Raw genomic sequence first — 53,538 nt, 5'->3', positions numbered from 1 at the left:
GGCCGCCAAGGAATGTCGCCTTGCCGCCGCTCACGAAGTAGAGGCCGCCGCGGCGCGCGTTTACCTTGCCCTTGATGTTGATAAGCATGTCTGCCTCTTCCTGCCCAGATACGGGCGTTGTCGTGTTGTTAAGTCGTTTGTTTGCTTCCTCGATGATCGAGTCGATCTTGCCGATGACGTACGGGCCAGGGCATGCTGTCTGCACGTACTGCTGATGCCAGGCCACGAAGAAGAGGCCAGGCTGATCCTTGCCCGGGGTGTTCTTGCCGATGACCTTGTAGCCGCCCTGGCGCGCATGGTCGACGATGACGTCGATGACTGCCGATAGAGCTTCGGCAGAAACCGGCCAGTTACCGCCCGTGCTTTCGTTGTCGATCTCGAACGTGACCGCGACCGAGTCCACCGAGTGTGAGGTGGAGAACGGGCGCCGGTCAGGGTGCACAATGCCGGTCACGCGTCCGCTGTCACTGACGTGGTAGGTGGGGTGTGAGTCACGGCTGTTCGCGTTCGCGACGTAGTTGAGCACGTTGGTGCCCGCGCCGTGGTGAAGTACCGCGCCTTCGATGGTTTTGCCGTTACGCGAGGCACCGAAACCGTTGTCTCGGACTTCGCTGGTGTTTGTTGCCCATTTCGACATGGACACCTCCCTTGAAATAGGAAACGGCAGACCGTGCGGCCTGCCGTGGAAATGAAGAAACCCCCTACTCAGAGGGGGGGTTCGGGTTCTTGTACGGGTGGTGGTGTTTCCGCTGCGAGAACTTTGACGACTTCATCGCGGATCATCTCGTCAGTGATCGCGTCACCGTCCTCGCCAGGTGGCAGCGGCTTTGGCTCGACTGCAGCGTCATAACGCGCCTGTGACGCCGCATAGGCGGCAGCCCAGCCTGGCGTAGCCATGAATCCGATACGCCGGTCATCAGCCCACGACGCCGGCCTGGACATTCTGCCCTCGACCGCGGCGCACGCTGCTATGCGCATGATCAGGCCGTAGTCCTGCGCCATACGCGACTGTGTTAAGTAAGACATGGTTACCCTTCTCTAGGACAGCACGGCTGTCCAATGGACGTTCACTGCGGTAGCTGTCGCGTAGCGGAGCCAGATCGTGGCACCGCTCGCGCTAATAGGGTTGAACGCTAGACCGACCACGTTCTGTGGCGCGCTCGATAGCGCAGATATCTGAAGAGCCGGCACCGCAGGGAACAAGCCAGGTGTGAACGAGATCTCTGCGGATCTTGTTACACCGGCTTCACCTTCAAGTCGCACTGTGCCAGATTCAATGATCGGTACACGCCGCCATTTACCGCCGGCCCGCACATACTCACGCTTCTCGCTCTCGACCCATGCGTGGGTGCCGTCGATTGCCGCCCAAGCTTCGAGCTGAGATTTCAGGGCGAATGCACTTCCGATTCCCCCGGCTACGCCGATGATCGTTGCCCGTCTATTTTGAATCGCGATTTGCACACGGTCGCCAACACTTCTCTCCCCCACCAGTGTTGAGGGAGAGCCAGCAAGCGGGCCCGCGTCACCATCAAGCTGAACAGCGAGCGGAGATGCCGAAGAAACCACTCCCCACCGAAGTTCCGGCTTCCCAGCAATATCCAACCGAAGATGGTCAATCCGTTTCATCAACTCGTCAAACACTCTGTGCCTCCCTCCATTCCGCATCGCACAACGCCATTGCCTCGAAGTTCCAGGACATACGTTGCACGGTTGCGGAGACTGGTTCTCGGTCGAGCGGCGCGAACCGTACGACATCGTTGGGTTGCAGCGGCAGGATGGCGTGCGTCACGTCGAGCTTTGCAACTGGACTCATGCGGTCGAGCAGACGTTTCTGAGCGAGCAGGTTCGCGGCTGCCTGGTCAGCGACCTCCACGCCCTCTTCTACCGCGGTAATCACGCGTCCGCCACGATTCTGGATAGAAAATGGACTACCCGGATTCTCATTCACTGCGATACCAACAAGGCCAGGTTTCTCATCATCACCCTGACCAACAACCACGAACCGGTTTGGCACTGACGCCAAATCTTGCACCCGCCCCCAATCCGGGGTGTGTACGGCTGCAGCTCCAGCAGCGAACTCGTACGCGGGTGAACGCTCAGCAGGCGGCACATACGGTTCGATACGGAACATGCCTGACCCGTCACACCACAACGACCAATACCCGGCAGCCTCAAGCAGTTCATTAATGATTGTGAGCTTTGGCGTGCCAGGTGGCCACATCGTCGGGCCCCGCGTCACTGCGTCAGAATCAGTGACCGCAATGTTGCGCTCACCCGTTGACCTGATCAGATCGACCACGGTAGGAATAATGTTCTTCCCAGCTGGGTAAGAAAGCGTCGTCTCTGTCGTGTCCTCGTCAACCACAGCAAGTGGAGACATCAAGCCAACATTGAAAGTAAGCCCATCTGCCCCGAACTTTTCCTCAGGCGACGACAACAGCAGCGTGCACACCGGCCAAGGATCAACGCCAGAAACGCCAGGATCATAGATCGCTCGAACACGATGCCGCATGAAATCGATCTCATGCCCCGTGTGCTTCACCTCGATAGACCCAGACCAGCCAAGACGGCTCAGGGCGGCAACCTCGCAGCTGCCGCCCTTCACCCCGGGAACATCGCTGATGGGAGCGTTGTCTCGGTCAAGGAGCTGGAAACGCCAGGATGGGCGGCGTACGCCATGCAAGTTCATGCGCGCTCCGTTTCCTCGACAGCAAACGAGTACGTCCAGATGCCGTCAAACTCTCGGTCTACGACGAGCTCACCTGTGAGCACTCCATACATGCGCTCCCCGGTGGGATCTCGGTACAGGTGCACCGGTTCCTCGACCAACGCAAGATCTTGCAATGCTCGCCTGGTGGCAACGTCTTGGTCGTCGTCGAGAAGGCGACCTGAATGAGCTACCGATCGATCCACATATGGAGACGAGTAGGCGACCGCGAGCGGACGACCTTCAAACCGGTGCTTGGTTCGAGCACGGGCAACACTCACGCTCACTTCCGGGTCGTACGGGAGCCGAGCAGTCAGCATGTAGCCTTCGCCGCCACCCAGCCAGACCGCCCAAGATTCAGCCATCAACACTTCAGTGACATCAGCAGACGCACCAAACTGGGTGAACGCAGTCACGCGGTACATGGTCTCACCGAACGACAGGCACTCAGCATCTGTCACTTGTGTGACAGGTTCGAGACCTTCAACAACGAGTTCCCACGTCTCCCCATCGAACGACCGCTCAACTTGCATCGAGACAGTCGGCTCAACAACGTCTTCACTCGAGCCAGGCTCCACCGAAATGGATCCCGTGCCAAGCGAGTCATCCCACCCCAGCATCACCATTGGTGGCGCTGGTGGCACAAACTCAACAAGGAACTCTTGCACCGACCACTCAGAAACCACTGGGCCAACAGCGGCTTGAACAGCGACCTGGAACATGGCGCCATCAGGAAGCCGCGTCCGCAACATCACCTGTGTCCCAGAGCCGGTGCCAGAACGCGTCTCCAGCACGTCTTCACCTGACCGCAGCTCCACAATCCACGAAGACTGGACAAGAGAATCCGCTTGAACGGTTTCCCACACGACAGTCAGCGTCGGTCGCTCATGAACCTCACCCGGAACCGCAACAGTCACCTGAGGTGGCTCGATAACCTGCGCCGCCGCGACAGCAGACCAGTCACCAAAAGAGGCGTGTCCACCCTTTGTGCGAACCTGCCATTCCAGAACCCCTGGCGTGACATCAACTGGTGTCGACTCCGCACCACCAGCAATTGGCACGGTGATCCAGCCTCCACCGTCGAGACGGTAACGCAGCTCCGCAGTAGCCTGAGGAGAAGTATCTAGCGAGTTATGCCGCCATGAAAACTGTGTCGTTCCCTCACCGACAAGTCCACCATTTGGCGCCAAGTTCGTTGGCGCTCCTGGAGGTGCCGGCACGTACACGGTCGCAGAATACGCAGACCATCCACTTACGAGGCTTCCACGTTTCGCTCGCACCCGGTATCGATGCGAGACCGTGTTCGACGGGGCGGTGTGCGTCCACGGCAGCTGCACCGAGGAAGCAATCACCGCGCCATTGTCTTCAATGTCATACGAGGTCGCATATGGTGGCAGCGTTGATGCGGCCACCGCGATTGACGTGCCCGAGCGGACCGCGCTCACCCCAGATGGTGCTGCCGGTGTCGTGTACACCGCGCCAGATGTTCCAGAGAACCCTGACGTGCCATTCGCGTTGACTCCGCGAACCTTGTAGTAATACCGCTGGTTCGTTTTTGTCGTCTTGTCAACGTAAGAGAACGCGTTCCCCGATGCAGTACCTATCTGCGTCATGTTCGACGTGCTCGTGCCACGCCACACCTGCACCGACGTATACGCGCCATTCCGTGTCCAGCTCAGGGAATGCTGCGTGTCAGAATTTCTCGTCACCGAAGGAGTGGATGGTGCCGCAGGTGGCGCAATCGAGGGAAGCTTCGGCGGTGTCAATACACCGTCAACGGTCCCCCCACCAAGCTCCCCATACCCGACAATGTCGTCAAAGACGCCCCACCAAGTACGGGCCGCATCCCCAGAGAACGACACCGTCCCAGACTTGAGCGTCAGGGTCGAATAATTCCGGAAGTCGTACCCGCTGATAGACCCATTCGACACGACCGTGCCCGAGGGCGAGCGCACCGACCAATAGCCGGTGCCGCTCGCCCATTTACCCGATCCACTGTTCTTGATCAGCTGCAGCGAATACGAGTAGGTGGTGGTGCGTGCGGTCGCATTTTGGGACTGGACTACAACCGTCAAACGAAGCGTGTACCCGCTCGACAGTGTTTTGTTGAATACAGCCATTGCTAGCCTCTCTTAGTTCAGTCCTTGACGCGTCCGCATACGCGCCGCATCCCGTCGTCCAGCACGCTGGATCCGCGAATCAGCCTTGTGCTCGACATACGCGTCGAACTCTTCTTCGCCCACACGAAGTACCAGCTGATCGCCTGGCCGCAAGCCGCCACCGTCACGGCCTGCCCGAATGTCATCCCACTGAGAACCAGTGAGAATCGGTTCAGGGCGCCTGGTCTTGTTCTGCACAAGGTGTGTGCCTGGATCCAAGAAGCCGCCGTTGTCATACAGCAGCGGCGCAATCCCGCCGCCCCAAGGCAGCATCGATTTGCCCCACTTGATGGCGCGATCGATACCGTCAGCACCGATCCCCCACGCAGCATCGATCCACATATCCGACCCAGGGAAAGCCTTCGTGAACTGCCCCTTGAGCAGCCCTTTGAGGCCTTCGAAGATGTCGAGCATGCCAGCGTCACCAGCACCATCGAGATACGGGCGCGGGTTGATCCGGTCGCCGTCTTTCAGTACCTCGTAGTGCAAGTGCGGTCCGGTTGAATCACCCGTCGTGCCTTCGTAGCCGATGACCTGCCGTTGCTTGACCTTCTGCCCAACCGCCACAATCGGCGGTGACATCATGTGCTTGTATCGAGTGCCCAGGCCACGTCCGTGGTTCAGGCCGGCCATCCAACCGCCGCCGCCGTACCAGCCAGAGAAATCGACTGTTCCTGATGCGGCCGCACGAATCGGTGTGCCCTGAGGCAGTGCAAGGTCGATGCCCTTGTGCCCCGGGTAGCCGCCGTACTCTTCAGTGACAACTGCACCCGGCATCGGGTGGACAAGACCACCAAGCGCGAGCCCCTGCAGCATCGACGCGAAGCCGATGCCTCGTCGCCCCGCAGCATTTGCGGCAAGGAACGCTGACCGATCCGCTGAAGTGCGGAGCGCCTCAGAGACCATCATGCCTTCGCCACGACGAGCCATGATCAACTGGTCGTCGCCATCGCTCATACGAGACATCCCAGGAAGGATGCCACCACGAGCGAATCCCTTAGGAAGTGACACCTTCGGGATATCCACGCCAGGGATCTTATTTATCGTCCCGATCAGGCCATTTATGACGGTCTCTACGACAAACTTTACGGGTGCCTTAGCGAGATCCTGTATACCCTTCCACGCAACCCCAATTGCGTCACGAGCAGCCTCAAACGCTTTCTTCGGATCCGACTGGATGACGCGCACCAGCGTGTCAATAATTGGCTTGATCCCGTTCGTCCAGACGGACGAGATAACAGCCGAGATGCCATTCCACACTGGCTGAATGACATGTTGATACAGCCAGTTGAAGATGGGTCCGAGCGTGTTCTGGATAAGTCCCCAGAACGCGGTCAGTACCGGCTTGATCCAATTCGTCCACACGGTGGAGATGAACCCGCCAATGAGGTTGAACGTAGGTTGCACGATGTTCGTCCACAGCCACGAGATAACCTGACCGAGCGCCTTAAAGTAGGCACCGATGAGGCCGAAATAAGGCTGAACGATGTTTGTCCACAGCCAACCAACTACTGCGCCAATGCCATCAAAAATTGGCTTAATGATGGCTTCCCAGACGCCAGCGAAAATTCCGCCGACAATCGCGAACAGGATCGCCCACGCGTCAAAGGTTGGCTTGAGGATGTTGGTCCACAACCACCCAACGACAATGCCGATACCATCGAAAATCGGTTTAAGGACGTTGTCCCAAAGGGTCTGGAAAACTGCAGAGATATTCGCCCAAGCTTCGCCTAGGAAGCCGGTGAATTCAGCCCATAGTTTTTGACCAAGCTCAGTTTTCGCGAAGAACCAAACGAGCAGACCAACAATCAACGTGATGGCCGCAATAATTGGGTGTCCGCGAATGAGGTCCAGGGCGCCGGCAAAACCTTTTTGGGCAATGGCCGCAATTTTCAACGCAGCTGTCTGGCCTTTGGTAGCGCCAGTGAGCGCCTTTACGCCAAGAGCAGCACCACCAGCTGCGGTTTTCCAGCCAGTGAAGAGCGCGATCACGATCTTGGTTGCTGTGATCAGTTTCCCGACCCCGCCTACCATGAACCCAAGAATCTTGAGCACCGGCCCAAGCGCGATCAGCACACCGGCTGACACTCCGATGAACTTCTTCTGCCCTTCAGAGAGGCTTGCCCACCAATCAAAGAGCTCACGTACCTTTTCGGTGACGGTTGTGACAGCAGCAGCGATCCGACTACCAATGTCTGCCGCGATCTTCGAGAACTCGTCAGACTTCAGCATTTCAAGGAAGCCAGCTGCTTCTTCTTTCAGGATGTTGAAAGTGGGCTCCATGAATTTGGCGCCCATCTTGCTGAGATTCGCGATGATGTTTGAGGTGACACCCTTCCACGTCTCCGCATATGACTCAGCTGCTTTGCCGGCGTTCTGGTCAAGCACAGCGTTGAAATCTGCGATTGAGATCTCGCCGCGCTTCGCCATATCCTCGATGTCCCCAGCGGCGACACCGTAGTGATCTGCGAGCTGAGTAATGATCGGGATCTGGTTCTGCACCATCTGAGACAGATCACCGTACGTGACCTTGTTCTTGGACAGAATGTTGTTCAGCAGGTAGCCAGCGTGCTCGCTCTCCACGCTGTACGCGGCGCTGACGTTCGCCACACGTTTGATCTGAGCTTCAAGCCCGCTGAGAGGCACCGACCCTGTTGCGAGAATGCCCACTGCAAGTGATGCACCGGTCGCCATCGAAAGCGACGTGTTCGTTACACCAGCGTCCACCTGTTTCATGACCGCGTCAGCGTCCATGCCGAGACCCTTGAACTGGCCACGTGCGGTATCGATACCAACGAGTCGTTTGAACCCGAGTGCGCCAACAAGCGTCAGCACCGCTCCGCCAGCGGCAGCGGCGGGCTTGGTGATGCTGCTTGTGAGCGAGTCACCGACACCGGAGATCTTCGCCCCAGCTGCCTGCCACTTGCCTGCGATCTCATCGATGCGAGCACTTGCGAGCGGCATCCACTCGAGAGCTCTCGCACCCTTCGACGCTTCCGCTTCGACAGCAGCTGTGTAGGCTTTCGAAGCATCGGTCGCATTTCGCTTTGCCTCGGTGAGCGAGTTCTCCGCAGACACTACGTTCTTGCGGGTGCCAGCGGCATCAGCTTGAGCCTTTGCAAGAGAGGCCTCTGCCGCTTCGAGTTGACCTGTGCTTGCTTTGCCCGAGGAGCGCAGCTTATGGAGTTTTTCCTCGGCTACTGTGACCTTTGCCGAAGTCGTGCCATGTTGTGCACGGGCCTTCACCAGTGCGTGCTCAGCGTCAGCGAGCTTTTTTGCGGCAGTGGTCTGTTTGTCTAGTGCTGCTGCAGTAGCCTCAGCGAACTTCTTAGCTACTTGATCCTTCAGCGATGACCCAACAGAATCAGAGATCTGCTTGCCGATCCGCTTCCCTGCTGCTGATGTATCGACTCCGGCAACAGCCCGGTTGATTGCTTTCCCGATTCCGGGCGCTTTCACGAGTAGCGAAATATAAGCTGATGCAACTTCAATGCCGTTTGCAGCCATGGGCACCTCCAAATTGGTTAGGTATGATCAGGGCATGACTGCATTGCGCGTAGAGGGCTTCGGCGGCCAGATCGACTTCGATGGCACGACAGTGAAGATCTCTAGAGACGGGTGGCGCGCAACTGGACCTGACCGCGAAATAGCGCTTGCTGACATCGAACGTCTCGAGCACAAGGCAGCTTCAGCGTTAGTGAACGGGCACCTTCGCTTTGTAGTTCCAGGTTTGAACGCGAAGCGCGCGACTGCAGATCTAAATTCGGTTGTCTTCGCGAAGAAGCACAATGCAGACTTTGAAGAGATGAAGAACTTGATCTCGGAAGCCATCACGCTGCGTGGTCCACTCACTGCAACTGAGATCGAAGAAATTGCCGCGCGGAATGCTAAAGAGATTGAGTTAGCTGTAGCCGCAAGCCTTGAGACTCTGCGCAAACTTGACTTTGTTGAATACAACGGCCATACCGCGAGTTACAAGGGATACCGGTACTTGCTCGGTGCTAGGCGACCAATCGCTGGCGCTAATGCAGAATTTGAATCTGGTGCAGACCGGAGCAGACCAACGCTTACGCGCATCGGTGCTGGAGCTCTTCTGGCCGGCCCGGTTGGTGCGATCGCTGGTGGCATGTTCAAAAAAGACAAAACCAGGGTCTACGTCACGATCATCTTCCCCGACGACGCAACCGTCATCATCGACGGCCCTGCCAAAGACGAGAAGAAGCTACGAAATTTTGCTGAAGCTGTAAACCGGATCTCGCGAAGCGAAGCGAAGTTCGTAGAGCAAGAAGCCGAGGACAGCAACCCGGTACAAGCAGAAGGCTCTCCAGCTGATCAGCTGCTGCAGTTGAAGGGGCTCCTTGATGCGGGTGTGCTGACCGATGAGCAGTATCAGCAGAAAGCTGCACCGCTCATCGATCAGCTGTAGGGCGCTACTTGATGTTGCGCCCGAGCGCTTTGAGAAGCTCGTTGTTGCGGGCGTCTTTTCGTGCTGTCTCAATATCGGCGGTTTGGATGTGTCCACGGCCAGTCCATCGGTGTTCGTTTGAGACATACTCATAGTTGCCATCGGCATCAGCAGCGATCTCACGGCCGATCTTGTCGACCATCGGTTGTGCTGACTTCAGTAGTTTGTTGATGCCTCGCAGATTGAGCTTCACTCGCGGTTTGCTGGACACGTTGCGCCCTCCGTTTCTTGAATGCACGCACGTTGCGCGACAACTGGTCACGCTTCCGCTCACGCGAACGAATACCCTCAGGCGGTGCCGGCCTGGTCAGCTTCTTCGTACTGTTCACCTGAGCAACGGTGAAGTTGAGCTCACGAATAGCTGACACCTCGTCAGTCATTGCGAGCTCCCCACCGATCCACTCATACACAGCGCTCCCGGCTGGAACATGAGCGATCATGTGCGCAACTTCGAGGGCGTCTTCTCGGCCCGCCTCCACGTCAGAGAGGCGCACGCCGTAGTACCGCATCAGGTCAGCGGTAACACGGTCGCGGCACTCTTTGATCAGGGAGACGAGCAGGATTAGTTTTTTGCGCCAGCCTTCTCATAGAAGGAGCTGAACCATTCAGCGAGGTCGTTGGTGTCGCTGAAGCCGTCCTCGTCAGCAAGCAACTCAACGAGGTTCTTGTAACCTTCTGCACCGATCATTCGCGAGATCGCGACATCGAGCTCGCCGTTCTTGAACTGCATGCTCGTGTTGATGTCTCGGGCGAAACGAGCATCGATCTGGAATCGCTCACCGCGGAACTCAAACGAGATCATGTGCCCGTTCTTGGGCTGATGATCGTCAGGCTTTCGCGGCGAAAGTTCACGAGTGCTCGCTGTGCGCTCATCTGCCTTCGCAGCATTACGGGCAGCGATCGCAGCGTCAAGATCCGCGTCGCTCATCATTGCGATATGTGCAGTGGTGGTGTTCTCAGTCATGGTGACCCCATTTCGTTAAAGATTGTGTGTGACTCAGAAGGTGTGGTTGGGGCGCGGAGTCACCACGCACCCCAACCGGTCTTGTTAGGCCGCAGCTTCGAGGAACTCCGGCTCGTTCGACAGCCAGTAGCTCTCGCCGGTCTCGGTGTACGTGAACTCGTAGACAGGATCGTCCTCGATGTTTGCCACGTACGTTCCGCGCTCTGCCACGGCGGCGAGCTCAACGCACTTCATACGCGTGTAACCTGCGTTGTCGACAAGCTTGATGATGAGGACTCGCTCGATGGTTGGGATCGAAGACGGCATGTCAATGCGTGCGATCTTCTTACCCTCTTCACCAACGAGGGTTGGCTTGCCGTGACCGTAGTACTGCTCGGTCACGACGATGTTGTCTTCGAGTGCCGCGAACTTGTGCGACTTCTTGGTCGACGTATTTCGAAGCTTCACGATCTTGGCGCCCTGCCAAGCCTTTGTCTCCTTCGACTCAACCTCGACGCTCTCTTCAAGACCGCCCTCTGAGATCAGGCCGAATTCGAGGAAGTCTGCAGGGATCTCGAATGAGTCAGTGGGAAGCGTGGTCCCCTTTGGCGCGATGTAGATACCGCAGGCTTCGGCGTTCCATTCGCGCATGTTGCTGCTGTTAGTTGCCATTCTTCTTGGCCTCCTTCTCCGCGATTGCGGGCTTTGGTGACTCGGTCTTTGGCTTGTCGCCAGCAGGCGCGAGACGCGCCTTGCCGCGATCGATGAGGGCACGAGCCATGCTTGGCTCTAACTCGACGGAGTCTCCGCCTTTGTGGTGCTGGCCTTGCGGGTCAGTCCACCCGTTTGCGATCACAACCTTGGTCATGTGTCGCTCCTTTCAAACAAAAGACCCCCTACGGTGAGGGGGTCAGGTTCTTCCCGCGCAAACGGGACTGAATAGTGAATTGATACCGGTCAGCACCAGACAACGGATCTGGCCGATACAGCGGAGAAGACACGACGCGAGCTCGGTTCGCTGCGACACCACCAGTGCGGCCAGCGCGCATCGCAATCTGCAAGATAGATGCAGCAAACGACGCGGCCGCCGCGCGAGACTCCGCCCAGCACAGAATCGTCATCACCGCAGGATCGATCGAGAGACCAGAAGCGCCACCCGTGCGCTCCACCTGAATGAAACGCGTAGGCCGCGTCTTCGGCACATTCGTTGAAACAGGAGCAGTCTGCTCCCGTTTCAGGAACGCCACCCACAGATCCTCTGCAGGGTCGAAATAGACGTCACCCATCGACCCTCCGCAACTTCACGACTGCGACTTTCTCGCCATCAGTTGGATGCTTATGTCGTGCTGTAGCGCCAACCGCCGCGTATCGCTTTCCCCTAGCCAAGCACTCATCATGCTCTTCAAAAGGGGTGTCGTACGGGACATAGAGCACCGGTTCAGTAACAACAGGGTCGCGCCCATCCGTGCGAGGCTCGGTGGAACCACCAGGGTCGAAAACGAAGATGCCGGCTCTTTCGCCAGTGCCAAAGGTTTCGACTCGGTTCCCTTGCGTGTCCTCTTCAGCACCCACGTATGGGAAGCGAGTGACGTACTCAGAGATAACGCGGGCAGGTCGATCGAACAGACTCATGCGTAGTATCCAGACTTTGCGCGTAGTACCTTGAATCTGCGTTTGCGTGGCTTTGGGAGCCAGATGAGCTCCCCCGGTTCGAAGTACAAGCCACCGGCTGAAATAGACGAGTCGATGGTCTCTGCTTCGGATTCAGATGCAGGCCCGGTTCCAACCGTCCGAGAACGCTGCCGAAGCCCGCGAGGGTTCATCAGTCTTCGTCGAACGGACGCGACGACTGTGTCCTTGGCTGCCTCAGCCAACAACTCATTGCCGCTGATAAGTGCATCGATGTCGACGCGACGGTCTCGCCCAACAAGGCGCAGGTTGGTCGAGGCTGATTCCAGCCACGACCTAACCCGCGCCTCTTCCGCAATCGTGAGTTCACCCCAAGCGGCTTCTACATCGGCCACATCAGCGAACGCGTTAAAAGCCATGAGGATCTCCTCTATTCGACTGGGACGCCCGCGTCTGCGAGGGCTTCGCGGATTTCAGATGCCTTGGCATCCTCTTCTACTTCGTACCCTTTGCTGCGCGCGTATTCGGCCCATGCTGAAGCCGAGCTTCCGGGGCCACCCTTCGGTGGAATCGGAACATCGGTCTCGGTCTCGGTCTCGGTCTCGGTCTCGGTCTCGGTCTCGGTCTCGGTCTCGGTCTCGGTCTCGGTCTCGGTCTCGGTCTCGGTCTCGGTCTCGGTCTCGGTCTCGGTCTCGGTCTCGGTCTCGGAAGGATTATCCGACCCAAGTTCAACAGGCACGCCGTCCCCCTCGCGCCAAGCGTCCGGGTTCGTGATCATCACTGCTGCCCACTCGGGCGGGGTATCACCGGCCTTGAAACAGACCGGCTTCCCCTCCCGTTCGAGCCACACATTACGCGCAAGCTCAGCCATCAGAGCACCGTCGCAATGAACAGTGCCTCAGCGCGGTCGATGACTGGCATGGCAACCGCGTCCACGAACGTGAACTGGCGGTAAGGAGGGCCGACCTTCTCGACCACGCCGACGATGCCAGCAGCATCACCAAACGAGAAGTCAACCTCAGTGCTGTTCACGAGCTCCAGCGCGGTCGCAGTCACACCCCACTCAACATGCATAAAGTCGCCCAGACTTGCCGGGGTGAACTGCAGCTTGTCATCAGCAATAGTGCGAACGACCTTGCCCTCGTGGTCAACCTGGTAGTCATACGGATCCACGAAGGGAGGGAGGCCTTCGGTCGCGAGCAGCTCGTTCAGCGCTGCGCGGCTCACGCGAGTCTTGCCCGACGCGGAGCCATGCACCGCGTCGATGATCTCCTTGTTCGTCTGCACAAGGGTGAGCACGCGCTGCGAGGTACGAATCGCGCCCGCAGGAGCACCGTTCGCGACCACGTAAACCGCATGCCAGAGCAGCAGATCAGTGAGCACCTTGGCGGTAACGATATCCGACCACTTTGCGCCTGCAGGCGACACCTTGTGATCCGCAGGCACACCGAAGTCTGCCTCGAAGCCAACCAGGCCGTTCTCATTGACAGTCAGGATGCCGTCTGACAGGACATCACCGAGCGCGAGCTCGAGACGGCGCTGGATGTTGCGCGTCAGGTCTTCAGCATCGTTGTAGAGCGCGTCTGCAAGGAGCGCCGTGTTGGTGCCCTTCGTGCGAGCGAACTCAAGCTTGAGACGTTCGTACTCGCCGACATTGCGCGAATCCGACAGCGGAATCATGCCCACGGTGCGGGTCGAGCCCGAATCGCGGGCCGACACCGAGATGCTTCCATCGAATGCGCGGTAGCTCGCAGTGCGGTTACGCTTGACGATCTTCGCGAAGTCAATCTCGTTAGTCGCGTTGGTGCGCGACGGCACCTCGTTGAACAGGCGCAGGTTGTCCTCAGCGGGGACGTTGCGCGTGAAAGCAGTCAGCGCGCCAGCGCCAACCTCAGCATCAAAGACAATAGCCATTTGGTGCCCTCCCTTAGTTGAAGTTGATCTGCGAGAGCGCAGTGCGCGCCGCCGCGTCGAGTGAGCCAGTGCCCGATTCCACGGGCAGGCGCTCGGCAGTCACGAAAGCGTGAGTGACGATCGCGCCGCCGAGGCGGTCGCCGTTGACGGTTAGGCTGCCGAACAGCAGACCTGCAGCTACCTGCCGGCCGTCATCAGCCGCGGGGTCGTACGGGCCGTGAACGCCGGTTGCGGTCACCTTGCCGAGCACGATGCCCGAAGGAATGAAGCCGTTCGGGTAGTGCTGGGTCTTATCGAACAGAGCCACAAGCAGAGTTGCGGACGGGGTTGCGCCAGCACCAACGCCGTGCGGGCCACGCAGCCACGAACGGTCCTCGGCCTGGAACTCAGTCACATGCGCGTTGAGAGACGTCATGGGTTCCTCCAAATGAGTAGTTACTTCTTACCGAAACGCTTTTGCGCTTCGGCCTCGCCGGTTGCCCGGTCGCTTTGGTGCAATGGTTCGCGGCTGCCCTGTCCGAGATTGACGGGCGGCTTACGCTTCTGATCGCTAGCAGAAGACGAGTTTTCGTCAACCCACTTGCCAATCGCCGAAGCATCTGCCTTGCCGTCCACGACGAACGACGAACGGTCAAGATCAAGCAGCGCATGCGCGTCAGCAGTCCGCCCACGAAGGGCAATCTTCAACGCGAGTTCAACCGCTTCAGCAGCGCCCTCCGCGCGCACCTCAGCGCGAGTCTGATCGCGGGCTTCCTTCACCTTGCGATCCTGCTCGGTGAGCTTCTCCGTCTCAGCTTCTTCCAGCTTCCGCTGCATCTCAGCAACATCAGCAGGCGTGACACCATTGAACGCCTTCAGCTTGTCCTGCGCCGAGCGCTTCGCAGAAGTCTCAAACTCGATACGCTCCTCAGGAGTCATATCGGCAGTCGACTTCTTCTCACCAGGCTGGCCGGAACCGCCCTGCTCGCCCTCGGTCGAGTATCGAAGGCGGAACCGATTGATCTTCATGCCCATTGCATTTCCTTTCCCATGACGGGTAAATAGCCCCCACGAAGGGGAAACCGCACCGAACGTGCGGAAGACTTAAGCGAGCGCAGCGAGATCGCGTGCGCTAGTGAATTTCTGGTCGCGCCAGGCCAGCACCGGGCCAAGCTCGCCGTGCTCCCGAGTGATCAGGAGATCCGTGAAATCAGAAAGCGGACGCCCATTTGCGTCCCGCTTGTTCAAGCCGAGATTGCGCGCGTCAAGACCAACATCAACGTGATCAAGACGGGTCGCAATCTCCGCATATGTGTCATCGAGCAGCGCGCGATCGATCACCTGCCGGTCAAGCTCGCCATGCAACGGCTTTACGTCACAGTCGCACCCAGGATGAATTGGGAGCAGATCACCGACGTGGTAGCGCTGTGTCGATGCGACCACGCACAAGGCGCAGTTCTCGCTCCCAGACAGTACTCGCTGAAAACCAAGGAACTTCGACCTAGACAGCGTTTCCGCTGCGGCATGAGTCTTCGCGAGCTGACTCCCCGACCGGACAACATCAGTCATACGTTCACGCCCAGCAGCGAGAGCTGCCGACATCGTTTTTCCTTGCCCGAGCGCCGTATAGGCCGCCACGAACGGGCGATGCAGCACGGCCTCCACCGGGACGCCGCGAAGCTCGAGCGTTGTCGCGCGAATCGCGACACCTTGCTTGATCGTCCCGAACTCAGCCAGCGTCTGCTTGCGAATATACGAGTCCGTGAGATCAGCGATCCGTTGCTGGCCGGCTTCAATGCGTGGTGAGAGCTTCGTGGCGAGACGTTCAAAATCTGCGTCTCGCCACGAGCCAAGCCCGTCCCACTGTTTGACCGCAAACCGCTCGGTAGCCTGGCGAACCTGCCGGATCTGCGCTTTGTACTGCGCGTCAAGCCTCGTCGCCATAAACCACCTACTCGTCAGGGAACTTCAACGAAGTCGACCGTCCATCGTTGAACTTGAGACCAGTGAGCCCTACTTGTTCGGCGGCGCTTTCATTCGTAACCGCAGAACGGGTAAGCCGGCCGAGCGCCTCCGCAGCTTTACTGAGCTGGTCGAGCGTTAAGCTCGAACCTTCGCCATCGTCGGTAAGCTCGTTCAGCAGCAGCGCCTGGTCTGCCTGCTCTCCCTCAACCACCGCGATCTGGCTCGGGGTCATCTGCCAGATTTCCCGCAAGATCGTCCGCAGCGGCAACACCGATGCAACCTGAGACGCAGCCGAAGCCTTGTCCGTGATCGTGTACCTCGAAGCCGGCATGAACCCGACAGAGATACCTGACTTCACCGCTCGTTCCTTATCGTCAACGGTCAAGAAGATCAGATAGAACACGTCGACCAGGAACCGTTCAAGCCGGTTCTGCTTGTCCTCGACACCGAAAGTGAGCCCCTCGCGTGTGAACTTCGCACCCTCAGCAGACTGATTGTCCGGCGTAAACATCGCCATAGGGCGCCGCGACACCGCAGCGAGACGGCGCTCATCATCCGAGATCGCTTTCAGCAGCCCTTGCACGTCAGTGGTGGAAGATTCCCAAATCTTCGTCCCGGCAGGAAGCAAGAACCACGAACCAGGATCCGAAGTCAATACGTCTTCAAGATCGTCTACGCCGGCTGCTTCTGCGAGGTCGTCCTTCGCTGTCTCTTCCGGGTCATCCACGTCCGCGAGAATCGCGCGCTGCTTGTACGCCTGGTACATGATTATGACCGAGAGCTGGAAAATGTACCGGTTAATACGCCGCATGATCGGCAGGTGCGGTTCAAACTCGCTCTTACCGTTACGGTTACGCAGTCGAACGAACGGAACGAGCTTGTGCCTGAGCTCTTCACCTGCCGCGCCGCCATGTTCTTCCGACCAGCTCCACTCTTCGCTGTCGAAGCTGTTTGACGCGTTACCGTCTGAAGCGCGCTCCGCAACGAAGCAGACCGCGTTCTCGCTGTCAACGTATTTGCCGGCAACGGTGATGAACACGAAGTCTTTACCCTCGTCCGGGTCGAACAGGAATTTCGCTCCCGCTCGCAATCGCGACTGCTTGATCGGGTCATGGAATGTTACAACGTCGCGCGGATCCTCAGGCGTGACAATTGGCGCGCCCTCTTCCTCGTCGTCCTCGCCCACGATCGCGTAAGCGTCACCAGCCCACAAGAACGTTTCAACGAGCGTCGAGAATTCCACGTCAAGGTTGTTATCGAGCCAGAACTTCCATGCTTCCTCGTCCGCGTCAGATGCGGAGAGGGCGGTACGGATCTCGCGAACTGAGATTCGCTCACGCAATGACTCCGTGATCAGCTCCGCATAGTTCGTTGTCGACTCAGCTTCGAACTCACGGAACGCCTCACGTGCGTTCTGCACAGCCTGCGGCGCAGGTGGCTTCCCGTCATGCCAAGATTTCAGCTCTTTGAGTCGGTCGAGTTTCGCGGCGCGCTTCGCGAATGCCTTCTCGAGCCACCATCCTGGCGAGAACTTATCCTCCGTATTGATAGCCATACCGCCTCCAACTACCCGCGAGGGTTGAGCTTTCGAATAACTGCGCGCTTGCGCGTCTGAGACTTGGGTTTCGCGCCACCCTTAATCGCATCAAGGCGCGCCTTCCAAGAGAGCACTGCGGCCATGCCGGCATCGAATTTGAGCCCCATTTGTCCGTCTTGCTTTTGCATGACATACAGCGGCTGCCCCTCATCGTCGAACATGCGCAGCTGCTTCTTTCCTGCGTTGCCGAGATGACGAAGTAGGTCGTCATGCGGTGAGAGCTTTTCGCCGATCTTCCACTCGGGATCTACGACGCCGCCAAAGGAAATCGATGCAGACGCGATCGCTTCTTCATATTCACGAAGCGTGTACGCCATCATTTGGTGTCGCTTCGTGTAGAACTCTTCAACCTGGTCTGGATATTTCGCATACCAAGAACCGATCGTCTCAGTCCAGTGCGGTGGATCCGCGAACAGCTTGTGGACGCGGTACTTCTTCATGATGCGTTCGAACGTGGCCGTAACTTCATCCTCTGGGACTTCCCAATCATCGACGTTCTCAGGACGCTCCCACAAACCCATGAGTTCCTGCATGCCCGTCTTGATGTCCGTCGCGACAATCGCGGTCGCATCACGGAATCGAGCACCATCGAACCCAAGCGAGATGAAAGCTCCGAGCGGGATTCGCTCGCCAGGTTTTGCGAGTGCTTGCAGCTTCGTCGAATCGAAGAACTGCGAGTTGGAACGCCGCCACCGGTTCAACCACACACGCTCGAGGTATGCAGTATCTGCGCGGGGTCGATCCCACTGCTTGGCGATGCTTTCGAACTGACCTGGACCGAACTCCCCCACTGGCCCAGTAGCTTCTGCAATGGCCGCGATGCGGTTACTCATCGCCTGCTCGTGGGTGACTTCAGGTATGCCAGGTGCTTCCGCACGTGGCATCAGGTCTTTGTGTTCATCGCCAGCCCATCGTGCGAAGAAGAACAGTGCAGGGTTCTTAACCTCACCGCGGTCGATCAACTCGGCCTCGGCGCGGACGTCCTCTTCAATGGATTGCTCGCCAGGAGCGCCAGCTGTCGACGTATAGAGCGCCCACGGATCCTCGAGTGGTCTCTTTGTGAGGTTCGCGCTCATCGTCTCGTGCGCGTTCTTTGCAGATGGCAGCACCAAGCGGTGAGGCTCGTCAAAGTGTTGGAACGTAGTGAGAGCGCCGTCACGGGAACCCGGCGAGTTCGACACCGGCACCGCGCGACCATCAGGCCGGCCACGGTGGTCAAGACGCAGGATTCGATCTAGTGACGAATCAAAAAGGTGTGAGTCTGGGCCTTCCTCAACAACGTATTTCAGAACACCGTACGCAAGCTCCGACACTTGCTCTTCCGTGACAGCCATCATCGGGATGTAGGGCTGCGTGACCGGACGTCCGACAGGGTCCCCGTTCGCGTCGAACCCGTCACACCGCACGGGCGCTTCCGGGTGGAGCTCTGCGTAGGCAATCCACGCCGCTTTCTCCGTCTTCGCCATGCCCTTGCGCCATTCGAATGCGCCACGCGAGAATCTGCGTCGGCCTTCAAGACGATGCCCCCGTGGATACACCTCGTACAGCCGGTAGATTGCAGCGAGTGCATCAGCATCCAGCTCAGCCGGCAGGCCAGCAAGCGAGCCCGGGCCGAACACTGCCCGTTCATGAATGAAATCAGCAATCGCGGGTCCGAGCGTTGGGTAAGACAAATCGAGCGGCGGAACAATCAGCACCGCCATAAGACACCTACCTAGCCGAGCAGCTTCAGGCGCGGATCCTCGCCAGGAGGTTTCTTCGCACCCTCACGTCGCTTCTTCGTGCGATCCTCGGCCTCATCCGCAGCAGCAAACTGGATCTTCAACCGGGCACGATCCTCTGGTGTTGCACCAAACTTCGCGACGCGCAAACGCAGCTCGCCAGCAACCTTCAAGTCACCGCCCCAGAACTTTGCGTGGATCAACGCAGTGTCCAAGAGTTCAGACCAATCCGTCGAAGTGAACTCTGCAGACAACGGCGAATCCGCCCACATCTGCCACCACTCGCGTGTTCGTTCAGGCCAAGTGAATGTCTGTGAGATCAGCTCGCCGTCGCGTTCGACCTGAATGTCGAACTCGGGAAGGCTTGGTTGCTCAACTGGGTCTGCCTCGATGATTCGCATGTCTGCGCCGCCGGAATTGCGGCGGGCGCGTGTGCTTGGGTTCTTGGGTGCGGGGCCACGTCCAGCCATCGCTAACACCCCCAAAAATCCGCATCATCATGCGGCAAAAAGCGTTACAATGGAAGAATGAGAACGTGTGAAATCTGTGGGCGATCGATTGTCGCGAAGAACGCTCAAGCACGTTTCTGCTCGAGCAATTGCCGCGTCACGGCTCACCGTCGAGCCAAGCGCCTCACACTGCCCGAAGAACTCACGAGCCGTAACCGATGGATTCGTCACTCCGCGGAAAAGAAGCCAGTCGACGCGATCACCGGGGCTACAGCATCAAGCACTGACCCAAGCACATGGGCAACCTACGCCGAAGCGGACACGTCACCGCACGGCGCTGGTCTCGGCTTCGTGCTCGGAGACGGGATCGCGTGCATTGACCTCGACCACGTCATCACAGACGAGGAACTCCACCCCGCAGCGGCCGAACTCGTCTCGCACTACCCGAGTAACTACATCGAAGTCTCACCAAGCGGAACCGGCCTGCACATTTGGGGACTCAGCCCCGAGCGGCCGGGCACGCGCCGAATCGAAAACGGCATCAGTGTCGAGCGCTACTCGAGCGGCCGCTACATCACCATCACGAAGAACGTCTACCAAGCCGGAACGCTCCTGCCCTTGTAACACTTTTCGGCACACGCGCCGATCTAACGCAGCGAGAACGCTCAACCTCAAAGCAGGTCACGAGCGCCCCGCGCACGCTCACAGCGTGTCACGAAAGCACGCACAAGCGAGAAATCCCCAGACCCGTACAGGAATAAATGAGCAGCACCTCCCCGGCATTCCCCGCCGCTACCCGGGGAGGGGGTGGCTGGCCCGTACCTAGTTTTTTGAGGCTCGGAGGCGTGCGCGGTGGGCCTCTGCGCGGGTCTTTACCCCGTGGCAATGGGTACATGCGCCTTGACCATTTTTCGGGTCGTAGCGCGCACCTCCGGCTTTGACATTCACGATGTGATCGGCTTCGTCAGCGTCGCCTGTGCACCCATTGAATCGCAGCTGACATTCCTTGTCGCGCTGCCTGACTGCCTTAGACCAGCGTATGTGTGCCGCTCCGCTTGCGTGCGAGCGTCCTGCCCACCCGTAGGCGGTGTGGTCTTCGCAGTACCTACGGTTGGTGATGCGGTTGTTGCAGCCCGTGGCTGGGCACAGTCTTGGCGCTCTAGGCATGCGACTACCGTCTTTCGTATTGCTCGCGGCCATCGAGTGAGTGATGAACGTAGACCCAACCGTCGCCGTTACCTGTCGCAACATGCTCGAGGGCTGGCCCACAGATGCAGGCATCTGTCTCGGTGTCGTGTTCGATCGCGTCTTCGACTGGGTAGACGTGGAGTGCATTCACGCTTACTCCTTGTCAGCTGTCATCTGTTCCCATTGCTCATCGCTGAGAATGCGTTCCGGCCGGCCGGTCTTGTTCTCCACCAGCCAGCCTCCGCCTCCCCCGAACTCGCCGCATGCTTCACACCAGGGCGGCTTGAAATCGCGGTGCTGTACCGGCTTATGGTTCAGGCACGGCGCTGACTCTGTGGCCCCGTCTCCGAGGGTCTTGCCGAGCGTGATCGTGGCGTTTCCGTTTGCGTCTACCGTGATGGGTGCGTCTGCTGTGGCGATCTCGATAGGTTCACTGTCGCCTACCTGCGCGGTGACAACGATCTTCACGAATGGTGTCTGCATTACGCTGACTCCTTCTCGTTCCCGTTGCGGTCGTACCGGTCGCAGTTGCACAGCATCATGGAGCTGAGGCTGGTGTGGTCGTCTCGCCCGCAGTCACCGCACGCGTAGTCGAGGTCGTAACGGTCGGTGCTCACAGTGGCACCGCGCCGTCGGCCCCGAGCTTGTGGGTCGCCTCGGACACTTGGCCGGGTAATGTGCGGCCACAGTCCAGACAGTACAGCCGTCGCCAACCGGCGTAAATGATGTTGTCGCCATAGATGCCGATCTTGCGTGAGTGACCGCAGCGTCGCATACGCAGAATCTTGAGAACCCTCATCGCTGCTCCCTCTGGAATCCGAGTTGTACTTCGGGGCGCGGGTTACATTCGTCTGTGTCGTCGCGCCATGCGCGTTCCGTTTCGGAGTGTGCGCCTTGTGGCTCTGGTTCGTCCGCCTGTGGTTCGTCATCATGCAGGCGCCATTCCCAGTGCGAGTGTCCTGGGACGAATGAGCGTCGGTGTAGTTCCCAGAAGGTTCCGCAGCGGCATGACCAGATCGCGCCCGAGCGCGCTCGTCTGAGCCAAATTCGGAAGTTGCCTGGGCAGGTGCACTGGTGCTTCCATCCCATAGCGCGTGCCTCCGTGGTGGTGGTGGTGGGTGTTCCCTGTGCCGCGCATCCAGTGTGTGAAGTGTGCCACCGACATGCCTTGTGGCGTTGATGTTGGTGATGATGCGGGCACAGGGAAGATTAGATGTCGAGTTGGCGCACATACGCCAGCAGCACTGAGCTTTCACTTCTTGTTTCTATTGCTTACAATCAGGGTTCGAGCATGCCTTGCGTTTGCTGGCAGCCAAGTTGAGGAGCGTTCAATGAAGAAGTCCGTACTTTTTGCTGCCGCAATTGCGGCATGCGCATCACTACTGGTCGTTGGCTGTTCCTCCACTGTCGGTAACGACAGCCAGTCTTCCTCCAAAGCTGAGAGCCCTGCAGAAGAGACCACTGAGTCAAACCAGGAAGAAGCAGAAGAAGTCGAAGCACCGTCCTACTCTGAAGACGAGTTGTACCTCGGCCTGAACATTCCGTTGCAGGTCGGCGAATACACGCTGTTGAAGCAACCGGAAGCCAAAGACGCTGGCATTTGCAGCGACCAGATCCCCATCTTTGAAGAGGGAGGCGGTTGGGCCATTCGATACGCGAACGAAGAAGCTATCCAGCATCTCACCGAGATCAATAGCGGTGGCGTATTCCAGTGCTGGGGCTATGGGACTAGGTCGTTCGCCCCGTATGAGGGCAATGTGCACCCTGGCTTGATTGAGATTCAGGTTGATGCCGACGCTGGCAGTTCGGAAGATACCTTCGTTTGCGAGTCATGGGACGATGGCCAGGCATCAGCTTGTCGACGCGGTGTTGCCTCAAGCGGCGCCTACCTTGTCGCCTCCGGAAACTTCGGTGGAGATGCTGCACTTGGCGAGCAAACCCTTACGGAAATCCTCGACATCGTGGCTCCGATGTTTAAGGTCGTTCCGCAATCCAATGGCGCCTAGTCGTTCGCGCGAAGCTTGGATCTGCTGTTTCAGCCGTGATGCCTGATAACTGGCTGGTCTGGCAGGTCTCGAACCTGCGACATCCGCATTAACAGTGCGGCGCTCTTGCCTACTGGGCTGCAGACCAACGCGGTGTGTGGTGCGTTCGTTTGCGCGCAACGACTTGCGAACGCACCACGTCTCTTGCAATCCACCGCGAGAACCGTTTTCTTCCATCGGCACGGGTGAGCCGATCCGAACAATGCGGGAAGCATCGCGGAAGACAAGACTAGGGGCGGTCACCAGCACCGGTGAACCGCCCCTAGAAACACGAAAGCCACCCTGCAAGAGAGTGGCTGAGCTGACTGTCAGTAGAGAGAGTTCTCCCTGACCTGCTACCAAGGTAGCAGACTTTCCAGAATCATGTGAGATTCATGCCCGGAATGTTGATTCCGCACGCTGCGAGCACCTCCCGATCCTGGTTCGCGTTCAACGTGATTCCGAGTAGGGCGAGTTGTTCCCACCCGACCCAGAGCTTTTCGCATTCGGCTGCGTGGCAGGATGCTACTGGTGCGCGTCCTTCCGCGTATTCGATGCGTACGGCGCTGCGTCGTTTCTCGGCTCCGTCTTGTTCTTCGAGTACCCAGCGTGTGCCGCATGCGGGGCATGGGACGGTGAGCTCCATCAGGTTCGCGCGCTGGTCTTGCTCGGCAACGATGGATGCGACCCAGTCTTCGATGCCTTCGGTGATGCGTTCCCATTGGTCGTCAGGAACGTCGCCAGAGCGTCGGAGTTCGTTGGCCCGTGTCCACGTCTCCCGGATGCTCGCAGTAAGGGCGACTGTGGATCGTTGCATGTAGAGCGCTTCACGCATCCACGCTGTCTCGCGCTTGATACGTTCCAGCAGGCGCAGCGCTTCGAAGTCGAGGGGCAGGCCAGTGCCGCCCGATCCCGCGCCGCCACGCTTCACGACTTCTGTGATTGACGTGTTGAGCCATTCGATGAGGGGTGGCCATTCGACTGGCCCCGCGTCGGTGTGCTCGGTGTGTGTGCTTGTGAGCCGGGTGACGGCTCGCTCAGTGGTTTCCATGTTCCCCTCTCTGGGTATAGAAAAACCCCTACTGTGAGGGGTGTTCGTTGTTTCATATTGACGCTGCTATTGCCATACTGTCTCCCATGAGTACCGAGCTGAAGAAGCAGATATCGCCTACCTGGCAACGCCTCTTTGCAATCTTTATCATTGCTGTCGTATTTGTCGTTGGCTATTTGATTCCTAGCGAATCAGAGAAGATATTGGCGGTCTCGGCAATACTTCTGGTCTTATACCAGGTCAATAAGGCACGTGGTGCGAAGATGTTTTCGCTGAGGCTCAATGAGTACGATTCAATTGACGGAGTCATGAGCGCAGACACTCTTAGCGCCATCTTTGCTGCAGCATCGCTCGTTTTCGCATTCTTTTTTTAGACTGCCTCCTCGCTCAATGTGCACCACCTCGCAGCCACTCAGCGATGTCCTTCGCGGCGACAGTCGCGGTCTTGCCCATGATGAGTGTTGTGAGCTTCGCTTCATCCACCTGCAACGGGGCGGCGAGAGCAGGCATCTTGGCCTTCTGCCACTCCGCGCCGAGTGCGAAGCCATTGATGCACCCGTCAAAGTGGCGCTTCGTCCACTCCGTGTCCGGGCGGATCCATCGGCGTCGCGCCTCAGCAAGTGCCTCGTGCCGATCATCATCGCTCCATCCCTCGGCGGGGTCGATCAGCAAGGTGATCCGATCGACTGCCTCCTCGAGCGTGTAGAGCGCGGCACCATACCCGCATACGAATTCCTGCACATAGCCACGCATGGGTTTCGTAGCTGGAATCGGCGCCCGCTCCTGTGGTGCGGCACCAGCAGCAGCCACGAGAGTCGCCTCGATCCGGTGATCCTCATACCCTGAAACGTCTTTGAAGTATTTGCCACACTCTTGACACACACGCCCATGATGCTCAATAAAGTGGCCGTGCTTTTGGTAGGCCTCCGTCTCAGCTTCTTTCTGTTCGGGTGTTGGATTAAACGTCATCGGGGATCTCCTGTCTCGGCGGCGAGCGCGTTGGTGTTTGGTGTGTTGAGGATGATGTGGCAGCCGCCGTGGCATTCGTTGGTTGCGTGATCTGCTGTGAGTGCGCAGGGGTAGCATTTCCAGCGGTAGCCGGGGTTGACGTATCGGTGGGTGTGCCATTCGCTGGTGCAGGGTTTGTTGCAGGCGGGTTTGTCTGGGTCTGCGATGCTCGCTTCGAGTGTGATGTGGCTGTAGGTGATGCCGCAGCTGTGGCAGATGTAGGTGTCGCCGTTGTCGTTGGTCTCTGAGAAGCAGACGCCGCAGGTTGGGTTGTCGAATTCTGCTTCTGGGAGTCGTTTCTCTCGGTCACGGGTGGTGTCGGTCATGCTGCCCAGGCCTCCTGCATTTCGGCGGGGAGGACGTAGCGGCAGTCTGCGCAGAGGGTTTGTGCTTTGGCGTGCCAGGTGCGGAAGCGTTGCGGGCAGCGTTTGCATTCGGTCTCGGTGATTGGTTCAGACATGGTTTCGGGTTCCTTCCTGCTGATTGGTGAGTGCGGTGCGGATCTGGTCGATCATGGCTGGGGTCAGGCGGCGCATCCCGAGCGCGCCCGTGTACGGGATCGGTTCGGTGAGTGCGCGCGGGGTGGAGAGTTCGAGGTGGTGGTGTCCGTGTCGCGCCCACTCGGAGCAGAGGCCTGTGCGCTGCCCGGTGCGGGTGCAGCCTTCGCTGTTGTGTACTGCGGTGCTGTGGACGCGCGTGAGGGTCACTACGCCGAGGATCACGCCCCGGGGCAGGTCTTCATACCGCCACTGCTCCCCCGTTACTTCTGAGTGACGTTGGACAGCGGCGGCGAGCTCGGGATCGCTGAGTGCGCCGTAGTCTCCGGACTTTGCGGCGTGGATTGCTACGGGGCCTCGGTAGTCGCCTGCGATGTTGCGGATGCGGTTCTCGACGTCTTTGTGTCCGTGGATGATTGCCCACGCCCAGGGCTGTCGCACGGTCATTACGCGCATTTCGTTCATGGTCAGGTGTCCCTTCGTACGGTGTTGATGTGTTTGGGGTGCTGCGCTCGCCGCAGCTGTGTTGGTGGCTGCGGGTGGCAGTTTGGGGTGGTTCTGGAAGGTGCAGCTGTCAAGGGATGTCTTTGAAGACGTCGTCCCAGTCGGCGACGAGGTCGGTGACGGTTGGTCGCTGCGGATTATCGACGGGCTGGTCAGTGAGCGCGAACGTGCGCGCTTCATCTGAGCGGGTGGCTCCGGTGGACACGTTGGTCAGGTAGCGATCGTGGATCACGCTCTCGGGATCTGGGACGATCCAGTGCACTGCGGAGCCCCACCACACCTCGATGCCGACTTGGGCTTCGAGGTTGGTTTCTGCCCACTGTCCGACGATCCGGCCGTCAACGACTTGCGCGGTGCGCCAGCAGTGGCGCGGTGGTTCGGTGTCGCGTCCTTCGCGCCAGGCGTTGAGCTCGCGGCCGACGGTGATGATCATCTGGTCGGTGGCTGGCCCGGTGACGTGGCGTTCGCGGACTGTGCGCGTGAATTCCCACGATTCACTCACGCCAGCACCTAAAGACTGCGGAATCGGCCAGGCACGATGGCACAGGCGGACAAACTGAAAGCATTGAGGGTCGCAAAAGCAACCTCCAATCATTGGATAGAGTGCGAGACATGAATTTCAACGACTACGTTCAACTCGCAGTTGCAGTTGGCACACTTGGCGCAACTCTGGTTGGAATCATTTCCTTAGTCCGGCAGTCACGCACCAACTCTCAAGTAGACGAGTACAGGGATGTCCACTGGGCCGGGGACTGGCATCACTCGAAATCCGGCGGCGCAGAATTCAAACTAAAAAACACTGGCAAAACATCAGCCAAGAAGGTTCGAATTGCAGTCCGCACTGGCATTTACCATGACTCCCCATTGCGAATGAACAAAGCTGGAACATTCAGACCAGGCGCCGAAAGAGTGCTTCTAAAATCAGACAAGAGTCCGCAAGAAGTCGAGTCGCTTGAGCAGGCTTTTTTTGGTAATCACGCTCGTATCGAGGTCTGGTGGCGTAGTCCGCTTGGTTACCCGGAATATGTGAATTTTTAGCTGGCACACCCAGAAGGGCGGCAATGTGGCCAGCCCCTCTGGGTATAAGAAAACCCCGCTTAGTTGGGCGGGGTTGAGGTGAGGTTGATCGGCACGGTTCGCGTGACCGCTCGTCGTTGTCGACGGCGAGCGCGCGCGTTCTTACATGCGGTCACGATCGGGATGATGATGCACGCGGCGATGAACAGCGCGACCAGTGCGAGCGTGATCCAGCCGAGGCCGTTGAGCAGAATCCACCAAGGGTTCATGATTGTTCTCCTGCCTGCTTAGAAGGGCTGTTCGTCGTCGAGGTTGCCAACGAAGTCGGCCGGGTCTTGGTTGGCCTGGTGTCCTTCGCCTGTCCAGGGGTTGTCCTGGGGTGCGGGTGGCTTGTTCCAGCCGCCCTGGCCTGCCGGCTGGTTGCCGCCGAAGTGTCCGACCTGGCCGCGCTGCTGGCCTCGTGCTACCTGCGCGGTGGCGAAGCGGAGCGATGGCCCGACTTCTTCGACGTCGAGTTCGAGGCTGATGCGCTGCTGGCCTTGGTTGTCGGTGTAGGTGCGCTGTGTGAGGCGGCCGAGCACGATGACGCGCATGCCTTTCGTGAGTGATGCCGCGATGTTGTCGGCGTATTCTCCGAATGCGCGGCAGCTGAGCCACAGTGGTTCGCCGTCTGACCAGTCGCCTGACTGCCGGTCGCGCGTTCGCGGGGTGTTCGCGACCCGGAATGTGACCCAGCTCTTTCCTGCTTGTGAGACGCGCGGTTCGGGATCCGCGACGAGGTTGCCGATTACTGTGATGAGCGGTTCGCCTGCCATGTTTTCCTGCTTTCTGGTTTCTCTATCGGGTGAGGAGTGTGGGCTGGATCAGTCCGTCGAAGTTGCCGACGGTGACTCGCAGCGCTGCTGGCCTGTACGGGTTGTCGGATTTGCCGCTGATGAATCGGATCGACTTCCCGCGCTGCCACTTTTTCGCGTACGCGGTGACACGTTCGAGCAGCTCCGGCTGGAGGTCTAGCGGGGTAACTTCCACTGCTTTTTCATGGCCGTCGAGCAGGCGCTCCGCGACTGGCGGGAAGTTGCCGCTGATGGGGTTGAACCGGCAGAGCCGCTCCGTTTCGCCTTGGTGAATAATCTCGACCGTCACCGTCGCTGTGGCGAGCGCGTGGTCTTCTGTCCCTGGTTGGATACCGGTGATCTTGAGCTCGTATGCTTCGACGGTGGCGCCGCTGTAGCTGCCGACCAGGGTGCGGGTGTTGGTTTTTGCGATCCATTCGATTCCCTGGCGCGGTAGCAGGATTTCGCCCGTGGCTTCTTGGGAGAGTTTGAAGGTGCCGACCGTGTATCGGGTCCGTGGCCGCGATCCGGCTGCCTGAGATCTGCGCGACCGTGATGATTGGCGTGACTGGATCTTTGGAGGTGTGCGGCAGGACAGCTGCGCACGCCTCGATCGCTTCCATCAGTGGGAGCGTGATGCTCGGTTTCTTGTCATTCGTTTTCTTGCTCATGTGTCTCTTCTTCCAAGTTCAGTCGGTCGATAATGGCCTGCACGCTGTCAGGCCGGAACGCGGGCGGGATCTCCGCTACACGGAACACCACGCACGCCTCGCCCTCACGTTTGGGGCGGTAGGTGATGCGCGGCATCAGTTTCACCATGAACACCGCGGTGTCGTCTTCCACGAGGCCTCCGTCGACGAGGCCGTCGCAGAACGGTTTCAGCGATGCGACGGGGTTCTCGTCGTCGCGCCGGGTGCGGGTGTTCACGAACCACTCCATCTCGACGATGCAGCGATCCATGCGGGGCAGGGTCGCCGCCCACGCTGCGGCCTCGTCACGGATCGATTTCACGACCCGCTTAGCTTCGTGGAAGTGCATGCGCCCGTTCAGGGACAGTGGGAGCTTCACCCACTCGAACACGTACTCGTGAATCTTCACGCTGCCCTCACCCCCACCAGCTGCAGCTGATGCCGAAGAGCCGCGGCGCGCTGCGCCTGGTTATCGCGATCCTCAGTCATCGACCGCACAGTCTCGAGCAATTCCACATTCCCCGCCTTCAACTCCGCACACACCCGCTCCGTAGCCGCCAACTGATCGGCGGCGAGCGCGTTCGCGACAACTTCACGGTTGTAGCCGTTACCGATCGCGTAGAGGGCGTATTGGATCTGGTCGCGGGTGAGGCCTGCAATGTAGCGGGCCAAGGCTGTACCGTCCTTTTCTTCCAGGAGCGTGAGGATCCGCTCAGCATGGGCGCTTGCCTCCTGCTCGAGCTGTGGGAGGTTCATCATGCTGCGTCCTCTTGCATGACCGGGCAGGTGTTGCAGCTACCGTCGGGCATCCAAACATGCTTGTGCTCCACCGGTGCCGGCTCCTCTTGCGAGGCCGCCCACCGCTCGAACGCGACACCTGCGACCTTGCACGCCCTGCACGCTGCGTCGGTGCCGACCGGATGACGTTCACAGAAAATCGGTGGGGCCGAAGGCGCACCCCCTTCTTTATGAAGGGGGGTAGCTGTAGTAGTAGATGTAGCTGTAGTAGTAGTGCGACCCATCGACTCACCCTCAACCGATGGGTCAACCGATGGGTCAATCTTCACGTTTACCCCACTGAAACTAAGGATCGTTTCAAGCTGCCGCGCAGACTTCCAACCCGGCAAATCAGGGTGCTCAGCTTTCAGCTTCTGCACCTCAAACGCGACCACCGAACGCAGCCGCTCCGACGCAACCCCAGTCCAGTCGTTCGCCATCGTCACCGCCATGTTCGGCTGCTTCAACACACCGTCATGCTTCACATACGACCGCACCAAAACTTCCTCAGTGTCCTCATCAATCACGATGAAAAACCCCGCCACAAGCTCCGCAGCCATGCGCTCAACGTCCCCAACAGACAAGCCCGCAGCCATCGCCGCAAGCCGCCTCGGCCGCCAATCACACACACCCGCACGATTCGTCTTCGGATGCGTCAACAACAACTCATACAGCCACTGCGCCGGCATCGACAACGCACGCCAATCACCATCACCCCACATATCCAAACGAATATTCGCATGCTCACGCGCCACACGTCAGCCCTCCTTCCCCCACACCACACAAACCCCTCCCCTGCAGCAGCCGAAGCGCTCGCCGCAGTGTTGGGCGTGCATTGGTTGCTGGTGTGGGATGGTTCGTGGGTGTGGTTTTCCGCATTCATGCGGGTTTGTTGATGTTTGTGTCGCCACCAGTGGGTGATGACGTTGGGGCCGCGGGGAACGGCCAAATCTTCTGGCCGGCAGCGATCACGCCGCCGAGGGAGATATAGAGCTGGTTCACGGGCTCGTAGAAGAAGAGCTGACCGCTCCTACCAACCACGGTCCACGCGGCGACGGGGATGTAGTCAACGTCGAGCGCCCATACGTCGCCGAGTTCGGCGTCTCGCCAGGGCGTCGCGTTATTCCAGCTGGCCGGCATCTGTGTCCTCCTTGTACCCAAGCCAGACCAGACCTTTCCGGCTGGCCTCGTAAATGTGGTGGCCCCATCTGCGCCATGCCATCAAGCTCCATCCGATCGCTGCGAGGAGCAGCAACCATTCGTCCGCGATAGGTTCCACGGCGTACCCCTTCCTGTCGGAATGTGTTCAGTGCCGGTGCGGGGATTCGAACCCCGTGAAGCCCCAACTGGCTCACCGGCGACCGTGCGTTACGGCTTGAAGATCGCGCGACCAGCCCACATGAGGGCTTCCTCGAGCTTTGTCAGCGCGAGCGACTGCTCCCGCGACGGTTCAGTGAGGTCTTCCAGCCGCGCGCCGGCCTCTGCGATCAACTGGCGGATCTCTCGCTGTGCGTCCAGCTGCGGCTCTGACGGTTTGCCGCCGTCCTGCGCGATAAGGAATCGCGTCTCGTTCTGTGCCATGAGCGGCTCTCTTTCTTCTGGGTGAGCTAATGACTTGGCGCTACACCGGCGGCGAGCGCTATTTGTTTGCTGGCAGGTTGACCATGCCCGAGAAGTCCTCGGGAACGATCACCAAGTTGCCGCCCTTGCCGATCTCGCGGAGCGTCTCGTACTTCAGCTGCTCGAGGTTGGTCTCGGTCAGCGACTCAGCAAGAACGCGGTTTGATTCGGCCTTGACCTTGTTTGCTTCGAGTTCGGCGTTTGCCTTCTCAACCTCGGTGCGGGCGTTCTGTGCCTCGGCGAAGCGCTGCTGCACGTCCTTCGGGTATCGGATCTCCTGTAGCGAGACCGTCTCTACCTGAACGCCGCGCTTTGCCCAGCGCTCGTCGAGGTATTCGGTGATCTTCTGCTCGACCTCGGCGCGGCCATTGAGCAGCTGGATGGTGCCGTACCCCGCGGGGACTGTACGAACGCCTGCACGGATGTCGTTCTCGATAAACTTGCTGATGAAGTTCTCCTGAGTGCCGTAACGCTTGTACACGTCGACGACCGCGTCAGGCTTGATCGAGTAGCGCACCGAGATGTCGATGTTCGCGCTCACACCTTCCTTGTCTTGGATGGTGATCTGCGGGCCATTCGCGTCTTTCGTTGGTTCGCCCTTTGAGCTTGCGAAGATGACCTGCTGATTGCGGATGTCGTACGTCAGAGCAGACTGCCAGGGCGCCTTCAGACCAAAGCCCGGCTTTGTGACTTCCCCCTGAACTTCACCAGTCCAGGAACGCAGCACCTTCGCCTGGCCTTCGTCGTTCGTGTACGACATCGAGGCGAACCCGAACCCCAGCGCGATCACGAGCAGTGCAGCAGCGCTCAGGCGCCACCACCCTTTGCCCTCGCCCTTTTCGCGCAAGACCTCAACCTCACCGTTGTAGCGAGTTCGCGTCTCCTCAGGACGATGGGCGACAATCGCGCCACCCAGCAGCGCGGCTACGGCGAGCGCGGCGAAGATGCATGCAAATACAAAGACAGTCATCTGGTTTCTCGTTTCTTTCTCTAGATCTGGAAAATCGTTTAGGCGGTTACGCCCCACGCCTCGCGGACGCGCTTGAGCTTCTTCTCCGAACGCGCCACTTTGCCGCGAGCTCCACGCAACCCGTCTGGCTTGATGACCGTTTCGCGAAATTCGTGGCGCTCAGCCAGCGGAGTGCCAACCTTCGTGGGCTTGGTGAACTTAATGCCGCTCGCGCGACGTGCCTTCTTTACTGCAGTAGCCATGACGGCTCCCTTCGTTGGTGACTCAGAATGGTCGTTGGCGGCCAGGATTTAGCACCTGGTGCGCGGCCGGGAATCCCAGGCACCGCGCAGCACTACGCACGCCATAGCCGCACAAAGACGGCCAAAGTTTTTATCCCCACCACGGGGTAGAACACGCGCGTCAACTATCCACGCGGCTAGGGTTCGAAAACCCCTACATGCGAGCCACAAACGCCATTCCTGGCGCCGCAACCCGCTCCCCACACACAACGCCTCACGCGCCAGGACACGAACCCTGACGCAACCCCGTATGCCGGTTATCTGCTATTCGATTGAGCTCTCGATGCTGGTCATGGAACACCCGGTGAAAGGGGCTCTCGCAGCGATAGAGCGGCTGTTTAGGCCATTCGTGGACTAGACGCAGTTACCCGCGCAAAGCCCTGTTTTGGGTATGCAGCAGCACACCCAAGGGCGATCCCCTGGAAGAGAAGGCCGGCTAGCTACACGCAGCCGCCCATAGAATCAGGAATATGCAGTTCTCGACCGATTCCGCAGAGTTCCTCGCGATGCTCATCATCACCGCAGTGATTGCATCAACCATTGGAGCCTCATCAACCCCCTACAGGCTTGCCAATCGAGGTAGCGCCGTCACCTGGTTTGTGATGAGAGCTGTCATTCCGGTGGTTTCTGTGTCTGTTCTCGCGTTCTACGCGATCGGCGGATTCACCAGCTTTGGCCTCACGGTCTTGGTAATTGCCCTCTTCGGGCTCGGCAGCGCACTGGCTGGAATTGTTGAAGTCGCGCACGCGATTGCGTTCCGTCAACCACAAGAAAGTGACGGTGAAGCCGAAAGGCAGTAAGAAAACGATCACGAGCGGCAGGTAATTCATGCCGTCACCGCCTGAGCAACGAGATCTGCGTCTTCCTTCGGCATCAGCACACTCCCGTACTTCTTGAGGTTTGTGCCCGCCGCATCCCAAAGACGGCCATAACCACGTGGCGTGAGCCGAGCTGACACCTTCACGAACGAGCCGTGATTGTGCGTGTCAACGGTTGTGTCCTTCGGCTTCACCCAGCCAGCCTCAATCGCTCGAGATGTTGGCTGATTCTTGCGAACAGTGTTGCCGCGAATGATGAGTCCGACGATGCCAGCGAGGTCGAAAACGTCATCACGGAGAATCTTCACGCCAGCATGGTTTGATGCCGCATGCACTTTGAGGTCGTTTGCTAGGTCACCGATCGTGCGCAGCCCGTCTGCCTGACGGAACGTGTCTGCCTGCGCCGCTTTTGGTTCAAGCTCCGCGATCTGCTGATCCTTCGCCGTAAGCATCGCCTGCGCTTCGAGTACCGCGAGAGCGATCAATTCCGCGCCAGAGGGGGTCTCCCGCTGCGAAACTTCCGCCTGACGGGTCTTCACCGCGAAATACTGCTGCGCCGCCGCGACTTCCTGCTTCGATCCGTCCGCGTTCTGGAACAAGATGTAGCAGCCGTAGCGGGTGAGCTCGACGTCTTCGATCTGCTTCGTCCCGCCGTTCGGCATCGGAGACGTTTTAGGCGCTCCCCTAAAATGTTCCGCAGCGTCAAGACCGCTAGCGTTCACCGAGATAATTGCGCGGTTAATCGCCCGCGACCAGTCCTGCCACGCCTTGTAGCCGGCGAACGGCATCAGGTCGCGAGCCGACCACACCTCACCGTCAGTGAGCGTGATGATCTTGAGGTCATCCAGCTTTTCTGAGAAAACATCCACCGCGTTCACTTTGCTTCCTCCCAAAGAAGAGTGTTGGCATCAAGGTGGCCAGCGTTAAGCCGCGCAATAACAAGGGCGGGGAAAAGACCGCTGTCAGTTGTGACCAAAGTGCGATCCAGTTCGCGGTCGTACACGTACCCTCCGACCGCCACGAATCGAGGTTGTGCGGGGGCAGAAGGAGACACTGCCCCCGCACCGGTGTTCTCCTGTACGGTCATGGCAGGAGCATCAGAGGTGACCGCCTCTGACTCCGCTACGACAGGAGAAGAATGACGAACATCATTGATTCGGTCAAGAAGCTGCGAGCTGAAGCCACCCCAGAAAACCAGATCGAGAAGCTTTGGGAGGCAATTGAGCTGGTCGCCGAGGACAATGGGCTTGAAACCATTCGTGAGATTGGGCTCCTGAGCCGCTAGATCTTGCTTCGTTGCAGCGGTGCTTGAAGACTCACTTCGAGTACCGCTGCGGGCGGACTCAATCTCTTTGATCGCATTATCAAAGGCTGTGCGCCGCGCCTCCTCAGCTTTATCGATCTCTTCGTTAGCGATGCTTCGGATCATCTCTACGGTCTTCTCGGCCGCTGTCTTGATTTTGCTGTTATCGTTGATCTCAGACATTTTGAGTCCTATCTAGATGTTCTAGCCCGTAGTTACCGCTACGGGCTTTTTGCTTTACCGGCGGAGTTAGCTCGCTCGCACGAGCTGGATCTTGTCGCGTGCTTCCTCTGCCTCTGACTTCTTGTGCTCGCAGAGCTCCCCACCTGCCCACGCCTCTGCGCAGCCCTCTTCGATTAGCCAGTTGCCACCTTTGGTGCGCTGCTTGCCGTGGAGCTTTCCCGCGTTGAGACTGATTCGCACCGTGATGATGTGACTGCGGTACTCGTCTGCGACCTCTTGCGTAGTGAGTTTTCGTGGCTTCTTTTCTGACGTCAATCTGCCACTCCTTCCGTAATTCCGTACACGCAATCTACTTGCGATACCGAAACACTATCTAAAGTTATTCCGCACTTGCAACTCTTTTCCGAAAATGAATTTACCAAGTAACTACGACCACCCAACTCCGCAATCCATCGCGAAATCGGGTTGCGTTTGCGGAATCGCAATGTACGATAGTCACATGATTAATCGCATAACTTGGAACAGCTACGTTGACCAGATCAGTGATGGCTTGAAGGATTCGCAGATTGCCGCCGCTATCGACGTAGCGCCATCAACCATCAGTCGATGGCGCAGCGGACAGGCTCCAAACCCTGGACACGTTGCGGCTCTTTGCGACTACTTTGGCGAAAACCCAATCGTTGGATTCGTGGCGGCCGGCTACCTCACACGCCAACAAATGGATGAAATATTCAATTCCAGCGGCATCAGCCTGAGCACTTCACTGGAAGACTTCAGCTCAACCACTCTCGCCAATGAACTAGCCAGGCGCGCAAGGGAATGGGAAAAGAACGATGGCATGGGCTGTTAAGCGACCCTCTGGCAAGTGGCAGGGAAAGTACCGAAATGCTGCCGGAGAGTCCCGTTCGGCGGGCACATTCAAGCTCAAGCGTGACGCAATGGAGGCTGCAAGCAAAGCCGAATACAGCGCCATAGAACCCAAGGCGGCAGAGCCAACCAATGCAGAGATCACCTGGGGCGAATGGTGTGAACAGTGGTGGCTCACACGGGTTGCCGAGAACACCACACTCGCGTCAGAGGACTCGATGATCCAGAAGCGCATCGCCCCGACGTGGCGAGATGTGCGACTTGTGGACATCAGCAAGCACGATGTGCAGGCGTGGGCATCCACGTTGCTCGTTGCCCAGAAACCAGTGGGCAAGGAGAAGGCGTTGAAAGCCCTCCAGCCAGCTTCGGTGCGGCGCGTGCTGAACGTCTTCGTGTCCTCGCTAAGCTCTGCAGTGGATGCAAACCTGATCGACTCGAACCCTGCAATGAGCGTAAAATTGCCGCCGAACCCGCAGGGCAAAGAGGTGTTCCTCACCCAAGCGCAGTTCAAAGCCCTCGTGGACGCCATTGACCACACGGAGGATGCTGCGCTCGTGACGTGGCTCGCTTACACCGGCATGAGGTTCGGTGAAGCGGCCGGGCTCCACTGGCACAACGTAGACGAAACTCGCATGCTCGCTACCGTTGCTGACGTGTACGACGGCTCGGAGATCAAGCCATACCCGAAAGGCCGCCGACAGAGGTTCGTGCCAATCTTTGACTTCCTACTGGACGATCTAGAGCGACCGACCACCGCGACCGGGTGCGGGGTCAAGCATCGCGACGGCAAGTGCAAATCCAGTCTCGTCTTCACAACGCACACCGGAATGCCTGTCGATCGCAGAAACTTCACCAAGCGGGTACTGGCGCCAGCACTAGAAGAAGCGAAGCTGGATAAGCTCGGTGTCACGCTTCATGACCTTCGGCACACTTATGCATCGTGGCTCATTCAGGGCGGGCAGCCGCTCGAGCGAATCGCGGAGCTCCTTGGGCACGCCTCGTTGTCAACGACGCAGATCTACGCGCACCTCGCGCCAGCTCGACACGATGCGATCCTCGCGTCACTGCGGGGCGCAAACGGGGCGCAGAAATCGATATTGAGCGACAATCCCCCACTACGCGCCGTGATCTAGAAGGTTGAAAAAAGCCCGATCAGACAACACGTAGCTACGCATGGTTACGTATCACTATTTCTACTGTTTTTCATTCACACGGAAGGGGTCACTGGTTCGATCCCAGTATCGCCCACCACAAAGAGGCCCCCGGTTACCCGGGGGCCTCTTGCGTTACGTGCGCTTCCTGGGGCTTAATCTGCGTGCAGCCACTTCCTCAGGACTACGAATTTCGCATACGCCGAACTCGCGCCAGGAGAACCCCGCCGATTCCCACTACGGTGAACGCAGTTCCGAGCGCGATGAACTGAGACATGTTTCCCTCACCTGTCACGGCAAGTTGGTTCGCTGCAGCTGGCGACACAGCATCCTTGTTCGAGTCGGCGCCGGTGTGCAATTCAGCCTCAGGGTCTACGGTCGGGGTCGTCTCGGGGTCAACCTCTGGTTCCGGCGTCACCTCTTGGCCGTCGGAATCTTTCGCGATCGGCACTTCCAGACGCGCGTCGCCAGCGACGGTGTAATCATTGAATTCAGCCACAAGCCTGTACCCAACAGGGACGGACAGCTCGCCTGTCGTAATAATCGAGTCAAGCTCACGATCAGAGAAGACCTGCTCCTCCACCGGATTGCCATTCTCCGTATACACGACAGTCACTTCGTATTGGGCACGCACAAGCTCAACCGCAAGAGTCTCACTTCCGCTCACCACGTGAGTCGTAAACGGAGTCTTGAGTTCATAGCCAGCAGGAACGGCGAGTTGAGCCTCGGCAATTTCGTCTCCCGCTAACAGGGCACTGAAAATCTGACGGTCGATCTCGTTCCCGGAGTGGACGTACGAGATGTCGACGTCAAACTGCTCTCGCTCAATTGGAATGCCGGTCTCGTATAGCCCGTAGCTATCCCAATCAACATTGAAGTACCAGTCCCATTCCGGGGCGACCACGTAGCCCTCAGGCGGACTTACGAACTCGGAGAGGTCTATGTAGCCACCTTTGGACGCACCAATACACTCCACCTTCTTCAGTTCGCTACCGTGCACGTAGTTGAGCTGGATAACAATGTCGGCCGAAACGCTTCCGCAGGACTCCAAACCCTCAACTCGAGGCTCCACCTGGATGCTCGGTACTGCGGCCTGCGCAGCGAGCGCTGGACTGCCCGCCGCATAGGCGCCCAGGGCCACTGCCAAGATTGCCATTGCGGCGGCACGTTTTGATTTCAATGCTGTGCGTGTAACACTCGCAATCGACATATTTCCTCCTGAGGCGCACACAACGCTCGTCATCAGTGACTCGTTCTCACCACTCAACAACCAGTGGATCTTTGGTGAAGTCTATTTGCGCTCACTGCTGACACACAAGGAACTGAAAGCAAGAAAGCCAGCAGGGTGGGTACTTCAATCAAGAAGTAGCCACCCTGCTGGCTTCGGAGGCTTTCGAACTTACGCGTTGCGTGCTCGTCGGGCCCGTGGTCGGCTTCACGTCTGACTTGGTGACAGTATCAGGATCAGGATCAATAGTGCCGTCAGAGCCTTCTCCCCCATCGGGATTCGCTACCCCATCAGGATCAGTCACAGGCTTCGCAACCGCAACCGATATCTCAGCGTCACCAACGACAACGTAATCAGCAAAGCTACTCACGATCTTGCACCCGGAAGGGACGACCAGATCGAGCGCAGAAATCTCCGCATCACGCGTCAAACCCGAAAGCATCTGACTCCCAACAGCAACGCCGTTCTCAGTGAAATTCACCTTCACCGCATGAGTCTGACGAACTAGCTCAACCGTGAGTTCAGCATCGCCCGTCACCTCGTGCGTCGCGATTGGAGCCGCAATCTTGTAGCCGGCAGGGATTTCCAGGTCAGCCTCGGTGATCAACGAACCGTGCTCCGAATTTGGAGAAGGACTGGTATCCAACCCAGCCGGAACACTGACCTGGTCCTCAGAAATAACGTCGCCCGCAAGAACCGAGAAGAATATTTGCCGGCCAATTTCGCTTCCCTCAAAGATGAACGAAACGTCGGCTTGGTACTCCGCAGGTGTCACGGGGATCACCGCTTCAAAGATGCCGTTCGAGTAGAAGCCCACGGCACTGAAATCCCACTGAGAATAGCGGGAAGGAGGGTATCCCTCAGGGAGGCTGAAGAAGCGGAGACCAATCCAGACCTTCGCCCTTTTTCTGCCCCACACGCTGCGTCTTCAGTGTGTGGTTGTCGTAGACAAACAGCAGGTTTATTTTGACTTGCGCTCCTGAATCCGAGCAGCCCATTGCTGCGGATGCCCTGATCTGCGGCACGAACGCCGCCTGCGCCGAGCTTTGCTGAACTCCAGCGGAAAACAGTCCCAGCACCATCGAAGGGCCGCAACAATTCCGAGACGCGCCCGTTGGGACGCGCTACGTTTCACACCAACACGAACAATGTTTCTCCTGGGCGCATGACTGCCAATACCAGCACCGACATAGCTTTCCCCATGGTTGACAGAGGGCACTTCTAAGTGAGGCATAGGGCTGACACTCATCTCGCACCAGGCATTCCTGCCCCTACCCGCGAACCATCATCGTTGCTCAATTCATCCAGCAACACCCCAGGCCCGCGTTGGAGCAACCGAAAAAGACAGGTGCCCTGCCCGTGGACTCACGAGTCACGGGCAGGGCACCTGTTCAGATTCAGTTACGCCTTGGCGATAACCGCATCACGATCCGCCTGGTACTCCTGGAGCGACTTCAGGTTGAACGTGATCGCCGCAGCCGAGAGCGCACCGACGGTAGCCGAGAGCTCCGACATCGTCGTGAAGATCGGGACGCCAGCGGCGACCGCAGCGGCACGGATTTCATAGCCGTCCGCACGCGCCGATCCGCCAGCAGGCGTGTTGACGATCAGGTCTACCTTTTCGCTGTTGATGAGATCCACGATCGACTCACCCTTATTGCGAGCCGAGTGCTTCGCAACGGTCGTCGAGGTAATGCCGTTACGCGCCAGCACAACCTGGGTGCCCTGAGTTGCGAGGATCTTGTATCCCAGCTCTTGCAGGCGCAACGCGGGAAGTACCACTGCGCGCTTGTCGCGATCCGCCACCGAAAGGAAGACCGTGCCGCTGGTCGGCAGCGCGCTTCCTGCGGCAGCCTGGCTCTTGGCGAACGCAGTCGGGAAGTCAAGGTCCATACCCATAACCTCGCCAGTCGAACGCATCTCCGGGCCGAGCAACGCGTCAACGACCTTGCCGTCCTTCGTGTGGAAGCGCTTGAAGGGCATCACTGCTTCCTTCACCGCGACGGGGGCGTCGATTGCGACGCGCGATCCGTCACGTTCGGGAAGGAGCCCGGCAGCGATCAGGTCAGCAATGGACTCGCCAGCCATGACGCGTGACGCTGCCTTTGCCAGCGGGATACCGAGGGCCTTCGACACGAAGGGAACCGTACGCGATGCGCGGGGGTTTGCCTCGAGCACGTACAGCACACCCTGTGCAATTGCGAACTGCACGTTCAGCAAGCCACGGACGCCAATACCTTCGGCGATGCCGCGGGTTGCCTCACGGACCTTCGCGATCTCCGCATGGCCAAGTGTGATGGGAGGCAGGGTGCAGCTCGAGTCGCCCGAGTGAACTCCGGCCTCCTCGATGTGCTCCATGATGCCGCCAACGTACATCTGCTCACCGTCGTACAGGGCATCGACATCGATCTCGATCGCGTCATCAAGGAAACGATCGATCAGAAGCGGGTGGCCGGGGCCGACCAGCGCATGGCCTTCGATGCGCTCGAAGTAGCCGTGCAGCGACTCGGTGTCGTACACAATCTCCATGCCGCGGCCGCCAAGCACGAACGACGGGCGAACGAGAACCGGGTAACCGATTTCTTCTGCGACGCGGATCGCGCCTTCTTCGTCGATAGCAGTGCCGTTGCGCGGTGCCAGAATTCCAGCCTGATCGAGGATCTCAGCAAATGCGCCACGCTCTTCGGCGAGGTCAATCGCCTCAGGGGTGGTGCCGAGAATCGGGATGCCAGCATCCTTCAGCGGCTGCGCGAGACCGAGAGCGGTCTGGCCACCGAGCTGCACGACGACGCCAACGAGTTCGCCCGCTGCCTGCTCCGCGTGGATAACCTCGAGCACATCTTCAAGGGTGAGCGGCTCGAAGTACAGGCGATCAGAGGTGTCGTAGTCCGTCGAAACGGTCTCAGGGTTGCAGTTGATCATGATCGTCTCGTAGCCGGCCTCAGCCAGCGCGAACGACGCATGTACGCACGAGTAGTCGAATTCGACACCCTGACCGATACGGTTCGGACCCGAGCCAAGGATGACGACCTTCTTGCGATCCGAAGGGGTGACCTCGGTTTCGAAGTCGTACGAGGAGTAGTGATACGGCGTGAGCGCAGGGAACTCGCCAGCACAGGTATCGACGGTCTTGAATACGGGGCGCAGGCCAAGGCCGTGGCGGAGGCCGCGAACCTCAGACTCGCTCGATCCGCGCAGCTGCGCGATCTGCACGTCCGAGAAACCGTGCTCCTTCGCTTCAAGCAGCACCTCAGGGCTGAGCTTCTCAGCCTGCTGCACCATCTCAGCGACCTCATTGATGAGGACGATCTGGTCGAGGAACCAAGGATCGATCGAGGTAGCAGCGTATACCTGCTCAATCGTCGCACCCTTGCGGAGCGCCTGCTGGATGTCGATGATACGACCGTCGGTCGGACGCTTCATGGTCTCGAGCAAATCTTCGACCGTGCGATCGTTCTCGCCCCAGTGGAACGAGGAGCCACGCTTCTCGAGTGAACGGAGCGACTTCTGCAGTGCCGTCGTAAAGTTTCGGCCGATTGCCATTGCCTCGCCGACCGACTTCATGGTCGTGGTGAGAGTGTCATCAGCAGCGGGGAACTTCTCGAACGCGAAGCGCGGAGTCTTCACCACAACGTAGTCGATCGAAGGCTCGAAGCTCGCAGGAGTCTTCTGCGTGATGTCATTCGGAATCTCATCGAGGCGGTAACCAAGCGCGAGCTTCGCAGCGATCTTCGCGATCGGGAAGCCGGTCGCCTTCGATGCGAGTGCCGACGAACGCGATACACGGGGGTTCATCTCGATCACGATGATACGGCCAGTCTTCGGGTCGATCGCGAACTGAATGTTGCAACCACCGGTGTCAACGCCAACCGAGCGGATGATGTCGATCGAAATGTCACGCAGCTTCTGGTATTCGCGGTCAGTCAGCGTCAGGGCCGGCGCGACGGTGATCGAGTCGCCCGTGTGTACACCGACAGCGTCCACGTTCTCAATCGAGCAGATAACGACCGAGTTGTCTGCGTTGTCGCGCATGAGCTCAAGCTCATACTCTTTCCAGCCGAGGATCGACTCTTCGAGGAGCACCTCGGTGGTCGTGCTGTAGTGCAGGCCGTCGCGCACGATGCGTACGAGTTCTTCTTCGGTGTACGCGAAGCCCGAACCGAGGCCACCCATGGTGAACGAGGGACGGACGACAAGCGGGTAGCCGAGGTCCTTCGCGAACTCCTTGGCTTCTTCCACGGTGTGCGCGATGTGCGAACGTGCAACGTCAGCACCACACTCGAGGACGAGATCCTTGAAGATCTGGCGATCTTCGCCTCGCTTAATAGCCTCGGGCTTCGCACCGATGAGCTCAACGTTGTACTTCTCGAGAATGCCCTGCTCGTGCAGTTCCATTGCCGCGTTCAGTGCGGTCTGGCCACCGAGCGTCGGCAAGATCGCATCAGGCTTTTCCTTGATGATGATCGACTCGATGACCTCAGAGGTGATCGGCTCAACGTAGGTCGCATCAGCGAAGTCAGGGTCGGTCATGATCGTCGCGGGGTTCGAGTTCACGAGGATTACGCGAACGCCCTCCTCACGAAGCACGCGGCATGCCTGGGTGCCCGAGTAGTCAAACTCGCACGCCTGACCGATAACGATCGGGCCGGAGCCAATGACGAGAACTGAGTTAATGTCTTGACGCTTGGGCATTAGTTGTCGTCCCCCGAAGTAGTAGTGCTGACTGCGCGATCCTTCACCAGTGTGCGGAAGCGATCGAAGAGGTAGAAGGCGTCATGCGGGCCAGCCGCCGCCTCCGGGTGGTACTGCACCGAGAATGCAGGAATGTCGAGGCACTCAAGGCCCTCAACAACGTGATCGTTCAAGCTGTAGTGGCTCACCTGCACGCGGCCAAAGCCCGCGGGTGAATCGAATTCACCATCAATGGGCGCGTCAACGGCGAACCCATGGTTCTGGGCAGTGATTTCGACGCGGCCAGTCCGCTTATCGAGCACCGGCTGGTTGATGCCACGGTGGCCGAACGGCAGCTTGTAGGTCTGCAGTCCGAGTGCACGACCAAGCAGCTGATTGCCGAAGCAGATGCCGAAGTACGGAATGCCCTGCTGCAGCATGGTGCGCAGCATTGCTACCTGGCCATCGCTTGCGGCGGGATCGCCGGGACCGTTCGAGAAGAACAGCGCGTCAGGCGAAAGGGCCTGAACATCTTCTGCAGTCGTCGCTGCGGGAAGCACCTCGACGTCGAAGCCGTGCTCCGAGAGATAGTTCACGGTGGCGCGCTTCACCCCAAGATCAAGGACCGCAATGGTACCGACCCGGTCGGTCCCCGCAGCAGCGGGAACCGAGTAACGCTCCTTCGTGGAGACCTCAACCGATAGATTGCGGCCGGCCATCGACGCCTGATTCTTTACGCGTTCCAGCTGCTCGTCTTCGCTGAGTTCAAGCGCTTCACCTGAGAAAACACCACCGCGCATCGCTCCAGCGTCGCGCAGGATTCGGGTGATTGCACGGGTATCGACACCAGCGATACCGACGATGCCATCGTTTACCAGGTCTTCATCGAGTGAGCGAGTTGCGCGGAAGTTCGAGACGCGTCGAGCGCGATCTCGCACCACGAAGCCTGAAACCCAGATCTTGTCCGACTCCATGTCGGTGTCGTTTGCGCCGGTGTTCCCGATGTGGGGGGCTGTCATCACGACGATCTGACCCGCGTACGACGGGTCAGTGAGCGTCTCCTGGTAGCCGGTCATGCCCGTTGCGAAGACAACTTCGCCGAGGGTCTCACCCGTTGCGCCATATGCGCGGCCAGGGAAACGCGAGCCATCTTCAAGCACCAGCACCGCAGCACCGATTGGTACGACGCTCGATGGGGGTACAGTCACTTCAATCGTGTTCGTGTTCACGCGTCCTCCTGGGTCTGGTCTTTACAAATGGTTGAGTGCTTCGTCTCTGAAGTTCCAGAGCCGAAAATCTTGGTTCCTCGCATGCGGTTCATGCGAGAGGGCGTGTGTCGCCTGCAGAGATGGCAACCTCGTCAACGCCGTCATGCTCTGTGAGTCGCACTGAAATACGTTCTTGCTTGGCGCTCGGAAGGTTCTTTCCGATGAAATCAGCACGAATCGGGAGTTCTCGGTGACCGCGGTCGATCAAGGTCGCCAATCGAACTGCTCGTGGACGGCCATAGTCGTTGAGCGCATCGAGCGCCGCACGTACGGTTCGACCAGAAAAGAGCACGTCATCCACCAGAACGACCGTTGCACCGTCAATGCCGTCAATTGGCATCTCGCTTGATTGCGGCGACAAGGTGGGCTTGCCGGCCAAATCATCGCGATACATCGTCACATCGAGCGTCGCGGTGGGAATCTCAACACCGGAAATGCGCGAAATGATGGCAGCAATACGCTGCGCCAGAATGCTGCCGCGCGTAGGAATGCCTACAAGCACAAGACCGGAAACACCCTTGTTGGCCTCGACGATTTCGTGCGAGATTCGAGTCAGCGCCCGCGAAATATCAGCACTTTCAAGCACAATTCGCGTACCCATAATCGAGCCTCCCTTCTCCGCCTCACTGGACGGTCATTAAAGAAAAGCTGAAGTGCCCACTATCTTACCGCACGCTCAAGGGCTTCTCTTACACGACCTGTCATTTTTCTTCAAGTCAGCTTCACCGTCTGGCTCGATCCGCCTATTTCGCCGCGACCCCTGAAGCCTTCTCCCTGATAGATCAAGCATGCAGCTTCCTGCATGCTTTGCATAGTAGGTTGAGCCTCAGCGAGCGGCATCTGCCAGTAGCTTTACCAGGATCACCTCGGTTCGATCCGCCACGGAAGCAGGTGTCGCCAATGACGGCTACCCATACTCAGCCAACCCCAAGTGCTCGCGAGATGTATCGACCCACGCGCGCGAACAGCGGCGATTTCCCGCCAATTGCGCGCGCTTACACGCAGGTGTCACAAACGGTACGCGACGCGGGACTCCTGCGCCGCGCATACTGGTTCTATGCTCTTGTCGCAGGCGCGATTCTCGTCGCACTGGGTGGCGCCGTCACCGGGTTCATTCTTCTCGGCACCAGTTGGTTCCAGTTACTGATCGCAGCCGGCTTGGGAATCATCTTCACTCAGATCGCCTTCCTTACTCACGAAGCAGCGCATCGTCAGATTCTCCGACTGGGGCCAGCGAACGACCGGCTAGCGCGCATTCTCGCCGGCTCAATCGGTCTCAGCTATTCCTGGTGGGACTCGAAGCACACCCGCCATCACTCCAACCCGAACCGCGTCGGTAAAGACCCTGACATTGAAGTCGACACCATCTCCTTCATTGAGGAAGATGCCGTCTCAGCCACCGGGCTCCGTCGCGCAATCACTCAACGTCAAGGCTGGTTCTTCTTCCCTCTACTCACTTTGGAGGGAATCAACCTGCACCTACACAGTCTGCGTCACCTCATGAGCAAGGGTCAGGTGCGCGGGCGCTGGACAGAGCTCAGCATCATTGCCGCACGATTCACGCTGTTCCTTGTTCCCCTGTTCTGGTTCTTGCCACTCGGAATGGCATTCGCTTTCCTTGGCGTGCAGCTTGCCGTATTCGGCCTCCTTATGGGCGCTTCCTTTGCCCCCAACCACAAAGGCATGCCGATCATCGCGCACGATGCGAAGCTCGACTTCTTCTCCAAGCAGGTACGCACCTCGCGCAACATTCGCGGCGGCTGGTGGGCGACGATCCTCATGGGCGGGCTGAATTACCAGGTGGAACATCACCTGTTCCCCAGCATGGCGCGACCTCACCTCGCGAAGGCGCGTCTCATCGTCCGAGAGCACTGCGCGACCCTCAACGTCCCATACACCGAGACCTCACTGATCCGCTCATATGCGATTGTCATTGAGTACCTGAACCGCGTAGGCCTCGCCGCACGCGACCCGTTCGAGTGCCCAATTACCGCGGAATACCGGCGAGCATAACGCGAGATTTTGCGCGACCAGAGGTGATTGGCGGATCAAGAACGATCAGCCGCAACCGTACGCTGCAGCCATAGGGCGACGCGCCGAAACCCAGCGCCAATTAGGCAGAGTGGGGTGATGTGCGGCATAGTTATTGAGTCGCAAGGCGCCGGAAACAGCAACTTGAATGACATGCGGATGTAGCGCAGCTGGTAGCGCATCACCTTGCCAAGGTGAGGGTCGCGAGTTCGAATCTCGTCATCCGCTCGGACAGCGCCTAGGGAAACCCAGGCGCTTTTTCGTTTACTCGCGGCCGTTCCGGGCGGCACGGCGGGCGCTTACGGCAGTGCTCCCCCTTCATCTAAGTGCGCAAGTTCATGCCACACGATCATCACGCTCAGGCCCACCAATATTGCCCCGTAGAGAACAGTTTGGGCGAAGACTAAAAACGCACCCAGGCCGCCCAGAAGATCAATACCAGCGAAATTCAGCACCCAGCCGAAAGCCAGGCATCCAAGCAGTGACCCAAACAGCGCGCAGGCAATGAACTGAGCGTGCCGAGGAGCCACTTGCGCCTTCCAAGCGAGCACCATGGCAACGAACCCGGTAAGAAGCGCCAAGGCAAACACGACCGCATAACTTCGATTTGGCTTCATTGGATCAATCGCGAGGCTCACCAGACCGCTATAGACGGGCCACAACGCGAAAACCAAAAATAGCGCCGCGGCCGCGGGCATTGCGCCGAGCAGTCCTTTGCGAAAGTAGCCCGAAATAGCAATGGCACCCAAACCAGCAGTAGTCAGTGCAACGCTTATCCAATACGAGATTTCTCCGAATTGTCGCGGGGCGTTGCTCACTACTGTGGCGAGCAACAACAGTGCCACCGGCACCCACACATGTGTGCGCGCCAAGACCACTTGCAACCGTGCAGTACTCATGAATGCCTCCTCGCACGCACCGGTCGGGGCCGTGCGTCGTGCGTCGTGCGCGCGCAATCTCTCCCTCTTCTCAATACTCACACAAGACAAGGAACCCCCATAGACCCCGTTGTTCCTTTCACCAATGGCACGTTCTGCGACGCGCCCGAATTTGGCCTAATTGTGCGCACCCTCCATATGCCCTCTATAGTTATTCAAGTCGCAGGGCAACGGAAACGAAGGCCTGAATGACATGCGGATGTAGCGCAGCTGGTAGCGCATCACCTTGCCAAGGTGAGGGTCGCGAGTTCGAATCTCGTCATCCGCTCTGAATGAACAGGTTTACTGATTATTCTCTTGAGTCTCACGCGAGACTCGCCAATAACATTGGCGCGATTGGCGCAGCGGTAGCGCACTTCCCTGACACGGAAGGGGTCACTGGTTCGATCCCAGTATCGCGCACAGACAAACCCCCGGTCCTTTGACCGGGGGTTTTCTTGTTTCTTCAGCGACCCGCAGGCCTCGGCTAGCGTTTGCATCCACGGGTGAACACGCCTGTTTCGAAGCGGCTTCCGGCAGTTCCAGACAGAACCCGCCAGGTCACGGAAACATTTGGCTGCTTGCGTCAGGAAATCCTGCGAGACTGAGGTCATCATGCTGAAAATGATTGCCCAGGACTTCATCCGGCCCGATGCTATTGATATCGTGCTGCCGCTTTACCGTGAGCTCGTCGAGCTAACGCGGGCGGAACCGCTCAACGTTTCCTACGAACTCTTCATCGATGATGAGGATCCCGGGCACTTCATCTTCGTTGAAGAGTGGCCAGATCGTGAGGCCCTCGATCTCCATTGCGCATCGGAGCACTTTCGGCGCTTGGTGCCGCAGATTGATGCGCACCAACGCAGCTCGAATACCTACATCCAAATGCGGCCAGCGTTCCCAGGTAATCACGGATAAGCCCAAAGCAATGCCTATTGTGCGGTGTTGTTGTTTCGGTAGATGCTCCCTGCTTACAGACCGGCCGAGCTTTCCGTAGATATGCGTTCTGCCGAAAATATGGTGAATTCGACTCCAAACAGCATATTGACGGCCGATTACATATCTCCGGCGGACCGGGCAGCACGCAGCGCACGCGGCAGCACGCAACACAACCAAGCGACCAAACCACAGCACACCCAGCTCAGCCCAACCGCGCCCCAATACACTTACGCACATGGCTTCTTTCAAGAAACGCACTGTGTTCGCGTCCCTCGCCCTCGTTGCTGGCCTGAGCCTCACTGGCTGCTCCGGCGCAGGCACAAGCCCCGCAGACACTGTCTCCGAGGCCGAGATCGGCACCGACCTCACCGCCGAGAACTTTGTCACGCGGATCAGCGCAGCACAGCTGCGCTCGGGATCCGCCCACCTGGAAACCAAGATTGAGGGCCAGGGGTCGACAATCACTGCGAGCGCCGACATGGAGTTCTCGGAGAATTCCAACGACCTACGCATGCACATGCTCATGGACATGCCCGTCGATGAGCAGACTTCGACGACGGCTGAGCTCAAGCTCGTCAAGGGCAAGGTCTACATGTCACTCGGTGAGCTCACCGCAGACAAGTGGGTTGAAGTCTCGGAAGACCAGTCTGGCGCACTGAATATCGACGACCTCACCGCGCAGACTGACCCGGCCGCTCAATTTGCGGCGTTTGAGGGCGCCCTGCAGTCGCTCACGAAGACGGGTGGCGGCGAGAAGATCGATGGCGTACAGACGACCGAGTACACGCTCGCACTTGATCCGGAGAAGCTCCTCACGAGTACCGGACAGATCGAGGCGATCGGCCCCGAGGAACTCCTCGCGCTCGGCAAGAGCGTCGAGTACAAGCTGTACGTTGGTCCAGATGACCTGCCGCGCCGCATCATCATGGATCTTGGCACAGGCATCTCGACCCTTGACTACAGCAAGTGGGGCGAAGACACCGACATTCAGGCACCAAACCGCGGCGAAATCACCACAATGTAGCGATCAACTGTGAGTCGGAGTGGCCCGCACTAACCGCGCAGGTGGTGGGTGCGGGCCACAACTGTAGCTGCCGCGATAAACGTTTCGCGATCGATCTCATGCCCCTCGCGGCGCATGCCCGAGTGGGTCACGCGCAAGAGACGTTCGGGCGAAAGATAGCTTGGGCGATGCTGCGGATCCCAGCCACCAGTTCCCACCGGCACGAAATCTCGATGCTGCTTGGTGCTGAGATAGCAGCCAGCGAGCGCGGTGGCGCTCACGCGTCCGAGAATCAGGACGGGACGATCCTTTCCTCGCCCATCGTTCTCGGCGTAGGGCACCCACGTCCAGACGACTTCACCAGGATCGGGGTCACCGTCGCGCCGCGGCGAATACTCGAATCGCAGCGACTTGGCTTCAGCCGGCGTCAGATCACGCGTAATGCTGTCTGCGTCGCCGTCCCGACCGGGAACGTGAGTATCGACCGCGGTATCTGCGTGCGAACGCGGGCTGGGACCGGGCTTGGCTGATCCGCGCCCCGAAGACTGACCAGCGCTCGTGCGCGAGGTCGGTCGCGAGGAAGACCCCGAGGTGGGCCGCGACGAACGCCGCTTCTCCCCCGGCAAGAGGATATCGAGGAGCTTCCGAGCGAGATCAGTCCACATGGTGGGAGACTACGCTTCGATCGTGGCAGCGGTCAGCGCGTTGAGACGCGACTGGCAGCGCTGGTATTTCTTACGGTAGCCACCGTCGATCATTCCGCCGCCGAAGATGTTCGTGAGCGGGATACCAGTCGCGCTGATGGGAATCTGCGCATCGTAGACACGGTCAATGAAGGCAACGAAGCGCAGTGCCGACGACTGATCAGTGATCTCATGCACGTCGCGAATGCCAAGCGCATCAACGCCCGACAGCAGGCCGACATAGCTCGACGGGTGCACGGTCGCGAGATGCTCGATGAGGTCGCCGAAGACGTCATCGGTCATGCGGTTACCCGAGGCTGCAGCGTCAGCCACAGCGAACTGGTACGCCTCATCACTGAGCGCAATGGCGTCGCTCTCAAGGTCGCGCTGGCGGTAATCCACGCCATCGATGCGGATCGTGGTGAAGCGATCTGACATTGCCTGGATTTCGCGCATGAAGTCTGCAGCCGCAAAACGGCCCTCACCGAGGGCGTTGGGCGGGGTGTTTGAAGTGGCGACGATCCGCGAGCCTGACGAGGTGAGATCACCGATCAGGCGAGTCATGAGCATCGTGTCACCCGGATCATCGAGCTCAAACTCATCGATGCAGATGAGCTTCGCCCCACGGAGCACGTTGAGCGCACCCTCGTACCCAAGCGCGCCGACGAGCGCGGTGAACTGGATGAAGGTGCCGAAGTACTTGCGACCAGCGGTCGCGTGCCAGGTCGCCGCGAGCAGGTGCGTCTTACCAACGCCGAAACCACCGTCAAGGTAGACGCCGGGCTTCGCAGGAGCGGCCGCAGCTGGCGCCTTGTCCTTCTTCCGGCCGAAACCAAAGAATCCGCCACCACCGCTGCGCGTGGCAGCTGCAGGCTTCGAGAACGCGTCAAGAGTGTCACGCGCCTCAGCCTGCGAGGGGTAACGGTCATCAGGACGGTACGACTCGAAGGAGGCGTGGTCGAACTGCGGGGGCGGAACGAGTGAGGCAACAAGCTCAGTTCCTGAGATTGCTGGGCGTCGATCTACGATCCGGGCAGTGCTGTGCAATTCGTTGGCAGACATCCCTGCAAGTCTAGCGCCGGAGCGCCGCCGAGGACTACCCGCGACAGCGTTCCGTGCGCAGCGACTAGCCGCGGAATGCCGGGCGCGGCAGCGTCGAGGCAAAGCGGAAGGCCGCATCCTCCCAGCCGTCACGATCCATGTTCCACAGCCGCACGTGCTTTGCTTTGTCGACGAGACGCAGCTCAACGAGGTCTGGACGCAGCTGCGCAAGGCGTTCCGCGCCGGCGCTCGGCACGTAGCCATCGCCACGGCTCGCCTGAATCATCACCGGCACATCGAGATCGCGGGCAAATCGTTCGGGTACCAGCGACCCAGCGTCCAACCCGTCTTCGACGCCAGACTTCACGACATTGTTACGCAAAAGCTCGAGGCCGATGTCAGCGAGCGGCGCGGGAGCGCCAGCTGCGCGAGCATGGACTCGCAGCACGTCAGGCCAGTCAAGCGCAGGCGAATCAAGCAGGATGCCGTCGATCACGTCACGGTGTGCACCCCGCTGCTTCGCCAGCATGCAGGCCGTACCGCCCATCGACCAGCCAACGAGCGTGACCCGCTCTGCGCCGCGGCGACGCACCTCTGCGATCGCAGCGTCCACGTCATGGGACTCAGAAATGCCGAGGCCAAAGCGCCCGTTAGCACTCGCGGGCGCACCTTCGTCACCCCGGTACGAAATCACGAGGCTCGTGACGCCGGCACGGGCAAGCGGCAGCACGCCGCGTAGCGTTTCTACCGGCTCGGCGCCGCGACCGTGTACGTGCACCGCCCACCGCTTCTTCCGTGGCAGTTTCGGGCGGATCACCCATGCCTTCGCATCGCCCAGCTCTGTCGGGTAGGTGATCTCCTCGACCCGCAAACCGAGCTCTGCCGGATCCGCGTACCACCAACCAGTCAGCCGGCCACGAAGTCCGGGACGGAGCTCTCCCCGATCGACGGCAAGCAGTTCACGAACGACGTTGCCGGATTCCCGCCCCAGCACTTTGCCGACTCGGGCGCGGATCGTGTCTTGTGCGAGAAGCAGCGTGTAATCCCCACGCAGTCCGGCACCAACTCCGCGCAGCACAACGGCGGGGAGCCCCTGTGCCTCGCCAAGGTTAACGACCTCGAGCGGGTCTTCAGTGAGCCGCTCCCCCTCCACTGCACGCCGAGCCAGCACCGTTGCGCCAGCAACGATGCCGCCGATGGCGGCAGCACCAACAACACCCGCAGCGACAGCTCCAGCGATGATTCCGCGGCGATTGCCCATACCTGGGACCCACTCTCTAACGTTTCGAACGCGTTCGGCGTGGCAATCCGAACTCTTTCACAGCAAACTCTAGTCTTCCCCTGTGACCCCAACACCCCCAAGTTTCTCGCGAAAGTTTGCTGAGGCAGTTGAACAGCTGCGTCACGCTGACCTGCGCGAAGAGCTGGCGATCCGTGAGACACCGGCGCCAGAGAGCATCGCACCCGAGTCATTTGCGCTCGCAGGCGGCTTGAAGCAGCATGACTTGACCGATGATTCTGCGGCGGTTGAATCGGGCTTTGGCGTAGGCCGGCTGGTGCTCCTGCGTGACCCGAATGCGGTTGAAGAGTGGGGCGGCGAGTTCCGCGTCATCTGTTACGCACAGGCTCCGCTCGAGCTTGAGATCGGCGTTGACCCGTTCATCTCGGACGTGGCGTGGTCGTGGTTGCTTGACGCGCTGGCGGCGCGATCCGCCGAATATACGTTTATTTCTGGGACAGCGACGAAGGTGCTCTCGAGCGGCTTCGGCACACTCGAAGGTCAGGGCGACGGCGCCCACCTCGAGTTGCGAGCATCGTGGACACCGCTCGGTGACGACTTTGCCGTACACGCCGAAGCCTGGTCAGAATTGCTCTGCCTCCTGGCAGGGCTCCCTCGCGAAGAGGGCATCGATTCGATAGCAGCCCACCGGCTGCGGATGCGAGCAGGCGGGCGTGACTAAGACAGACCTGGCAACGTGGACGAACGTTGGCGACAAGTGGTCGCTCGCAGCGGCCCTGAAGGATCTTGCCGCAGGTGAAGGTCCGTACGGCATCGATACGGAGCGTGCCTCGGGATTCCGGTACAGCAACCGCGCATTCCTGGTGCAGGTGTTTCGGCGCGGATCGGGAACGTTCATCTTCGATCCAACGAAGCTCGATTCGCTCGAGCCTCTCGCGGAGCTCATGAATCCTGAAGAGTGGATTCTCCACTCTGCCGATCAGGATCTGCCGAGCCTCGCAGAACTCGGCCTGAAGCCCGCGCAGCTCTTCGACACAGAGCTTGCATCACGCCTGCTCGGCTTTGAACGCGTCGGTCTCGGCGCAGTGACCGAGCGCCTGCTTGATATCAAGCTCGCGAAGGCACACTCAGCCGTTGACTGGTCGACGCGCCCGCTCCCGATTGAGTGGCTTGAATACGCAGCGCTCGACGTCATCGTACTTCCAGACCTGCGTGACGCGGTCTACGGAGAGCTCGAGGCAAGCAACAAGCTCGAGATTGCGCGCCAGGAGTTCGAGGCGGTGCGCACGAAGGCTCCCAAGCCGGCCAATGACGAACCGTGGCGCAAGCTGGCCGGCGGCGGCAAGCTGCGTGGCCCGCGGCAGCTCGCGGTCGCTCGTGAGCTGTGGAACTCTCGTGATCGACTCGCACGCGAGAAGGACGTTGCCCCCGGCCGTCTCGTCCCAGACGCGTCACTCGTCGCCGCGGTCGCGGCAAACCCACGTTCGAAGGGTGAGCTCGCGAAGCTCGAGTCCTTCCGCGGGCGCGCAAGTCGCACCGAGCTGAACCGCTGGTGGGAGGCAATTCTGGCTGGCAAGACCACGCGCAATGTGCCTGGTCCGAAGCCCCGAGATCCCGATGCCATCCCGCACCACCGCAATTGGGAGCAGAAGGCACCCGAGGCTGCAGTGCGCCTTGCCGCCGCACGCGCGGGCGTTGAGGCGGAGGCCGAGGCCCAGAACATGCCACTCGAGAACCTCATCACGCCGTCGCTTGTGCGTCGCGTGGCGTGGAATCCCCCGACCCCTGCAACACCAGAGAACATCGCTGCGCGACTCGCTGAGCTCGGCGCGCGACCCTGGCAGATTGCAAGTGTTGCGCCAATCATCTCCGCAGCATTTGTAGACTTGGGATAAAGCTTGCACGGCGTCTGGCCTCGGCTTCGAGTGACCAGACATATGAGTTCTACCGGACCAGGTCGCGCTTCCTAGGATATGAAGCACGACCTGGTTCAACACCAAATGGAGGCAAAGTGGCCGCAATGAGAAAAGTCGTATTCGTCGACGGAGTTCGCACTCCCTTCGGACGCGCCGGCGACAAGGGCATGTACGCGGGAACGCGCGCAGACGATCTCGCAGTCAAGGCGCTGCAGGGTCTCATCGCCCGGAACCCGAATCTCCCGCTCGATCGCATCGATGATGTCGGTATCGCAGCCACGACGCAGCAGGG

At 59.2% G+C, this 53,538-nt stretch carries 68 protein-coding genes and 4 tRNA genes (2 of these 72 only partly in view); 19 read left to right on the top strand and 53 right to left on the bottom strand.

Annotated features, from left to right (window positions below):
- The 6 genes from ICM05_RS09925 to ICM05_RS09900 all read right to left on the bottom strand — a co-directional run.
- On the bottom strand, positions 1 to 637 hold the 5' portion of the coding sequence (locus tag ICM05_RS09925) for an N-acetylmuramoyl-L-alanine amidase (protein WP_188024424.1). Its footprint begins 80 nt before the window's first position; the window shows 637 of its 717 coding nt (coding positions 1-637); it begins with the start codon at positions 635 to 637; its stop codon lies beyond the left edge, outside the window.
- Positions 638 to 705: 68 nt separating this feature from the next.
- A complete protein-coding gene (locus ICM05_RS09920; protein ID WP_188024423.1) occupies positions 706 to 1,026 on the bottom strand; it encodes a hypothetical protein in 321 nt (106 codons plus the stop codon).
- Positions 1,027 to 1,038: 12 nt separating this feature from the next.
- Positions 1,039 to 1,641 (bottom strand): hypothetical protein, encoded by a 603-nt coding sequence (locus ICM05_RS09915; RefSeq protein WP_188024422.1) that lies wholly within the window; start codon positions 1,639 to 1,641, stop codon positions 1,039 to 1,041.
- Entirely contained in the window at positions 1,634 to 2,689 is a 1,056-nt protein-coding gene (locus ICM05_RS09910; protein WP_188024421.1) for a hypothetical protein, read from the bottom strand. Before ICM05_RS09910 ends, ICM05_RS09915 begins: the two co-directional genes overlap by 8 nt.
- Positions 2,686 to 4,827, bottom strand: coding sequence for a fibronectin type III domain-containing protein (locus ICM05_RS09905; RefSeq protein WP_188024420.1), 2,142 nt, complete (start codon positions 4,825 to 4,827; stop codon positions 2,686 to 2,688). Before ICM05_RS09905 ends, ICM05_RS09910 begins: the two co-directional genes overlap by 4 nt.
- 12 nt (positions 4,828 to 4,839) lie before the next feature.
- On the bottom strand, positions 4,840 to 8,373 hold the full coding sequence (locus ICM05_RS09900; protein WP_188024419.1) for a peptidoglycan DD-metalloendopeptidase family protein: 3,534 nt from the start codon (positions 8,371 to 8,373) through the stop codon (positions 4,840 to 4,842).
- Positions 8,374 to 8,407: 34 nt separating this feature from the next.
- On the opposite strand from ICM05_RS09900, the gene ICM05_RS09895 reads away from it, so the two are divergent.
- Positions 8,408 to 9,292, top strand: coding sequence for a DUF4429 domain-containing protein (locus ICM05_RS09895; protein WP_188024418.1), 885 nt, complete (start codon positions 8,408 to 8,410; stop codon positions 9,290 to 9,292).
- 4 nt (positions 9,293 to 9,296) lie between these two features.
- Here the strand turns inward: ICM05_RS09895 and ICM05_RS09890 are convergent, their stop codons facing one another.
- Positions 9,297 to 9,542, bottom strand: coding sequence for a hypothetical protein (locus tag ICM05_RS09890; RefSeq protein ID WP_188024417.1), 246 nt, complete (start codon positions 9,540 to 9,542; stop codon positions 9,297 to 9,299).
- Positions 9,543 to 9,759: 217 nt separating this feature from the next.
- Between ICM05_RS09890 and ICM05_RS09885 the strand changes: the two genes are divergently transcribed.
- Positions 9,760 to 9,897: a hypothetical protein gene (locus ICM05_RS09885; RefSeq protein ID WP_188024416.1), complete on the top strand. Its 138-nt coding sequence runs from the start codon at positions 9,760 to 9,762 to the stop codon at positions 9,895 to 9,897.
- Here the strand turns inward: ICM05_RS09885 and ICM05_RS09880 are convergent.
- The 13 genes from ICM05_RS09880 to ICM05_RS09820 all read right to left on the bottom strand — a co-directional run bounded on the left by ICM05_RS09880 (position 9,894) and on the right by ICM05_RS09820 (position 19,549).
- Entirely contained in the window at positions 9,894 to 10,295 is a 402-nt protein-coding gene (locus ICM05_RS09880; RefSeq protein WP_188024415.1) for a hypothetical protein, read from the bottom strand. The genes ICM05_RS09885 and ICM05_RS09880 overlap by 4 nt on opposite strands.
- 84 nt (positions 10,296 to 10,379) lie before the next feature.
- Entirely contained in the window at positions 10,380 to 10,946 is a 567-nt protein-coding gene (locus tag ICM05_RS09875; RefSeq protein WP_188024414.1) for a hypothetical protein, read from the bottom strand.
- Entirely contained in the window at positions 10,936 to 11,142 is a 207-nt protein-coding gene (locus tag ICM05_RS09870) for a hypothetical protein (protein ID WP_188024413.1), read from the bottom strand. The genes ICM05_RS09875 and ICM05_RS09870 overlap by 11 nt, the downstream gene beginning before the upstream one ends.
- Positions 11,143 to 11,170: 28 nt before the next feature.
- Entirely contained in the window at positions 11,171 to 11,560 is a 390-nt protein-coding gene (locus tag ICM05_RS09865; RefSeq protein WP_188024412.1) for a hypothetical protein, read from the bottom strand.
- A 342-nt stretch (positions 11,561 to 11,902) separates the two neighbouring features.
- A complete protein-coding gene (locus ICM05_RS09860; RefSeq protein ID WP_188024411.1) occupies positions 11,903 to 12,322 on the bottom strand; it encodes a Gp19/Gp15/Gp42 family protein in 420 nt (139 codons plus the stop codon).
- Positions 12,323 to 12,333: 11 nt separating this feature from the next.
- The gene (locus ICM05_RS09855) at positions 12,334 to 12,774 is read right to left on the bottom strand and encodes a hypothetical protein (protein WP_188024410.1); all 441 of its coding nucleotides are present in this window, start codon (positions 12,772 to 12,774) and stop codon (positions 12,334 to 12,336) included.
- Positions 12,774 to 13,817, bottom strand: a complete 1,044-nt coding sequence (locus tag ICM05_RS09850) for a major capsid protein (RefSeq protein ID WP_188024409.1) — start codon at positions 13,815 to 13,817, stop codon at positions 12,774 to 12,776. The genes ICM05_RS09855 and ICM05_RS09850 overlap by 1 nt, the downstream gene beginning before the upstream one ends.
- 13 nt (positions 13,818 to 13,830) lie before the next feature.
- The gene (locus ICM05_RS09845) at positions 13,831 to 14,232 is read right to left on the bottom strand and encodes a head decoration protein (protein ID WP_188024408.1); all 402 of its coding nucleotides are present in this window, start codon (positions 14,230 to 14,232) and stop codon (positions 13,831 to 13,833) included.
- 20 nt (positions 14,233 to 14,252) lie between these two features.
- Positions 14,253 to 14,831, bottom strand: a complete 579-nt coding sequence (locus tag ICM05_RS09840) for a hypothetical protein (protein ID WP_188024407.1) — start codon at positions 14,829 to 14,831, stop codon at positions 14,253 to 14,255.
- A 69-nt stretch (positions 14,832 to 14,900) separates the two neighbouring features.
- Positions 14,901 to 15,740, bottom strand: a complete 840-nt coding sequence (locus ICM05_RS09835; protein WP_188024406.1) for a hypothetical protein — start codon at positions 15,738 to 15,740, stop codon at positions 14,901 to 14,903.
- Between the two features lie 7 nt (positions 15,741 to 15,747).
- Positions 15,748 to 17,316 (bottom strand): phage portal protein, encoded by a 1,569-nt coding sequence (locus tag ICM05_RS09830; protein ID WP_188024405.1) that lies wholly within the window; start codon positions 17,314 to 17,316, stop codon positions 15,748 to 15,750.
- 11 nt (positions 17,317 to 17,327) lie between these two features.
- Entirely contained in the window at positions 17,328 to 19,061 is a 1,734-nt protein-coding gene (locus ICM05_RS09825) for a large terminase (protein ID WP_188024404.1), read from the bottom strand.
- Between the two features lie 11 nt (positions 19,062 to 19,072).
- Positions 19,073 to 19,549, bottom strand: coding sequence for a hypothetical protein (locus ICM05_RS09820; protein ID WP_188024403.1), 477 nt, complete (start codon positions 19,547 to 19,549; stop codon positions 19,073 to 19,075).
- A 57-nt stretch (positions 19,550 to 19,606) separates the two neighbouring features.
- Here ICM05_RS09820 and ICM05_RS09815 point away from each other — a divergent pair, with 57 nt between their 5' ends.
- A complete protein-coding gene (locus tag ICM05_RS09815) occupies positions 19,607 to 20,152 on the top strand; it encodes a DNA primase (protein WP_188024402.1) in 546 nt (181 codons plus the stop codon).
- Positions 20,153 to 20,350: 198 nt separating this feature from the next.
- Here ICM05_RS09815 and ICM05_RS12990 read toward each other — a convergent pair whose 3' ends face one another.
- From ICM05_RS12990 to ICM05_RS12795, 4 genes are read right to left on the bottom strand one after another with little or no spacing between them, the layout of a single operon-like run.
- Positions 20,351 to 20,695 carry an HNH endonuclease gene (locus ICM05_RS12990; protein WP_188024401.1) on the bottom strand — a complete coding sequence of 115 codons (345 nt, stop codon included), beginning with the start codon at positions 20,693 to 20,695 and terminating at the stop codon, positions 20,351 to 20,353.
- A gap of 4 nt (positions 20,696 to 20,699) precedes the next feature.
- Positions 20,700 to 20,867, bottom strand: coding sequence for a hypothetical protein (locus ICM05_RS09805; RefSeq protein ID WP_188024400.1), 168 nt, complete (start codon positions 20,865 to 20,867; stop codon positions 20,700 to 20,702).
- 2 nt (positions 20,868 to 20,869) lie between these two features.
- Positions 20,870 to 21,199 (bottom strand): hypothetical protein, encoded by a 330-nt coding sequence (locus ICM05_RS09800; RefSeq protein WP_188024399.1) that lies wholly within the window; start codon positions 21,197 to 21,199, stop codon positions 20,870 to 20,872.
- Positions 21,199 to 21,333, bottom strand: coding sequence for a hypothetical protein (locus ICM05_RS12795; protein ID WP_255498919.1), 135 nt, complete (start codon positions 21,331 to 21,333; stop codon positions 21,199 to 21,201). Before ICM05_RS12795 ends, ICM05_RS09800 begins: the two co-directional genes overlap by 1 nt.
- 714 nt (positions 21,334 to 22,047) lie before the next feature.
- On the opposite strand from ICM05_RS12795, the gene ICM05_RS09795 reads away from it, so the two are divergent.
- Positions 22,048 to 22,722, top strand: coding sequence for a hypothetical protein (locus tag ICM05_RS09795; protein ID WP_188024398.1), 675 nt, complete (start codon positions 22,048 to 22,050; stop codon positions 22,720 to 22,722).
- A 50-nt stretch (positions 22,723 to 22,772) separates the two neighbouring features.
- Here the strand turns inward: ICM05_RS09795 and ICM05_RS09790 are convergent.
- A tRNA-Asn gene (locus ICM05_RS09790) sits at positions 22,773 to 22,849 on the bottom strand.
- A 273-nt stretch (positions 22,850 to 23,122) separates the two neighbouring features.
- The gene (locus tag ICM05_RS09785) at positions 23,123 to 23,791 is read right to left on the bottom strand and encodes a hypothetical protein (protein ID WP_188024397.1); all 669 of its coding nucleotides are present in this window, start codon (positions 23,789 to 23,791) and stop codon (positions 23,123 to 23,125) included.
- An 86-nt stretch (positions 23,792 to 23,877) separates the two neighbouring features.
- Between ICM05_RS09785 and ICM05_RS09780 the strand changes: the two genes are divergently transcribed.
- Positions 23,878 to 24,165, top strand: coding sequence for a hypothetical protein (locus ICM05_RS09780; RefSeq protein WP_188024396.1), 288 nt, complete (start codon positions 23,878 to 23,880; stop codon positions 24,163 to 24,165).
- A gap of 13 nt (positions 24,166 to 24,178) precedes the next feature.
- Here the strand turns inward: ICM05_RS09780 and ICM05_RS09775 are convergent, their stop codons facing one another.
- The 5 genes from ICM05_RS09775 to ICM05_RS09755 form a co-directional block, all read right to left on the bottom strand.
- Positions 24,179 to 24,760, bottom strand: coding sequence for a hypothetical protein (locus ICM05_RS09775; protein WP_188024395.1), 582 nt, complete (start codon positions 24,758 to 24,760; stop codon positions 24,179 to 24,181).
- Positions 24,757 to 25,125 (bottom strand): hypothetical protein, encoded by a 369-nt coding sequence (locus tag ICM05_RS09770; RefSeq protein ID WP_188024394.1) that lies wholly within the window; start codon positions 25,123 to 25,125, stop codon positions 24,757 to 24,759. Before ICM05_RS09770 ends, ICM05_RS09775 begins: the two co-directional genes overlap by 4 nt.
- Entirely contained in the window at positions 25,122 to 25,259 is a 138-nt protein-coding gene (locus ICM05_RS09765) for a hypothetical protein (RefSeq protein WP_188024393.1), read from the bottom strand. Before ICM05_RS09765 ends, ICM05_RS09770 begins: the two co-directional genes overlap by 4 nt.
- A complete protein-coding gene (locus ICM05_RS09760) occupies positions 25,252 to 25,761 on the bottom strand; it encodes an ASCH domain-containing protein (protein ID WP_215401770.1) in 510 nt (169 codons plus the stop codon). The genes ICM05_RS09765 and ICM05_RS09760 overlap by 8 nt, the downstream gene beginning before the upstream one ends.
- Before the next feature lie 109 nt (positions 25,762 to 25,870).
- Positions 25,871 to 26,302: a hypothetical protein gene (locus tag ICM05_RS09755; protein ID WP_188024392.1), complete on the bottom strand. Its 432-nt coding sequence runs from the start codon at positions 26,300 to 26,302 to the stop codon at positions 25,871 to 25,873.
- Between the two features lie 110 nt (positions 26,303 to 26,412).
- Between ICM05_RS09755 and ICM05_RS09750 the strand changes: the two genes are divergently transcribed.
- Positions 26,413 to 26,838, top strand: coding sequence for a hypothetical protein (locus ICM05_RS09750; protein WP_188024391.1), 426 nt, complete (start codon positions 26,413 to 26,415; stop codon positions 26,836 to 26,838).
- A 59-nt stretch (positions 26,839 to 26,897) separates the two neighbouring features.
- Here the strand turns inward: ICM05_RS09750 and ICM05_RS09745 are convergent, their stop codons facing one another.
- The 3 genes from ICM05_RS09745 to ICM05_RS09735 are packed head-to-tail and all read right to left on the bottom strand — an operon-like array spanning position 26,898 to position 27,846.
- Positions 26,898 to 27,086: a hypothetical protein gene (locus tag ICM05_RS09745; protein ID WP_188024390.1), complete on the bottom strand. Its 189-nt coding sequence runs from the start codon at positions 27,084 to 27,086 to the stop codon at positions 26,898 to 26,900.
- Between the two features lie 18 nt (positions 27,087 to 27,104).
- Positions 27,105 to 27,632: a single-stranded DNA-binding protein gene (gene ssb, locus ICM05_RS09740; protein WP_188024389.1), complete on the bottom strand. Its 528-nt coding sequence runs from the start codon at positions 27,630 to 27,632 to the stop codon at positions 27,105 to 27,107.
- A gap of 22 nt (positions 27,633 to 27,654) precedes the next feature.
- Complete coding sequence (locus ICM05_RS09735; protein WP_188024388.1) at positions 27,655 to 27,846, bottom strand: hypothetical protein; 192 nt, start codon at positions 27,844 to 27,846, stop codon at positions 27,655 to 27,657.
- Positions 27,847 to 27,855: 9 nt separating this feature from the next.
- Here ICM05_RS09735 and ICM05_RS09730 point away from each other — a divergent pair, with 9 nt between their 5' ends.
- Positions 27,856 to 28,107, top strand: a complete 252-nt coding sequence (locus tag ICM05_RS09730) for a hypothetical protein (protein ID WP_188024387.1) — start codon at positions 27,856 to 27,858, stop codon at positions 28,105 to 28,107.
- Between the two features lie 194 nt (positions 28,108 to 28,301).
- Here ICM05_RS09730 and ICM05_RS09725 read toward each other — a convergent pair whose 3' ends face one another.
- The 7 genes from ICM05_RS09725 to ICM05_RS09695 all read right to left on the bottom strand — a co-directional run bounded on the left by ICM05_RS09725 (position 28,302) and on the right by ICM05_RS09695 (position 31,948).
- A complete protein-coding gene (locus tag ICM05_RS09725) occupies positions 28,302 to 28,748 on the bottom strand; it encodes a hypothetical protein (RefSeq protein WP_188024386.1) in 447 nt (148 codons plus the stop codon).
- Complete coding sequence (locus ICM05_RS09720; RefSeq protein WP_188024385.1) at positions 28,745 to 29,098, bottom strand: hypothetical protein; 354 nt, start codon at positions 29,096 to 29,098, stop codon at positions 28,745 to 28,747. The genes ICM05_RS09725 and ICM05_RS09720 overlap by 4 nt, the downstream gene beginning before the upstream one ends.
- Positions 29,095 to 29,871, bottom strand: coding sequence for a hypothetical protein (locus tag ICM05_RS09715; RefSeq protein ID WP_188024384.1), 777 nt, complete (start codon positions 29,869 to 29,871; stop codon positions 29,095 to 29,097). The genes ICM05_RS09720 and ICM05_RS09715 overlap by 4 nt, the downstream gene beginning before the upstream one ends.
- 124 nt (positions 29,872 to 29,995) lie before the next feature.
- Positions 29,996 to 30,256, bottom strand: coding sequence for a hypothetical protein (locus ICM05_RS09710; RefSeq protein ID WP_188024383.1), 261 nt, complete (start codon positions 30,254 to 30,256; stop codon positions 29,996 to 29,998).
- Positions 30,257 to 30,484: 228 nt separating this feature from the next.
- Complete coding sequence (locus ICM05_RS09705; RefSeq protein WP_188024382.1) at positions 30,485 to 30,697, bottom strand: hypothetical protein; 213 nt, start codon at positions 30,695 to 30,697, stop codon at positions 30,485 to 30,487.
- Between the two features lie 58 nt (positions 30,698 to 30,755).
- Positions 30,756 to 31,706 (bottom strand): prohibitin family protein, encoded by a 951-nt coding sequence (locus ICM05_RS09700; RefSeq protein ID WP_188024381.1) that lies wholly within the window; start codon positions 31,704 to 31,706, stop codon positions 30,756 to 30,758.
- 38 nt (positions 31,707 to 31,744) lie between these two features.
- Positions 31,745 to 31,948: a hypothetical protein gene (locus tag ICM05_RS09695; RefSeq protein WP_188024380.1), complete on the bottom strand. Its 204-nt coding sequence runs from the start codon at positions 31,946 to 31,948 to the stop codon at positions 31,745 to 31,747.
- 509 nt (positions 31,949 to 32,457) lie between these two features.
- Here ICM05_RS09695 and ICM05_RS09690 point away from each other — a divergent pair.
- Positions 32,458 to 32,787 carry a hypothetical protein gene (locus ICM05_RS09690; protein WP_188024379.1) on the top strand — a complete coding sequence of 110 codons (330 nt, stop codon included), beginning with the start codon at positions 32,458 to 32,460 and terminating at the stop codon, positions 32,785 to 32,787.
- A 26-nt stretch (positions 32,788 to 32,813) separates the two neighbouring features.
- On the opposite strand, the gene ICM05_RS12985 is transcribed toward ICM05_RS09690, so the two are convergent.
- From ICM05_RS12985 to ICM05_RS09675, 3 genes are all read right to left on the bottom strand, one after another.
- A complete protein-coding gene (locus ICM05_RS12985; RefSeq protein ID WP_188024378.1) occupies positions 32,814 to 33,674 on the bottom strand; it encodes a phage antirepressor KilAC domain-containing protein in 861 nt (286 codons plus the stop codon).
- Between the two features lie 5 nt (positions 33,675 to 33,679).
- The gene (locus ICM05_RS09680) at positions 33,680 to 34,291 is read right to left on the bottom strand and encodes a hypothetical protein (protein ID WP_188024377.1); all 612 of its coding nucleotides are present in this window, start codon (positions 34,289 to 34,291) and stop codon (positions 33,680 to 33,682) included.
- 66 nt (positions 34,292 to 34,357) lie between these two features.
- Complete coding sequence (locus ICM05_RS09675) at positions 34,358 to 34,606, bottom strand: hypothetical protein (RefSeq protein ID WP_188024376.1); 249 nt, start codon at positions 34,604 to 34,606, stop codon at positions 34,358 to 34,360.
- Positions 34,607 to 34,790: 184 nt separating this feature from the next.
- Here ICM05_RS09675 and ICM05_RS09670 point away from each other — a divergent pair, with 184 nt between their 5' ends.
- Entirely contained in the window at positions 34,791 to 35,141 is a 351-nt protein-coding gene (locus ICM05_RS09670) for a helix-turn-helix transcriptional regulator (RefSeq protein WP_188024375.1), read from the top strand.
- The gene (locus tag ICM05_RS09665; RefSeq protein WP_188024374.1) at positions 35,125 to 36,291 is read left to right on the top strand and encodes a tyrosine-type recombinase/integrase; all 1,167 of its coding nucleotides are present in this window, start codon (positions 35,125 to 35,127) and stop codon (positions 36,289 to 36,291) included. Before ICM05_RS09670 ends, ICM05_RS09665 begins: the two co-directional genes overlap by 17 nt.
- 202 nt (positions 36,292 to 36,493) lie before the next feature.
- On the opposite strand, the gene ICM05_RS09660 is transcribed toward ICM05_RS09665, so the two are convergent.
- From ICM05_RS09660 to pyrR, 5 genes are all read right to left on the bottom strand, one after another.
- Entirely contained in the window at positions 36,494 to 37,489 is a 996-nt protein-coding gene (locus ICM05_RS09660) for a hypothetical protein (RefSeq protein ID WP_188024373.1), read from the bottom strand.
- A 178-nt stretch (positions 37,490 to 37,667) separates the two neighbouring features.
- A complete protein-coding gene (locus ICM05_RS09655; protein ID WP_188024372.1) occupies positions 37,668 to 38,354 on the bottom strand; it encodes a hypothetical protein in 687 nt (228 codons plus the stop codon).
- A gap of 584 nt (positions 38,355 to 38,938) precedes the next feature.
- A complete protein-coding gene (gene carB / locus ICM05_RS09650; RefSeq protein ID WP_188024371.1) occupies positions 38,939 to 42,229 on the bottom strand; it encodes a carbamoyl-phosphate synthase large subunit in 3,291 nt (1,096 codons plus the stop codon).
- Positions 42,229 to 43,416: a glutamine-hydrolyzing carbamoyl-phosphate synthase small subunit gene (gene carA, locus ICM05_RS09645; RefSeq protein WP_353055876.1), complete on the bottom strand. Its 1,188-nt coding sequence runs from the start codon at positions 43,414 to 43,416 to the stop codon at positions 42,229 to 42,231. Before carA ends, carB begins: the two co-directional genes overlap by 1 nt.
- A 109-nt stretch (positions 43,417 to 43,525) precedes the next feature.
- Positions 43,526 to 44,077 (bottom strand): bifunctional pyr operon transcriptional regulator/uracil phosphoribosyltransferase PyrR, encoded by a 552-nt coding sequence (gene pyrR / locus ICM05_RS09640; protein ID WP_188024369.1) that lies wholly within the window; start codon positions 44,075 to 44,077, stop codon positions 43,526 to 43,528.
- A 341-nt stretch (positions 44,078 to 44,418) separates the two neighbouring features.
- On the opposite strand from pyrR, the gene ICM05_RS09635 reads away from it, so the two are divergent.
- On the top strand, positions 44,419 to 45,489 hold the full coding sequence (locus ICM05_RS09635) for a fatty acid desaturase (RefSeq protein WP_370566781.1): 1,071 nt from the start codon (positions 44,419 to 44,421) through the stop codon (positions 45,487 to 45,489).
- A gap of 173 nt (positions 45,490 to 45,662) precedes the next feature.
- Positions 45,663 to 45,735: transfer RNA gene (locus ICM05_RS09630), tRNA-Gly, on the top strand.
- A 71-nt stretch (positions 45,736 to 45,806) separates the two neighbouring features.
- Here the strand turns inward: ICM05_RS09630 and ICM05_RS09625 are convergent.
- On the bottom strand, positions 45,807 to 46,406 hold the full coding sequence (locus tag ICM05_RS09625; protein WP_188024367.1) for a hypothetical protein: 600 nt from the start codon (positions 46,404 to 46,406) through the stop codon (positions 45,807 to 45,809).
- Positions 46,407 to 46,640: 234 nt separating this feature from the next.
- Here ICM05_RS09625 and ICM05_RS09620 point away from each other — a divergent pair.
- The 4 genes from ICM05_RS09620 (at position 46,641) to ICM05_RS09605 (ending at position 48,387) form a co-directional block, all read left to right on the top strand.
- Positions 46,641 to 46,713: transfer RNA gene (locus ICM05_RS09620), tRNA-Gly, on the top strand.
- A gap of 62 nt (positions 46,714 to 46,775) precedes the next feature.
- Positions 46,776 to 46,847: transfer RNA gene (locus ICM05_RS09615), tRNA-Val, on the top strand.
- 192 nt (positions 46,848 to 47,039) lie between these two features.
- Positions 47,040 to 47,342: a putative quinol monooxygenase gene (locus ICM05_RS09610; protein WP_188024366.1), complete on the top strand. Its 303-nt coding sequence runs from the start codon at positions 47,040 to 47,042 to the stop codon at positions 47,340 to 47,342.
- Between the two features lie 256 nt (positions 47,343 to 47,598).
- On the top strand, positions 47,599 to 48,387 hold the full coding sequence (locus ICM05_RS09605; RefSeq protein WP_188024365.1) for a DUF6612 family protein: 789 nt from the start codon (positions 47,599 to 47,601) through the stop codon (positions 48,385 to 48,387).
- Between the two features lie 29 nt (positions 48,388 to 48,416).
- On the opposite strand, the gene ICM05_RS09600 is transcribed toward ICM05_RS09605, so the two are convergent.
- From ICM05_RS09600 to ICM05_RS09590, 3 genes are all read right to left on the bottom strand, one after another.
- Positions 48,417 to 49,031: a hypothetical protein gene (locus tag ICM05_RS09600; RefSeq protein WP_188024364.1), complete on the bottom strand. Its 615-nt coding sequence runs from the start codon at positions 49,029 to 49,031 to the stop codon at positions 48,417 to 48,419.
- A gap of 9 nt (positions 49,032 to 49,040) precedes the next feature.
- Positions 49,041 to 50,111: a cell division protein ZapE gene (gene zapE, locus ICM05_RS09595; protein WP_188024363.1), complete on the bottom strand. Its 1,071-nt coding sequence runs from the start codon at positions 50,109 to 50,111 to the stop codon at positions 49,041 to 49,043.
- 64 nt (positions 50,112 to 50,175) lie between these two features.
- Positions 50,176 to 51,351, bottom strand: coding sequence for an alpha/beta hydrolase (locus ICM05_RS09590; protein ID WP_188024362.1), 1,176 nt, complete (start codon positions 51,349 to 51,351; stop codon positions 50,176 to 50,178).
- Positions 51,352 to 51,433: 82 nt separating this feature from the next.
- Here ICM05_RS09590 and ICM05_RS09585 point away from each other — a divergent pair, with 82 nt between their 5' ends.
- The 3 genes from ICM05_RS09585 to ICM05_RS09575 form a co-directional block, all read left to right on the top strand.
- Positions 51,434 to 52,051 (top strand): DUF3000 domain-containing protein, encoded by a 618-nt coding sequence (locus ICM05_RS09585; RefSeq protein ID WP_188024361.1) that lies wholly within the window; start codon positions 51,434 to 51,436, stop codon positions 52,049 to 52,051.
- Entirely contained in the window at positions 52,044 to 53,225 is a 1,182-nt protein-coding gene (locus ICM05_RS09580) for an HRDC domain-containing protein (RefSeq protein WP_353055875.1), read from the top strand. Before ICM05_RS09585 ends, ICM05_RS09580 begins: the two co-directional genes overlap by 8 nt.
- Positions 53,226 to 53,350: 125 nt before the next feature.
- Positions 53,351 to 53,538: the 5' end (the start) of a thiolase family protein gene (locus ICM05_RS09575; RefSeq protein ID WP_223160421.1), read on the top strand. It continues 1,006 nt past the right edge of the window; only the first 188 of its 1,194 coding nucleotides appear in the window; its start codon is at positions 53,351 to 53,353; its stop codon lies beyond the right edge, outside the window.

Origin of the sequence: Leucobacter sp. cx-42, from assembly GCF_014529985.1 — a bacterium.
In the GTDB taxonomy this organism is placed as follows: Bacteria; Actinomycetota; Actinomycetes; order Actinomycetales; family Microbacteriaceae; genus Leucobacter.
This window is presented reverse-complemented; position numbering and strand designations above follow the sequence as displayed.

Coding starts and splice junctions, on each gene's coding strand:
- ICM05_RS09920 (WP_188024423.1), bottom strand. CDS start 1,026: ATGTCTTACTTAACACAGTCGCGTATGGCGCAGGACTACGGCCTGATC.
- ICM05_RS09910 (WP_188024421.1), bottom strand. CDS start 2,689: ATGAACTTGCATGGCGTACGCCGCCCATCCTGGCGTTTCCAGCTCCTT.
- ICM05_RS09905 (WP_188024420.1), bottom strand. CDS start 4,827: ATGGCTGTATTCAACAAAACACTGTCGAGCGGGTACACGCTTCGTTTG.
- ICM05_RS09900 (WP_188024419.1), bottom strand. CDS start 8,373: ATGGCTGCAAACGGCATTGAAGTTGCATCAGCTTATATTTCGCTACTC.
- ICM05_RS09895 (WP_188024418.1), top strand. CDS start 8,408: ATGACTGCATTGCGCGTAGAGGGCTTCGGCGGCCAGATCGACTTCGAT.
- ICM05_RS09885 (WP_188024416.1), top strand. CDS start 9,760: ATGAGCGATCATGTGCGCAACTTCGAGGGCGTCTTCTCGGCCCGCCTC.
- ICM05_RS09880 (WP_188024415.1), bottom strand. CDS start 10,295: ATGACTGAGAACACCACCACTGCACATATCGCAATGATGAGCGACGCG.
- ICM05_RS09875 (WP_188024414.1), bottom strand. CDS start 10,946: ATGGCAACTAACAGCAGCAACATGCGCGAATGGAACGCCGAAGCCTGC.
- ICM05_RS09870 (WP_188024413.1), bottom strand. CDS start 11,142: ATGACCAAGGTTGTGATCGCAAACGGGTGGACTGACCCGCAAGGCCAG.
- ICM05_RS09865 (WP_188024412.1), bottom strand. CDS start 11,560: ATGGGTGACGTCTATTTCGACCCTGCAGAGGATCTGTGGGTGGCGTTC.
- ICM05_RS09860 (WP_188024411.1), bottom strand. CDS start 12,322: ATGGCTTTTAACGCGTTCGCTGATGTGGCCGATGTAGAAGCCGCTTGG.
- ICM05_RS09855 (WP_188024410.1), bottom strand. CDS start 12,774: ATGGCTGAGCTTGCGCGTAATGTGTGGCTCGAACGGGAGGGGAAGCCG.
- ICM05_RS09850 (WP_188024409.1), bottom strand. CDS start 13,817: ATGGCTATTGTCTTTGATGCTGAGGTTGGCGCTGGCGCGCTGACTGCT.
- ICM05_RS09845 (WP_188024408.1), bottom strand. CDS start 14,232: ATGACGTCTCTCAACGCGCATGTGACTGAGTTCCAGGCCGAGGACCGT.
- ICM05_RS09840 (WP_188024407.1), bottom strand. CDS start 14,831: ATGGGCATGAAGATCAATCGGTTCCGCCTTCGATACTCGACCGAGGGC.
- ICM05_RS09835 (WP_188024406.1), bottom strand. CDS start 15,740: ATGGCGACGAGGCTTGACGCGCAGTACAAAGCGCAGATCCGGCAGGTT.
- ICM05_RS09830 (WP_188024405.1), bottom strand. CDS start 17,316: ATGGCTATCAATACGGAGGATAAGTTCTCGCCAGGATGGTGGCTCGAG.
- ICM05_RS09825 (WP_188024404.1), bottom strand. CDS start 19,061: ATGGCGGTGCTGATTGTTCCGCCGCTCGATTTGTCTTACCCAACGCTC.
- ICM05_RS09820 (WP_188024403.1), bottom strand. CDS start 19,549: ATGGCTGGACGTGGCCCCGCACCCAAGAACCCAAGCACACGCGCCCGC.
- ICM05_RS09815 (WP_188024402.1), top strand. CDS start 19,607: ATGAGAACGTGTGAAATCTGTGGGCGATCGATTGTCGCGAAGAACGCT.
- ICM05_RS12990 (WP_188024401.1), bottom strand. CDS start 20,695: ATGCCTAGAGCGCCAAGACTGTGCCCAGCCACGGGCTGCAACAACCGC.
- ICM05_RS09800 (WP_188024399.1), bottom strand. CDS start 21,199: ATGCAGACACCATTCGTGAAGATCGTTGTCACCGCGCAGGTAGGCGAC.
- ICM05_RS09795 (WP_188024398.1), top strand. CDS start 22,048: ATGAAGAAGTCCGTACTTTTTGCTGCCGCAATTGCGGCATGCGCATCA.
- ICM05_RS09785 (WP_188024397.1), bottom strand. CDS start 23,791: ATGGAAACCACTGAGCGAGCCGTCACCCGGCTCACAAGCACACACACC.
- ICM05_RS09780 (WP_188024396.1), top strand. CDS start 23,878: ATGAGTACCGAGCTGAAGAAGCAGATATCGCCTACCTGGCAACGCCTC.
- ICM05_RS09775 (WP_188024395.1), bottom strand. CDS start 24,760: ATGACGTTTAATCCAACACCCGAACAGAAAGAAGCTGAGACGGAGGCC.
- ICM05_RS09770 (WP_188024394.1), bottom strand. CDS start 25,125: ATGACCGACACCACCCGTGACCGAGAGAAACGACTCCCAGAAGCAGAA.
- ICM05_RS09765 (WP_188024393.1), bottom strand. CDS start 25,259: ATGTCTGAACCAATCACCGAGACCGAATGCAAACGCTGCCCGCAACGC.
- ICM05_RS09760 (WP_215401770.1), bottom strand. CDS start 25,761: ATGAACGAAATGCGCGTAATGACCGTGCGACAGCCCTGGGCGTGGGCA.
- ICM05_RS09750 (WP_188024391.1), top strand. CDS start 26,413: ATGAATTTCAACGACTACGTTCAACTCGCAGTTGCAGTTGGCACACTT.
- ICM05_RS09745 (WP_188024390.1), bottom strand. CDS start 27,086: ATGAACCCTTGGTGGATTCTGCTCAACGGCCTCGGCTGGATCACGCTC.
- ssb (WP_188024389.1), bottom strand. CDS start 27,632: ATGGCAGGCGAACCGCTCATCACAGTAATCGGCAACCTCGTCGCGGAT.
- ICM05_RS09730 (WP_188024387.1), top strand. CDS start 27,856: ATGGCCGTCGAGCAGGCGCTCCGCGACTGGCGGGAAGTTGCCGCTGAT.
- ICM05_RS09720 (WP_188024385.1), bottom strand. CDS start 29,098: ATGATGAACCTCCCACAGCTCGAGCAGGAGGCAAGCGCCCATGCTGAG.
- ICM05_RS09710 (WP_188024383.1), bottom strand. CDS start 30,256: ATGCCGGCCAGCTGGAATAACGCGACGCCCTGGCGAGACGCCGAACTC.
- ICM05_RS09705 (WP_188024382.1), bottom strand. CDS start 30,697: ATGGCACAGAACGAGACGCGATTCCTTATCGCGCAGGACGGCGGCAAA.
- ICM05_RS09700 (WP_188024381.1), bottom strand. CDS start 31,706: ATGACTGTCTTTGTATTTGCATGCATCTTCGCCGCGCTCGCCGTAGCC.
- ICM05_RS09695 (WP_188024380.1), bottom strand. CDS start 31,948: ATGGCTACTGCAGTAAAGAAGGCACGTCGCGCGAGCGGCATTAAGTTC.
- ICM05_RS09690 (WP_188024379.1), top strand. CDS start 32,458: ATGCAGTTCTCGACCGATTCCGCAGAGTTCCTCGCGATGCTCATCATC.
- ICM05_RS09680 (WP_188024377.1), bottom strand. CDS start 34,291: ATGTCTGAGATCAACGATAACAGCAAAATCAAGACAGCGGCCGAGAAG.
- ICM05_RS09670 (WP_188024375.1), top strand. CDS start 34,791: ATGATTAATCGCATAACTTGGAACAGCTACGTTGACCAGATCAGTGAT.
- ICM05_RS09665 (WP_188024374.1), top strand. CDS start 35,125: ATGGCATGGGCTGTTAAGCGACCCTCTGGCAAGTGGCAGGGAAAGTAC.
- carB (WP_188024371.1), bottom strand. CDS start 42,229: ATGCCCAAGCGTCAAGACATTAACTCAGTTCTCGTCATTGGCTCCGGC.
- pyrR (WP_188024369.1), bottom strand. CDS start 44,077: ATGGGTACGCGAATTGTGCTTGAAAGTGCTGATATTTCGCGGGCGCTG.
- ICM05_RS09635 (WP_370566781.1), top strand. CDS start 44,419: ATGTATCGACCCACGCGCGCGAACAGCGGCGATTTCCCGCCAATTGCG.
- ICM05_RS09625 (WP_188024367.1), bottom strand. CDS start 46,406: ATGAGTACTGCACGGTTGCAAGTGGTCTTGGCGCGCACACATGTGTGG.
- ICM05_RS09610 (WP_188024366.1), top strand. CDS start 47,040: ATGCTGAAAATGATTGCCCAGGACTTCATCCGGCCCGATGCTATTGAT.
- ICM05_RS09605 (WP_188024365.1), top strand. CDS start 47,599: ATGGCTTCTTTCAAGAAACGCACTGTGTTCGCGTCCCTCGCCCTCGTT.
- ICM05_RS09600 (WP_188024364.1), bottom strand. CDS start 49,031: ATGTGGACTGATCTCGCTCGGAAGCTCCTCGATATCCTCTTGCCGGGG.
- zapE (WP_188024363.1), bottom strand. CDS start 50,111: ATGTCTGCCAACGAATTGCACAGCACTGCCCGGATCGTAGATCGACGC.
- ICM05_RS09590 (WP_188024362.1), bottom strand. CDS start 51,351: ATGGGCAATCGCCGCGGAATCATCGCTGGAGCTGTCGCTGCGGGTGTT.